Below are 57,671 nucleotides of genomic sequence, written 5' to 3'. Positions count from 1 at the left end.
CTTGTTCGTGTTGCACCCACGCCCCATACAATTCTTCCGGAATAAACGGTGATACATTCCACTCTGGCTCTTCCACATGTCCTGCAACTGTTTCTGCAATAGTTCCGCCACCCGCAATTGTAATTCTTTTAAAATTTGCTGCTTGAAATAAATGAATCCACTCATTCTCAGTTAATAATTCTTTCATACCATATAACTGTCCAATCTTTTCCTCCTCTTTCTTCTCAATATGTTTTTCGGTAATCATTTCAATGACAACAAGCTTTCCATCCTTTTGTAATACACGATAACATTCCGAAATAACCTTTTCTTTATTTGTAAAAGCGAGTATAGATTCTCCAAGTACAAGCTCAAAAGAATCATTTAAACACGGTAACCCTTCTACATCGCCTTGAATCAATTGTATATTTAAACCATCAAACAACCATCTATCTTTCGCTTTTTTAATCATAATTTCATTCTTTTCAACCGCTGTCACTTTATAACCCAATTTTTTTGTCATATACGCCGCTGTTTTCCCCGTGCCGCAACCTATCTCAAGAACATTTGCTCCGTGTCTAAGTGGCAATTGAGATAGTAATTGCTTCGTTAACGTAAAACCACCAGGATGAGCACTCCCTATTCCGTAATAAGCTAAGAAGTCGATGTAAGTATTCCGTTCCATACAATTCTCCCTTTTTTATTTTATATATTCCAGGAAGGAAGAAAAGTGCATAAAAAAAGGGCGCATCGCGCGCCCTCTCTCTTACTTATCTTCACCAATATATGCCCATTTGTAGCTGTAATCTCCACCAACTGGGTGGTGAATAATACCTTTTACTTTCGCTCTTTGAACTAGAGCATCACCACGTTGGTATAACGGTGCAATTGCAGCATCTTCAAGTAACATTTTTTCAGCTTTCAGTAAGCTATCCCAACGATCTTTCGTTTTCGTTAATAGCTCGCCTTTACCTTTTTCTACAATTTCATCATATTTCGGATTTGAATATCCAGTTTGGTTATGAGGTCCATTTGTAACGAACATATCAATGAATGTCATTGGATCTAAGTAGTCAGGTCCCCAACCAGCGTAAGATAAATCATAATCTAGATCTGATTCTAATTTTAATTTTTGTTTAAACGGTTGGTTTTTCAAATTCACTGTTAAGCCCGGTAAGTTCTTCTCAAGCTCTCCTTTTAAGAACTCACCTACTTTTTTCGCATTATCGCTATCGTAGTTTAATAGCTCTACAGTTACTTGCTCTTTTCCAAGTTCTTTTTTCGCTTTTTCCCAATGCTCTTTTGCCTTCTTCACATCTGTTTTTAAAATATCTCCGTTATCTTTACGGAAGTCTTTTCCATCTGGACTTTTTGCAAATTCTTTTGGTACTAAGTAATCTGCAGGTGTAGATCCGTCATTTAAAATTACATTCGTTAAACCTTTTTTATCATATGCCATTGCAATCGCTAAACGTAAATCTTTGCTCTTTAATACTGTATCTTGATTACCACGTTTTTGGTTTAATCGTAAGAAGTACGTTGACGGTGTTTTTTGTGTAAAGAAATCTGGATTTGATTTATATTTGTCAACCATTTCAGATGTAAGTGCTGCACGATCGATTTGTCCACTTTCATATAAGTTTACACGTGTACCGCTATCTTTTACTACGTTAAAGTTGATTTCTTCTAATTTAACTGTTTTATTATCCCAGTATTGTGCATTTTTCTTTAACTTCCAACCTTCTTCATGTTTCCAGTCTGTTAATGTAAATGGTCCGTTGTATAACGTTGTATCTGATTCTAAACCGTATTTTTCTCCTTTTTCTTTTACGAATTTTTCATTTAACGGATAGAATGTTCCGAATGAAGTTAATTCTACAAAGTAAGGAACTGGATTTTCTAATTCTACCTCTAATGTGTAGTCATCTACAGCTTTTACACCTAACGTATCAAGTGGTGCTTTCCCATCATTAATTGCTTTTGCGTTCTTTAAATCAAACATAATGTATGCATATTCCGCTGCTGTATTTTTATCTACCGCACGTTTCCAAGCAAACACGAAATCCTTCGCTGTTACAGGTTCTCCATTTGACCATTTCGCATTTTTATTTAATGTGAATGTATATTTTTTACCATCATCACTCTTTTTATATGATTCAGCAACCCCTGGTGCTGCTTTATTATCTTTATCAAGTCGATATAAACCTTCCATTACGTTGTTTAAAGCAAGAAACGATACTTGGTCTGTCGCTTTAGAAGAATCCATAGATGGAATCTCTTGACTCTCTGTTAAATTAAGCACTTGCTTTGCTGCTAATTTTCCGCCTTCTTTTTCACTACTTTTCGGCGTTGTGTTCGTCTTTTCTTTTTCCCCTGATCCCGAGCAAGCTGTTAATGCCATACTCATTACTAGAACTGGTGCTACAACCGCTGTTAATTTTGTCATCTTTTTTCTCTTCATTTTTTTGTACCCTCCCCAATTATATGTACGATATTAACATTTAGAGATTCTCTATTAACTTTCGTTATCAGAAAATTCTTATTAATTAATATTCTACTATCTTTTTGAGTTTTGTAAAGTATTTTTGTAAATTTTCTAAATATTTATTTTTTTATGATAGTAACTTGTTATTCTGCTATTGCTACTATATGAATTATCCCCATCTACTATATGGAAACATACCTCCCCTTATTCTTCTCTATTACTAAGTTCTATATTTTTCTCATCAATATGAAATCTCTGCTATCATTTATCTATCCAATTGTTGAACTCTTTTCTAATTTTCTACAGTAGAATTTTAAAAGCAGCCTCAACATTTCTCAAAATTTCCATCTGCCTTATTCTCCTATCCATACAAAAAAGCATTTCAAAAGCATATTAAACACTTTTGAAATGCTTTCATGTTATTTCTTTCCGCCATCCTCAGTTACATACGCCCACTTAAAGCTATATTCTGGACTAATGTTGTGTTTCACAATTCCTTTTACATTCGGTTTCATTACATATGATCTTCCTGTTTGATATAAAGGAACTAATCCTGCATCTTCTTCAAGGAATATTTTTTCTGCTTTCCCTAATGTTTCCCAGCGCTCCTTCGGATCAGACAATAATTCATTACCTGCTTTTTGTACCATTTCATCGTATTTCGGATTTGAATAACTCATTTGGTTATATGGACTCTTCGATTCAAACATATCAATAAATGTCATTGGATCCGAATAATCTGGGCTCCAACCTGCAAACGAAACTTCATAATCTTGCGCTGACTCTAATTTTAATTTTTGTTTGAATGGCTGAATTTTCGTGTTAACTGTTACACCTTTTAAGTTTTTCTCAATTTGATCTTTAAAATAATCGGCAATCTTTTTCGCAGTTCCATCATCATAGCTTAGTAATTCAATTGTAACTTGATCTTTTCCGAGTTCCTTTTTCGCCTCTTCCCAAGCTGCTGCGCCTTTTTTCACATCATATTTCAGACCATTTTTAAATGTATCTTGATAATCTTTACCATCCGGTCCCGTCGCAAGCCCTTTTGGAACCAATTGATCCGTTGCTTTTGACCCATTATTTAATATAACGTTTGCTAAACCTTTTTTATCAATGGATAATGCGATTGCTTCACGAAGCTTTTTACTCTTTAACGGTGTATCTTGTCCGTTACGCTTTTGATTTAAACGTAAGAAGTACGTACTTGCTTCTGAATACTCACCATATTCATCTTTGTTCGATTTATATTTATCTACGAATTCTCCTGATAGTAGTGTGAAATCAATTGATCCTGTATCATATAAATTTACTTTCGTAGCAACTTCTTTTACTACACTATAATTAATTTCTTCTAATTTCACAGTCTTATTATCCCAATACTTATCATTTTTCTTCAACTGCCAACCTTGTTCATGTTTCCACGATGCCATTACAAATGGCCCGTTATACAATGTTGTATCTGCTTCTAAACCGAATTTCTCTCCTTTTTCTTTTACGAACTTTTCATTTAATGGATAGTATGACGGGAATGCTAATAAGTTTAAGAAATATGGTACTGGTTTGTCTAATTCTACTTCAAGTGTATAATCATCTACCGCTTTTGCACCTAATTCCGTTGCAGGTTTTTCACCTTTATTAATTGCCTCTGCATTTTTAATATAGTAGGCAATAAACGCATATTCTGCCGCTGTGTTTTTATCAAGTAAGCGCTGCCATCCATATACGAAATCTTTCGCTGTTACAGGCTCTCCATTTGACCATTTCGCATCTTTACGCAGTTTAAACGTATATTTTTTACCATCTTCGCTTTTCTTACTTGATTCTGCAGCAGCTGGAATAGGCTTATTATCTTTATCAAGACGATATAATCCTTCCATCGTGTTCCCTAAAATTTGTGCGCCTAACGTATCAGTAGATTTAGAAGTGTCCATTGTCGGAATTTCTTGATTTTCTGTACGATTTAATACTTGCTTCGCTGCATATTTAATATCAGATTTTTTTTCTTCCCCACTATTAGATGTAGTAGTCGTTTTCTTCTCCCCACCTGAACCAGAGCATGCTGTCAATGCTACACTCATCGCTAAAACTGGTACTACAACTGCTGTTAACTTTTTCATCTTTTTTCTCTTCATTTTTGTACCCTCCCCAATTATATGTATAATACCAACCCTTGAGAGACCCCTTGCTAACGATTAATTTTCTGAAAATTATAACTAATATTATTCTACTCTATTTTTCGTATTTGTAAATAGTTTTATTTTAAATATTCTGATTTTTATCTTCATAAATTAGTATGATTTATCCCCCATCTACTATATGTACGTACTATACGCCTTATTCTTCTCTATTTAACTGAGCTAAAAAAAAGCATTTCAAAGTAGCTAAGCTACTTTGAAATGCTTTTTTAACTCTATTATTTTTCAGTCACGTATGCCCACTTAAAGCTAAATTCTGGACTGATATTATGTTTTACTACACCTTTTACATTTGGTTGTAAAACATAAGAATCTCCACGTTGGTATAAAGGTACAATCGCTACATCTTCTTCAAGTAATGTTTTTTCAGCTTTTCCTAACTCTTCCCAACGTTTCTTCGCATCGCTCATTAATTCCGTTCCAGCTTTTTTCACCATGCCGTCATATTTAGCGTCAGAGAAGCTCATTTGGTTATGAGAATGTCCAGTCTCAAACATATCTAAGAACGTCATTGGATCTGCATAATCTGGATTCCAACCACCGTATGAAATATCATATTGTTGCTCAGATTCTAATTTTAGTTTTTGCTTAAATGGTTGAAGTTTAATGTTAACTGTTACACCTTTTAAGTTCTTCTCAATTTGGTCCTTAATATATTCTCCAACTTTTTTCGCATTACCAGTATCATAGTTTAAGAATTCAATTGTAACTTGGTCTTTACCTAGCTCTTTTTTCGCTTCTTCCCAAGCTGCAGCAGCTTTTTTAGCATTTGGTTTTAAACCATTTTTAAACGTTTCTTGGAAGTCTTTACCGTCTGGTCCAGTTGCTAAACCTTTTGGTACTAAGAAGTCAGCTTCTTTTGATCCATCATTTAAAATTACGTTTGCTAAATTCTTTTTATCAACTGATAGTGCAATTGCTTCACGTAACTTTTTACTCTTTAATGGTGTATCTTGTCCATCACGTTTTTGGTTCATACGAATGAAATACGTACTCACTTGTGAATATGTTCCGAATTCATCTTTCTTATTTCTATATTTATCTACGAACTCTCCAGTTAATAAAGCAAAGTCAACTTGACCGCTATCATATAAATTGATAAGAGTTGCTGGTTCTTTAACAACACTGAAGTTAACTTCTTCAAGTTTTACAGTCTTTTTATCCCAATATTGATCATTTTTCTTTAATTGCCATCCTTGTTCATGCTTCCAATCTTTAAGAACGAACGGTCCATTATAAACTGTTGTATCAGACTCTATACCGAACTTCTCCCCTTTTTCTTTTACGAATTTTTCATTTAATGGGTAGTACGATGGGAATGCTACTAAGTTTAAGAAGTACGGTACCGCTTGCTCTAATTCAACTTCAAGCGTAAGATCATCTACCGCTTTCACTCCTAATTCAGCTACAGGTTTTTCACCTTTATTAACCACTTCTGCATTTTTAATTGGGAATGCGATAAATGCATACTCAGCAGCTGTTTTTGGATCTAATAGACGTTGCCAAGCATATACGAAATCTTTCGCCGTTACTGGATCTCCATTTGACCATTTTGCATCTTTACGCAGTTTAAATGTATATTTTTTACCATCTTCACTTTTCGTGCTAGATTCTGCTGCAGCTGGAATAGGCTTATTATCTTTATCCAGACGATATAATCCTTCCATCGTATTCCCTAGCATTTGTGAAGATACTGTATCTGTTGATTTAGAAGAATCCATCGTTGGAATCTCTTGGTTTACTGTTCGATTCAACACTTGTTTTGCCGCTAATTTTCCCTCTGACTTGCTATCTCCACTTGAGTTTGTGCTTGTCTTTTTATCTCCGCCTGATGTAGAACATGCTGTTAATGCCATGCTCATTGCTAAAACCGGTACTACAACTGCTGTTAGTTTTTTCATTTTTTTCTTTTTCATTTTTGTACCCTCCCTAATTCTAAACGATATCTATTTAAGAATTTTCTGATAATCCTGTTTTTCTTTATATATTTATCAGACGATTCTTACTACTTCTTATTCTACTAATTTTTTAAAATTTGTAAAGTGTTATTATTGAAAATTATTAAAAAATTATTTTCTTACAGTAATATTCATAAAAATTCCATATAGTTTTTTAACATCGTTTTTTATCGTTACATATACACTAATTTAATAGTGTTAATGATACTTCCCAATAAATAGACTGTAGATTGTCGTTAATAAATAATGTATATTCCAGAGATCTTTTTCCTACAAAAACAAAAAAAGCAGATATAACATCCGCTTTAATTTCCCTCAATTTGCTTCTCACTTAATCCAAGATGTGTTCTGAGTGTATTACTCAAATTTTGTAAGTCTTTTTTATTAGGATTATAATAATATACACGCCGTCCATTTGGGCCATTTGGTAAATATAAATCATCACCGCTCAGTTGCATCTTCTCAACTGAACAATCTAAACCATATTTATAAAAAGATAAAATATCATCCAATGCTAAATTTGTTTTAAAATCACCATCGACGGCCTCAACCATTTTCTCCAGTTTTGTAATAGACCCTACATTTTTTAATTTACTTAAAATCGCCTCAATAACAAGTTGTTGGCGCTGTCCCCTCATTGCATCACTATCAATATGACGAGTTCTCGCCAAAGCAAGTGCTTCTTCTCCCGTTAATTTTTGAACCCCTTTTTTCAAGTGAATCGTATCAGGTTCATCTTTACTATTTTGTTCAGTAAATTCAACCGGGACATCTACCTCAACACCATCGAGCCCATCAACAATTTTAATAAATGACCCAAAATTAAATTTTACAAAATAATCTACCGGTACTTGCAGTAACTTTTCTACTGCCTCAACAGAAGCTTGTGGGCCTCCATCTTTTCCGTTTTTAACGAAACCACTTCCATATGCGTGTGTTATTTTATCTTTTTTCTTTTCGAGTGGAACATATGTATATGTATCTCGTGGTATACTGGTTAACTTCACTGTCTTATCTTCTTTATTAAACGTAACTAACAATAATGCATCCGTATGAAATGCACCATTATACCCCTTTTGCCGTTCTTGATTTTCATCAATTCCCATAATTAACATTGAAACGTTGTGTGTAATTGGCTTTACAGCTTTCTCACGTAAATTTGATTTTTCACCACGCGATAAGTTCAAATTAGATTTTTGTACGAGATTAGAAGTTTTCATATATACATAAGCACCATACCCAACTCCGCCAAATAGTAATACTCCTAACAATACACTTATTATCGTTGTCTTTTTATATTTTCGTTTATTTTTCTTTTCTCTTGAAGGAGAGGTATTCTCCATATAGTTCCCTCCGTTTTCTATTCATCTAATATGTTTTTCAATTTTTCATAATTAGTGCTATCCTTTTGAAATACATTCTCTTTCAATCCTTTGTTTATTTGTATCCATTCAGTCGTAATCGAATATTGAATCATACCTTCATGGAAACTAAGGAACTTCAACATAATCCCCGTATTTTTCTCTACAACCATTTCAAATTTCCCACTTAAATCTTCAGATGTACTTACAGGCATTTCTATGTTTATTATTCCTTCTATTTTGTAGCAATCGAGTCCAAGATACTTCGTTTCTTTATAACTCCAATCTTTATATCGAATTAATAGATCAGCAAATTCTGATTGAATACTGTACTTAGCGAATCCCACATATTCGTCATCATACCGTTTCTTCTCACCTGATTTTCTCAATAACCTTTCCGTAGGGCTTAATTTTAATAGTTCATTATTTCTTTCTTTTGGACTCCATCTCGTCTCTTTATACGTATTATTCTTATCATTAAACTCTTTTTTTCCTTCCTCGCTATAAATCATCGTGCTTTTTTTCGATAGCTTGTCTTCTTTAGATGAAATACCACTTTGTTTCTCCGTATCAATCGCATATTTATATGTTGTAGCAATTCTTGTAGAGCTAGAATATTCTTCGAATTGCCCTGAAACATTTTGGAAATGATCAATTGAATCAAGCATCTTTTGATGAATCTTTTCCTTATCTGGATAATTGACGTTCGACTTTATTTCTTCTTCATTCTCATAATCAGAAAACGCATTCTTCTTTACGTAATTAAACATCCCTCCATTTTGTGCAAAGCTCTGTATAGAAAACTCAGACATAGATACAATTGATAGCGTTAGAACAGCGGCACTAATAAACATCATATGTACTCTATAACTCTTTCTTTTTACAGGAAGATTATGAAGTGTATCATTAATTTTTTCATTTAGTGCCTGTGGCAATACGGTATTATCCTTTTCTATTCTCTTTTTTAATTTTTCATCAAATGATTTTTCTTTATCCATTTTAACCACCTCCTACTCCATCTTTAATCGCTCTTCTAATTGTTCCCTTGCACGTGACAATCTTGATTTAACCGTTCCTTTTGGAATTTCTAAAAGCGTTGCAATACTTTCTTGATTCATATCTTCATAATAATAAAGTACAGTTACAGCTCTTAGTTCTTCCGTTAAAGACTGAATAGCATTACAAAGGTCAATATCTTCATATCGATCGAACGCCACCATATTACTATCATGATCCTCAATTACAATTACTTTGTTATAAGAGCGAATTATATTGTTACACTCATTTATTAAAATTCTAATGAGCCAAGTTTGAAAAAACTCTTCCTTTTTCAGTTTTTTTATATTTTCATAAGCTTCTAAAATTGTTGCCTGCATCGCATCCTCTATATTCGTCTCATCACGTAACATCGCCTTCGCAATGCGATACATCTTTACTTTTTCTGTATGTATAAGTGTCATAAAAGCCTCGTGATTACCCTTTTTTGCTAAAGAAACATCCGTTTCTTCTTTTACAATCATCTTATATAAAGGAATTACTTTCACAATTGGTCCTCCTGTTTCAGCCTCTCTATTAATTAAACTTTACACATATTAGACGGAGTATCCTAGAAAAAGGTTCAATTCTTTTGAATATTTCTACAAGAAAAAATGTAAACATTCCATTTTGACTATCTACTTAAATGTTTCTCTAAAAGATATCCCTTCGAATTTACAAACAAAAAAAGCCCACTTTCTCAGTGGACTTTCTAATTTACAACGGTAAATCCCTCTTCCTAAACACTACAATTGCTACTATGAAGATACAAAGCGCTCCAGCAGTTAAGCCTATACTTACTGGCCATATATTATATGTTCCTTCAGCAATTTCTTTCGGACGAAACAATGTAAATAAAGATATATTTCTCATCCACTCTAACTTATCACTTAATTTCCCTACCATATCTAATACGAAAAATAAGATTGTTAAACTGGCTGAGTAGCTAAGTGCCTTTCTTTCATCATTACATATACAAGAAAAGAAAAATGAATAGGCACTAACTACTAAAAATATAAGCCCTCCGACTATGTTTATTTTCAAAAATAATTCTCGATTTAAGTTATTATCTTTTAAAAACCATTCTGCACCTAATATACCAGCTACATAAGTAACAATTACAATTATTAGTAGCCCCAATATGAGAACAGCAGCTTGTGTAATTGCAATTTGCACCCTCGATACAGGTGTTGCTAATAAATATGCCATCGCCCCTTTATCTACATGACGAGCAATTAAATGCGTTGCAACCGTGACACAAAAAATTGTTAAAATGATAATAAACAATAGACTATAATATTCACCAGCTAAAAAATCCATTACATTTTGAATCGGACTTTCCATTCCAACAATTTTTTTCACACTATCAGGCATGGCACTTATTAATTCATTTAAACCTTTGGCTGAAACCATCGATGGGAATATCCAAATTAATAACCATAAATAAAGAGCTGCACCAGTAGCATAGCTCAATATACTTTTTTTCGTTTCTTTCAAACTAGCTAAAAATAGTTGTTTATTCATGCTTTACCCCTTCTTTCTTCTCGTAATAATGCATAAATAAATGTTCTAAATCCGTCGCTCTCGTTTGAAGTGCAGTTACATTATAGTTTGAAAGTATTTGTAAAACAGTTTGATAGTTTCCTTGCACAATAATTGACGCCTCTCTACCTTTCACTCCTTCAAATTGCAAATCACATTGTTTAAGAGACTCGATTTCTTCTTGAGATGATACTGTTACATCTATAACCTGTCTTCTCATACCTTGTAAATCATGAATGTTTTCAACGGTTACAAGACAACCATCTTTAATAATAGCTACTCTGTCACAAGTTCTCTCAATTTCAGTGAAAATATGTGATGACATAAGGATTGTTTTTCCTCTTTGCTTTTCCTCTAATATTAAATCTATAAATACTTGTTGCATAAGTGGATCGAGTCCTGATGTCGGTTCATCTAAAATTAACACTTCTGGATCATGCATAAATGCCGCAACTATACCTACTTTTTGTTTCATTCCTTTAGACATTTTTCGAATTGGTGTTTTCACATCGAACTGCAAACGTTCTATCAATTCATCTCGTCTTTTTATATTTTTTAACCCACGCATTCCTTGCATCAAATTTAAAAACTCTAATCCATTCATTCCTTCAATAAAAGAAATCTCTCCTGGTAAATAGCCAACTTCTCTTTGAATTTTCGCAGCATCTTCCCAACAATCTAATCCGAAAATTGTCGCTTTACCAGCCGTCGGTTTTATAAATCCCATTAAATTACGAATCGTTGTTGATTTCCCAGCACCATTTGGTCCTAAGTAGCCAAAAACTTCTCCTTCTTTCACTTCAAATGTAATATCAAACAAGCCTTTTCCATTTGAAAACTGTTTTGTAACATTTTGAACTGAAATCATAAACCCACCTCATTTTTTGAAATATTTAACATGTGATATTTCAAAATTATTGTACTCCTCATCTTTCATATTCGCAACAACTTTTTGAAATATTTATATGTCCATATTTCAAAAATATTGTTTTCAATTATTTTTTCTTGTATATTTTAAATGAGGTGATTGTATTGAACGGCTTTGAAAAAGTGAAAGAAAAGAAAAAACGTGCCATTAAAGATGCGGCCTTTACATTATTTTCAGAACGTGGATTTAATGAAGTGAAAATAGAACATATTGCAAAAAAAGCAAACGTTTCTCAAGTGACAATTTATAATCATTTCGGAAGTAAAGATGCGTTATTTAGGGAACTTATACAAGAATTTATAATATCTGAATTTCAATATTATAAAGAGCTTGCAGAAGAAAAATTACCTTTTCATGATATGATGCAAAAAATGATTGTAAGAAAAATGAATACTGGGGGGTTATTTCAGCCTGATATGTTACTACAAATGATGCAAAGAGACGAAGCACTCCGAGAATTTATTTATAGTTATCAAAACGAAAAAATCTTGCCTTGGTATTTAGAAATATTAGAACAAGCACAGCGCAAAAATGAAATTAATCCACACCTTTCAAAAGAAATGATGTTACTTTACATTCAAATGTTCACTAAATTAGGTGATGATTTCGGGGCACAGCTTCTTGAAGGAGATCGAGAAAAACATATACAAGATATAGTTACGATGTTCTTTTACGGACTTTCTGTTCCAGAAAAATAATTTTTTCTAAAGAACAAACAAAATCATAAAAAAGCCCTTTGGATATTTAAATCTCAAGGGCTTTTTCATGTCGAAAAGAATTATTAAAACTAACTTTATCTCAAAGAAGTTAAATGATGTTTTATAGATACTACCTTATTATAGATTAAATCTTTCAGCATGACAGGCTGAATTGAGATAATCGTTTTTCCAAAATTCAAAAAATAACTTGAAATAAAATCAATTTCTTTCTTGTTAAAATAGCCTGTTATAATGTATTTTTCTTTTTCTTTTTGTATCCTCATGGAAGGATAATTCTCTTTATCAAAAATGTCTTTTCCTTCTTGATTAACAATGACAATAAAATCAATTGCATCAGGCTTTCTGTGAAAAGTAGTAAGATAACTTAATAGTTCTTCGAGCTTTTTTGGATTAGTATTGCTTGTTTCCATAATAGAAAGAATTTTATCACATCTAATTATTTGAACATTACTTGTCTCAAAATTAAAAATTTTAGCATACCACTGTCCAAATTTAGATTCTATTCGAATAAATTGGGCGACCAATGCTTTCTCCTCATCTTTTTTCAAATATGTTAAACGATAAACCCGTTCAGCAAAAATCCCCTGTAAAAGTTCTTTTAAGAACGGACTAAAGTTACTATGATTTGTTACTTCAAAGGAAAGTGTTCGTTCCATGATTGAAATATTTTTACTCACATTATCAGGTAATACATGTTTAAATTTATTTTCAAGCGCAATACTTTCTATATTAAATGGCTTTGTTTTGTAACCATTTAATGTAAGAATCGAAAAGTATAACGCATACATTTCATCCACACTAAAATATATTGGTGATAACACACTATTTTCTATAATTTTATAACTCCCATTTCTACCTAGTTCAGAATATATCGGTACACCTATTTCTTCCAATGATTGAATGTCTCGTAGAGCGGTACTTTTAGAAATAGCATATCTAACCATTAAATCTTTTAAATTAAAATATCTTTTATTATTTAAGAAAATAAGCATATCATTTATTCGTTCAGTTTTTTTCATATTTCCCTCCATAAAAGGTGTCATGTATTGAAACCTTTTTAGTCTATATTATAATTATTAACTAAAAAAGGAGTTAGATATTTATGACATTAGAAATAGCTATTTTTCTTTCAATGAATGGGCAAGCAAAGGAGGCAATTAATTTTTATACACGTAATTTAGAAGCCAAGAAGTTAATGATTGTTACGTATGAAGAACTGGCCAAAAAAGATAGTTCTTTTGAAATTACAAATGAAAATAAAGATCATATTGCCCACTCTGTTTTACAAATTGGGAATACAAAGCTAATGATAGCCGAAGATACAATGAACCCTACTGAACGTTATAGCGTTGGAAATAACATGTCACTTTGCATTCAAAGCGCTGATTTAGAAGAAATACAAAGATTTTATAATAATTTAATTTCCGATAAGCATGTGAAAATAATCTCTCCACTAGAAAAAAATATATTTAGTGAAGCATATGGTATTATTGAAGATCCTTACGGCATACAAATCCAATTAATGTATGACAAACGACTAAAATAAATAATGAGTCATATTCGCATATTCCTAATAAAAAAAGACACGAAATTCGTGTCTTTTTTATTTTACCGCAATGACTCTACCCGTTTCACTACTTTCAGTCGCCAATTGAATCAATTTAATAACGTCTAAACCTTCTTGAGCAGTTACAGGTAGTTTTTCACCATTTAATATGCTATCTCGCACACCTTTATAATACATGTCATAGCAGCCGACTTCTGTTGGAATACGCTCTAAGCTTTCTTCTGTTTCTAAAGTAGCAAAATTCTCTTCAGAGTCTGCTCCATAACCATTATCCCCTGGCTTCATTCCAGTCTTTAATTGTTCTTCCTGTGAATCCATACCATACTTCACGATAGAACCTTTATCTCCATGCAGTGTAAAATGTGGTCCAGCTTGCTTTACGTAACTGCTACTATGTAAAATAACGCGCTTCACTCCATAGTGAAGTACAACATGGAAGTAATCATCCACTTCTGCACCTGGTCGTTGTTTTATTACATCTGCGCTTATCGCATCTGGTTTCCCAAATAATGATAATGCTTGGTCAATTAAATGCGATCCTAAATCATATAATATACCTGATCCTGGTAAGTTCTTTTCTCTCCAGCGATCGCGTACATGTGGGCGGAAACGATCGAAATGCGCTTCATATGCGTATACATTCCCGATTCTTTTTTCTTGTAATAATTTCTTTATCGTTAAGAAATCATTATCCAAACGGCGATTATGATACACACTTAAAACGACATTATGTCGGTTCGCTAATGAAATAAGTTCTTCTCCTTCTTCAATTGAAACAACGAATGGTTTTTCCACAACAACATGCTTACCGTGTACAATTGCTTCTTTTACATATGGAAAATGGGTTGTATTCGGCGAAGTAATGACCACTAAGTCAATATCAGCTCGATTTACTAATTCATCAATTGTACCAACAACTTCAGCGTTTGGTAATGCTTGTTTCACTACGTCTTCTTTTGATGATAAAATAGCACGAATATCGTATTCTTCTATCGTTTGTAATAACGGGATGTGAAATGTTGTACTAGAAAATCCAAATCCTACAATCCCTACACCTATTTTTTTCATGTTGCCCCTCCATTTATCCCGCTTTAACGGGCAGTAAGATTCCTAACTCAAAATTCAGCGAAAGCAAAGAAATTAGGTGAGGAATCAACTGCTCGTAAAAGCCCGTTTGGTTCAACTAATAATCAGTGGGGATAAAGAAAATCCCCACTGATTAAAGTTTCACTTTATGAGAACGATTTCATTTCATCATTATAACAAGATTATTTTTATATACATAATGATTTGCTTAGAAAAAAGCATCTTGCTATCATTCATAGCAAGATGCTCCCTTTATCCCGCATTAACGCGCAGTAAAACTCCCACCTCAAAATAAGGGGAATGCGAGGGAGTTAGGAGGGAGACCAACTGCCCGTAAAAGCCCGATTGGTGAAGGCTAATAATCAGTGGGGGATGGAAAAAACCCCCACTGATTAAAGTTTCACTTTATTCCGTTCTTTTCTTTGTCCACGTTTCAATTACTTCACCAGTATCATTAACATCTAGTACTAAACTACCATTACTATACCGGTCTTTATTTCGAAACGCTTTCGGATCAATTTCTTCTACAATGTGTTTCTCTGTCTTCATGTAAACTAATTCATCATCTCGAACAATTTCAATACCGACAATGCGGTACGGATTACGTTTTAACTCTTTAAAAATTACAAGGCCTCGCTTCGCCCTCGTTGATTTCTCAATTTCCGATGCCTTTATACGTTTCACAGCACCTCGCTGCGTAACGAGAATAAGTTGATCTTTTTCACCATTTAACGGTTTACCAGAAGCAACATAGTCATCTTCTTTTAAATTAATTGCTTTCACACCAGCTGCTCTGACACCAACTGGACTTACTTCTTCTTCATTGAATACAAGTGCATATGCACCATGTGTTGCAAGAACAATATCACTTGTCCCATCTGTCGCAAATATATCAACAACTTCATCATCTTTTTTCAAGTTTACAGCAACGAATGCCCGTGAATAACGCTGCACTTTATATTGGTTTAATTCTGTTTTCTTAATCATACCGTTTCGTGTAACAAATACGATAAATCGTTTTTCTTCTTCAAAATTCGGTACGACTGTTGCCCAAATTAACGATTCATCTCGCTCGAGCGAAACAAGATTCGCAACGTGTTGACCTAAATCTTTCCAACGAATTTCTGGCATTTCATACACAGGAAGATAAATATAATTTCCTTTGTTCGTAAATAAAAGAACGGTTTCTGTCGTGTTTGTATCGAAACGCTCAAGTAAGATGTCACCCTCTTTCATACCGAAGTATTTCCCGTTCGATGCATTATGCGAACGCCAACCTGTTCGTTTCACATAGCCTTCTTTCGTTACAGTAACGATGACATCTTCTTGCGGAATCATAACTTCCACATCGATTTTAATTTCTTCAATTTCCTCTTCAATTATCGCACGGCGATTATCACTATATGTTTTCTTTACTCTCTTCAAATCTGTTTTAATAACTTGAAAAAGTCTTTTTTCACTTTGTAAAATTGACTGTAACTCTATAATTTTCTTACTAAGTTCCGCTGCTTCTTGCTCTAGCGCTGTAATATCTGTATTTGTTAAACGATATAATTGCAGTGAAACAATTGCTTCTGACTGCGCCTCTGTAAATCCAAATTTCGCACTTAAATTATCTTTCGCATTACGCTTATCTTTAGACCCACGGATCGTTTCAATCACTTCATCTAAAATTGATAATGCTTTCTTTAAACCTTCTACAATATGCTGACGATTTTCTGCTTTTCTTAATTCATATTGTGAGCGTCTTGTAACAACTTCTTTCTGATGTCCAATATATGCATCCAAAATCTTAGGTAATGTCATAAGTGTCGGACGACGATTATTTATCGCTACCATATTAAAGTTGTATGGAATTTGCAAATCTGTATTTTTATATAAATAATTTAAAATACCTTCAGCATTCGCTTCTTTTTTTAATTCTACAACGATACGAAGACCTGTACGATCTGTCTCATCACGTACTTCAGCAATTCCATCTAGCTTTTTATCTATACGTAATTCATCCATTTTCTTAACAAGATTCGCTTTATTTACTTCGTACGGAATTTCTGTAATAACGATTTGTTGCTTCCCGCCACGAATCGTTTCAACCTCTGCTTTTCCGCGAATAATAATTTTACCTTTACCTGTTTCATACGCTTTTTTAATGCCATCTATCCCTTGTATAATACCACCTGTAGGGAAATCTGGTCCTTTAATAACTGTTAACAAGTCCTCCACAGAACTATTCGGTTGATCGATACGCATAATTGTAGCATCAATTACTTCTCCAAGATGATGCGGTGGAATTTCTGTTGCATAACCAGCGGAAATCCCTGTAGATCCGTTCACTAATAAGTTCGGGAACATTGCCGGTAATACAATAGGTTCTTCACTCGTATCATCAAAGTTTGACACGAATTCTACTGTTTCTTTATCAAGATCACGTAATAACTCAGATGCGATTGGTGATAAACGTGCTTCCGTATAACGCATTGCCGCTGCTGGATCCCCATCAACACTACCGTTATTTCCGTGCATTTCAACTAAAACATTACGTACTTTCCAAGTTTGACTTAAACGGACCATCGCCTCATATACAGAGGAATCACCATGTGGATGATAATTACCGATAACATTACCTACTGTTTTAGCTGATTTACGAAACGCTTTATCATGTACGTTTCCTTCTACATACATAGAATATAAAATACGTCTTTGTACCGGTTTTAAACCGTCACGCGCATCTGGAAGCGCGCGGTCTTGAATAATATATTTACTATAACGTGCAAAGCGGTCACCTAACACGTCTTCAAGCGGGAGGTCATGAAACTTCTCTGCCTGCATGTTATTCCACCTCCGTCTCCATAATCATTTCATTTTCTAAAATATTTCCTTCTTCTTGCATACCAAATTGTACATTACGCTCAATCCATTTACGGCGAGGTTCTACTTTATCCCCCATCAATGTCGTAACTCGGCGCTCAGCTCTTGATGCATCGTCAATTTTCACACGGATTAACGTACGTGTTTCAGGGTTCATCGTTGTTTCCCATAATTGATCGGCATTCATTTCGCCAAGTCCTTTATAGCGCTGCAACATGTAGCCTTTACCGACCTTTTTCGTTACATCACCTAATTCTTCATCAGACCATGCATATTCAATTACTTCACTTTTCCCTTTTCCTTTACTTACTTTATATAAAGGTGGAAGTGCGATAAATACTTTACCAGCTTCAATAAGTGGTTTCATATAACGGTAGAAGAACGTCAGTAGTAACACTTGAATATGTGCTCCATCCGTATCTGCATCGGTCATAATAACAACTTTATCGTAGTTAATATCTTCAACAGCGAACTCATTCCCTACTCCTCCGCCAATTGCGTAAATAATCGTATTGATCTCTTCGTTCTTAAAAATATCAGCAAGCTTTGCTTTTTCCGTGTTAATTACTTTACCACGTAATGGTAGCACCGCTTGGAAACGACGATCTCGCCCTTGCTTTGCTGAACCACCAGCCGAGTCACCCTCTACTAAATACAATTCGTTTTTCTGAGGATTACGTGATTGTGCAGGTGTTAACTTCCCGCTTAGAGTACCTTCTGATTTTTTCTTCTTCTTACCAGTACGCGCTTCTTCTCTCGCTTTACGAGCAGCCTCACGTGCTTGTGCTGCTTTAATTGCCTTTCTCACAAGAAGTGTAGCTACATCCGGGTTTTCTTCTAAAAAGTAAGCTAAATGCTCAGATACAATTGCATCAATTGAAGAACGAGCTTCACTTGTACCTAGTTTACCTTTCGTTTGCCCTTCAAACTGGAGTACGTCTTCTGGTACACGTACAGAAACAATCGAAGCTAATCCTTCTCGAATATCTGTACCCTCTAAATTTTTGTCTTTTTCTTTTAATAAAGAAACTTTACGAGCATACTCATTGAACACACGTGTCATTGCTGTTTTAAATCCAGCTTCGTGTGTACCACCGTCTTTTGTACGTACATTATTTACAAACGAAAGAATGTTTTCTGAGTAACCATCATTAAACTGAAACGCTAACTCTGCTTCAATTCCATTTTGCTCACCCGAGAAATATACAACTGGATGAATCGAATCTTTCTCTTCGTTTAAGTATGAAACGAAAGCCTCAATTCCTGTTTCATAATGAAACACATCTTCTAAATCATTACGTTCATCTTTTATCGAGATTTTCATTCCTTTTAATAAGAATGCAGATTCACGTAATCTCTCACATAATGTTTCATAGTTGTAATTCGTTGTGCTGAAAATAGTTGTATCTGGTTTAAAGTGCATCGTTGTACCAGACTCTTTCGTTTTCCCGATTTTCTCTAACGTCGTTGCAGGAATACCACCATTTTCAAAGCGTTGTTCATAAATGCTACCATCACGCTTAATCGTTACTACTAGCCATTCTGACAAGGCATTTACAACTGATGCCCCAACACCGTGTAAACCACCACTCGTTTTATAACCTCCTTGGCCAAACTTACCACCAGCATGAAGTACAGTTAAAATAACTTCAGGTGTCGGTTTTCCAAGCTTGTGCATTCCCGTAGGCATTCCTCGCCCTTTATCAATAACGCTAATACTATTATCTTTATGTATTACGACAGAAATTTCGTCGCCAAATCCCGCTAATGCTTCATCAACGGAGTTATCTACTATTTCATATACTAAATGATGCAATCCACGGCTATCCGTACTCCCGATATACATACCCGGGCGTTTTCGAACGGCTTCAAGTCCTTCTAACACTTGAATTGCATCTTCATTGTATTGGAACTGATGCTTCGCCAAACTCCTTGCCCCTTTCCTAATCAAATCAGAACATATGTTTCTATTATAGAATAACGCCTCGACTATAGTTTTGGCAAGTTATCTTATCTCTTTTATATACCATTTTCAATAGAAAAATCCTTGTTTTTTTCACAAGGATTCCTCTAGGCTACTATTTCAGAAAAATAATCGTTTGTCAACGAGAAATGGATATGTATTCCAACATTATACATTCCATACCTTTATCATGATCCAAATGATCAATATCCAAAACGGGATAACAAGTAACAATCCCCAAAAACAGCCTTTAAAAAATCTCATGATGAACACCTCGTTCATCGGCCCTACTTATGTATATAGTGAGGGCTGAATCAATCTTTCTATCTTTAAAATCTATACTATTTTGTCATCGCATGTTCTACTTTAATACAACGATCCATTATTACAGTATAGCCTTTTTCTTGTAAAATTTTATATGTATCTTCATCTTGTACTCCTAATTGTGCCCAGAAAACATCTGCATCAATCTCTACAAACTCTTTTGCAACGTCCTTTAAAAATTCTGAGCGACGAAATACATTTACAATATCAACATGTTCTTTAATATCCGTCAGTGAAGAAACCGCCTTTTCTCCAAGCACTTCATCAACTGTTGGATTTACTGGTATGATATGGTACCCCGCATCTTGCATTGCTTTTGAAACCATATACGATGTACGTTCTGGCTTATCTGATAATCCAACAACTGCAATCGTTTTACTTTTCTTCAATACTTCACTAATTTCCGTACGAGTTGGGTTTTCAATTGTCATAATTAATCCCTCCTATTCTTTTAGTATATCCGATAAAGAAAGTCTCTTTCAACATGAAAGAGACTTTCTTTTATTGATTCTTAGTAGCTGAATTATCTGCTAATGTAGCTGATTTCGTCATTTTTTGGCCATTGCGATAGAATGTAACTTCTACTTTCTCGCCTACTTTTTTCTTTTCATATAAATATTTACGGAATTGAAGAGCATTCTCTACCTTTTGATTATCTAATGCTACTACAACATCATATTGCTCTAAACCAGCTTTTTCTGCCGGTGATATTGGATAAATTTTACCTAATACAACGCCATTTGTTACTTCTTTAGGTACCTTTAATTGGGTTACTGCAGCCTGCACATCTTCTAATGAAACGACACCTACTCCAAGAGCTGGACGTTTCACTACTCCATCTTTTTCAAGCGATTCGATAACTGGTTTTGCAATATTAATCGGAATTGCAAATCCGATTCCTTCAACTTCTTGCTGCGCAATTTTACTTGAGTTAATACCGATTACTTCACCGTTTTGGTTAAATAATGCACCACCACTATTACCAGGGTTAATCGCTGCATCTGTTTGAATAACTTGTGCTTGCCAATCTGGGCGTTTGTCCCCATCAATATCAACTGGAATTTCGCGTTCTTTACTACTGATTATACCTTCCGTTACACTGCCGTCAAATCCAAGTGGGTTACCGATTGCAATCGCTTTTTCACCAGCACGAAGTTTACTGGAGTCACCTAAACTTGCAACTTTATTTACAGTAGATCCGTCAATTTCAACAACTGCTAAGTCTAACCAAGGATCCTTACCAACTAATTTTGCATCAACTTGCTTTCCATCACTTAGTTTCACAGCAAGTTTATTCGCTCCATCTACTACGTGGTTGTTGGTTACGATATATGCTTTATTTCCTGCTTTTTTATAAATAACACCTGATCCTGAACCAGCTTGTTGTTCTTGACCTGTCGGTTGCATTGCAAACGGATCAATACTTTGTTGCATATTAATTACACCAACAACAACATCCTTTGCACCTTCAACCATACCTGGCAAATCAGTTTCGTTTTTTGATTTATTGACAACAGGAACTACAGTACCTTCTACTTGGTTATTAGAATTGAATGATGAAACTGCAGCTCCATTATTTTGCACCCATGGCATATATGGTGCTGCAAAACTAATCGAAACCGCCCCGACTACAGCTCCCACTAAACCTGTGAAGAAATAACCTTTTTTACTGCCTGATTTTCTCACTTCTCTCGTTTCACTATGCTCTTCATTCAAATTTGGTCCGTCGTAATATCCCATTTTTTATTTCCCCTCTCTGATGAATTCGTACTTTCAGTATAGTCACAGTTTGTGTCCTTCTTGTGAACTCATCGTGAAATCCAATTTAAAAAATACTCTTATCTATCATTGTAGACAAGAAAAGTATTTTTTGTACATTCCACCTACAAAGGAGAGTGTAAATTTGCTATATCCCAAAGCCGAGATGCATAGTAACTTAAAGGTTATTCTTCAAATTTGTAACCTACTCGAATAACAGTGCCAATATGCTTCGCCTTATCTCCTAGCTTATTTCGCAGTTTTTTAATATGTGTATCAACCGTTCGGTCATCGCCGTAGTAATCATATCCCCATAACTGATCTAATAAATGTTGGCGTGACAACACAATTCCTTTGTTCTCCATTAAATAAACGAGAAGCTCAAACTCCTTATGTGTCAATATAATTTCTTCTCCATCTACTAAAACTGTTCTAGATAGTCGATTCACTTCTATTCCAGCTAAAGACATAGTATTTTCTTCTGATACTCCTACCGCTCCATCCGCACGTTTCAATAACGTCTTCGCGCGAGCTACTAATACTTTCGGACTAAAAGGTTTTGTGACATACTCATCTGCACCTAGTTCAAAGCCTAGTAATGTATCATCCTCATCAGAACGTGCTGTCAGCATAATAATTGGTACCGCTGACTCTTTTCTAATTCGTCTACAAACAGACCAACCATCTATTTCTGGTAACATAATATCTAACATAATTAAATCAATTGTATGTTCAGCAAATAATTCTAGCGCTTTTTTTCCATCTTCCGCTTCGATTACTTCAAAGCCTTCATTACGAAAATAATCACTAACAATTTCACGTAATCTTCTTTCATCTTCAACAAGTAATACTGTTTTATTCATATAATCTATCCCGCCTTTTTACTCTTTCAATCGAATAATACGTTGATTGGAGCTTCCGCGAAATGGAAGTGTTAAATCTTTTTTATCAAGTTCAAATCTTCCATCGACCAAAACATCCCCATAATGTAACAATTCTATCATATCATTATTTTGAGCACTCTGTATCTCTTCTAACCTGTAACCTGTATAAATCCATAGATTTTTTCTCAAATCCTTCACTGCTTTTGCTACTTTTTTCACTTCAGCAGCTTGGAAGAATGGATCTCCACCTGAAAATGTTACATCTGTTAATGAATTACTTTCAATCTCTTTCACAATTTCTTCTACCGTCATTTCAGTTCCATTGCAAACATTCCAAGATTTCGGGTTATGGCACCCGAAACAACGATGCGGACAGCCCGCAAAAAACACGACTGTCCGCAACCCGTCTCCATCTACTACACTATCATGAATGATATTCATAACTTTCATTTATGCTTCACCCGATCCATCTCTTCACTACGTTTCGCACTATTCCACTTCGACATATCTCCTACAAGATAGCCTGTTATGCGGCGAATTCTTTCTATTTCATTCTCATCTTCATTTCCGCAGCTCGGACATTCATTCCCGATAATGCCATGATAACTACAGCACTTACAACGATCGACAGGATGGTTAATTGAACCGTAGCCTACGCCGTACTGCGCCATCGCTTGTACAATTTGCTTTAACGCCTTTTGATTATGCACAGCCGCACCATCTAGTTCAATATACGTAATATGTCCGCCATTACAAAGAGCGTGGAACGGTCCTTCTAATCGAATTTTATCTATCGCTTGAATATTGTAATACACCGGTACATGGAACGAATTTGTATAATAATTATGATTTGTCACACCGCTAATTTCACCAAATTCTTCTCTATCTTTCTTCACAAACTTTCCTGATAACCCTTCTGCTGGCGTTGCAATTACAGAGAAATTGAGTTGATGTTCTTCCGTCGCCTTATCCATTCTCTCTCTCATAAAGGAAATAATTTCATATCCAAGCTTCCACGATTCTTCATTTTCTCCATGGTGCTTTCCAGTTAACGCTACTAAACATTCTGCAAGACCGATAAAACCAATACTTAACGTCCCTTGTTTTAAAATGGGTGCCACAGCATCTTCAGGTTGTAACGTTTCTCCACCGCGCCATACACCTTGTGAATATAAGAACTGAAAATCTCTTGCTCTCTTTGTACATTGATAAGCAAATCTCTCTAATAATTGCTTAACGCCCAAATCTAAGTAATAACTTAGCGCTTCAAAAAACGCTTCTGTTGAACCACTAATTAGCGCTAATTTCACTAAATTAATAGAAGTAAACGATAAATTCCCTCTTCCAATTGCTGTTTCTTCCCCATGTATATTAGACATAACACGAGTACGACACCCCATATAACATACTTCACTTTCAGGCCGACCATCATAGTGCACTGCATTAAACGGAGCATCTAAAAACGAAAAGTTAGGGAATAATCGCTCAGCTGTCGTTTCTAACGCTAATTCAAATAAATCATAGTTCGGATCACACTCTTCAAAGTTCAAGCCTTTTTTCATTTTGAAAATTTGAATAGGAAAAATCGGTGTTTCCCCTTTACCAAGTCCAGCTTGCGTCGCTTTTAAAAGTTGCTTAATTAAAAGTCTTCCCTCTTTCGATGTGTCTGTTCCATAGTTAATAGAAATAAATGGTACTTGTCCCCCGCCCCTACTATGCATACTATTTGAATTATGAACGAAAGCCTCACACGCCTGATACGTATCATTTTCTGTCTCTTTCCATGCAAATTCCTCTATTTGTTCTTTCGTAAGCGGATATGACTGTAATCGTTTTTTATGTCTCTCTACTGTTTTTCTCACATATGGAGCTAAATCAATATCAAAGAGCGCAAACGATTGACCACCGTGCTGCATATTTTGATTCGCCTGAAAAATAATTGAAGAAAGCGCCAACGCACTTTTAATGTCTTGCGGTTGTCTCATATGTCCATGTCCAGTATGAAAACCGTTAGCAAGCATTTGCGCTAACGGAATTTGTGAACAAGTCGTCGTTCCTGTTGCATAAAAATCTAAATCATGTGGATATAATATATTTTGATCTATCGCTTTTTTCACTTGATCTGATAATAATTTTTCTACTGCATAATACTTTGCGCTCTCAGATGCGAACGTTCCCATTACTCCCATTGGAGATCGGCCATCTACATTTGCATTTTCCTGTATTAAATCTTGTTCATTACCGTGGATAATTGTCTCAAATACTTTCATTAATTCTTCTCCACGTACATTTTGTTTCAACATTCATAACCCTCCACCAACATGTTGTTGTCTTTTGATTAAAATCATACAACATATAGTTCTTCTGTTCCTGTGAAAAATGTAACATTCCTGTGAAAGTTTTTTTAAAAATTAATGACTTTTTCATTTATAAAAAAGAAATGTGCTCTTTACAAATGTATGGTACAATAAACGGGAAAAACTCTTTTTACCCTTTATCAACACATTTGTATAAAGGAGACTGAACTCATGGTTATTACATATCTTTTATTTATCGTTGCCTACTTACTTGGCTCGATTCCGTTTGCATTAGTCGTTGGAAAAATTGGCTATGGAATTGACATTCGTGAGCATGGAAGTGGTAATCTAGGCGGAACAAATACATTCCGTACATTAGGGAAAAAAGCAGGTTTTATCGTTACAATTGCTGACATTTTAAAAGGCACATTAGCGACAGCTCTACCGATTATTTTCGGATTAGATACGCACCCACTATGGTTTGGATTAGCCGCTGTTCTTGGACATGTCTATCCAATCTTCGCAAAATTCCGCGGGGGGAAAGCAGTTGCAACTTCTGCTGGCGTGCTATTATGCTACTCACCAGTTGTATTTGCAATATTAGCTGTTGTATTTTTCACCCTTTTATTTACAACAAGATACGTATCACTTTCTTCTATGGTAACAGCTGTCGTTGCTGTTATTGCATCCATTGTTAGCGGGGATAAAATCTTCATTATTGCGATGTGTTTATTAGCAGGTATGGTTATTTATAAACACCGTGCAAATATCGGACGAATTATAAATAAAACTGAACCGAAAGCAAACTTTTCAAAAAAGCAAAAATAAGATCGTAACCCACATAACGCAAAAAGAAAACGTGAAGCATATTAATAGCGTCTTTTTGCGTTATTTTTTATACTAAAAGAAAAAGCAACATAATTTGGAGGAACTATACATGAATCTTTCCGTAACAAAAGAAGCAGCACAATGGTATAAAGACGAATTACACTTACAATCGGGTGAAACACTACGCTTTTTCGTACAATACGGTGGTTGCAGTACTGTGCAAAAAGGACTTTCTTTAGGAATTCGTAAAGATGATCCTGCACATCCTGCTGTTCAAACTCAAGAAGAAGGTATTAACTTCTTTATTGAAGGCGATGATGAGTGGTTCTTCGATGGACATAATTTATCTGTTACACTTAACGACGGTGACGATTTCCCGCAATTTAATTATGAAAAATAAAAAAACGTGGCTTCTGCCACGCTTTTTTTATTTTTTCTTGATTTCCTCATATTTCGCATACCACTCAGGATATAATTTTTTAAATGATACAGGGCGGAATCCTTCTTTTTTCGCACAAATATTCGTTGTGCTTGCAGTAATACATAGTTCACCATCACCATTATAAATTTCATATCCATATACAACGCGAAGCGGGCTCACAGTATCAACCCACGTTTTCACAATAGCTTTTTCTCCGTAACGCATCGCTTTACGATATGAAATTTGCAAGTCTAATACAGGAGAAATAATTCCCTCTTTCTCCATTTCAACATATGAAAATCCTAATTCTTGTATAAGTTTAGTGCGCCCAAGTTCTAGCCACACTAAATAGTTTGAATGGTAAACAACACCCATCTGGTCTGTTTCCGCATAGCGGATTTCAACTTCATGTTCTGCTACAAACATTTCTATTCGCCTTCTTTCACTTCTGCTACCTTGCATACATTTAATCATAATACAGTGGAATCAAAAATAAAATAAAAATAGTGAATCTTTTACCGAAAGGGGCAAGCACATGATCCAAATTGTAACTGTTCGTAGCGGTGATAGTGTTTATGGTTTAGCATCAAAGTACGGATCTACACCTGAAGAAATTGTAAAAGACAATGGACTAAATCCAGCTGAAACACTCGTTGTTGGTCAGGCACTTATCGTTAATACAAAAGGCAATAATTATTATGTACAGCCAGGTGACAGCCTTTATCGAATTTCTCAAACGTATAACGTCCCTCTCGCCAGTTTAGCTAAAGTTAATAACCTTTCATTAAAATCTATTCTCCATGTCGGACAGCAATTATATATACCGAAAGGAACAAAACGAGCAGTAGAATCCATTGCTTATTTACAGCCTTCAACAATACCGATAAAAGAAAGTTTAGTAAATGCTACACGTGCTATTAATCCATTTTTAACATATTTAGCCTACTTCAGCTTTGAAGCAAAAAGAGACGGCACTTTAAAAGAACCGACGGAAACAGCGAAAATCGCTAATATTGCAACGCAAGGTAACACCATCCCTATGCTCGTTATTACAAATATTGAAAATGGAAATTTCAGTGCCGATCTGACCTCGGTTATTTTACGCGATGCAACAATTCAAAACAAGTTTATTACTAACATTTTGCAAACAGCTGAAAAATATGGCATGCGAGACATTCATTTCGATTTCGAGAGTGTGGCACCTGAAGATCGCGAAGCGTATAATCGTTTTTTACGAAATGTGAAAACACGCTTACCTAGCGGATACACATTAAGTACAACACTTGTACCGAAAACGAGCTCAAATCAAAAAGGGAAATTTTTTGAGGCTCACGATTATAAAGCACAAGGACAAATTGTTGATTTCGTCGTCATTATGACATACGACTGGGGTTGGCAAGGTGGACCACCGATGGCGATTTCCCCTATTGGTCCTGTAAAAGAAGTACTTCAATATGCAAAATCTCAAATGCCCCCACAAAAAATTATGATGGGGCAAAATTTATATGGATTTGATTGGAAACTTCCTTTCAAACAAGGGAATCCACCCGCAAAAGCAGTTAGCTCTGTCGCAGCTGTTGCACTTGCTCGTAAATACAATGTTCCTATCCGCTATGATTTCACAGCCCAAGCTCCACATTTTAATTACTTTGATGAAAACGGCGTACAACACGAGGTTTGGTTTGAAGATTCGAGGTCTATTCAAAGTAAATTCAATTTAATGAAAGAACAAGGCATTGGCGGTATTAGTTACTGGAAGATTGGTCTACCATTCCCACAAAATTGGCGTTTACTCGTTGAAAACTTTACAATTACGAAAAAAGGCTGACGAAAGTCAGCCCTTTTTTGTACATTTTGTTAAGATTCATCTTTTATTTCACTTTTTAATGAATCAATACTTTCTAAACGTCTTTGATTTTTCGCTTCAATGGCAGCACGATCTTTTTCATTAGAAAGTTCGGCTGTTTCTTTTGCTTCATTAAAATTATCAATCGTATTTTGTACCATTACTTGTAATTTTTCAGCGTTGTCATTTCGATTATCTGGATTTGGCATATACTTCCCTCCTAATAATGTATACATACCACCTTAAATTACCTATATCCCCTCAAATTTATACATAAAAAGGAGAATGCAGCATTCTCCTTTTTTTAACCGTTATCAACAATTGGTTGTTTGCCAGTTTGGTCTTGCATTTGCTTTCCTTTATTGCCACCAGCTTTTTTCGATTGTGTTCCAATTTGATTTGGTGCAAAGTCTTTTGAATTCTTTTTCGGATTACCCATTACTATCGCCTCCTTAACACTAGTATCGTACTAGTGTTAAGAATTATTCAGCCTGCTTAAAAAGTTTCATTTCATAACGTTTTTCAATTCGTTTTTCAATTCGATCCATTGCATCACGATCGCTTAATAATTGTTGTTTATTTTCATTTACAAGTTCTTCAAACGATCTACGGCGACTTCTTCTCATGTTGCTCACCCTTTCTTCTACGCTTTCTTATTACATAGTATGAGCAAATGAAAAACTCTTTAATCAGATTTGTAAGAAAATTTTATGTTTTGATAAAAAATCCCATGCGCATATATTGCACATGGGATTTTTTACACCATCGTATTTAAATATTTTTTAATTTCTTCATCCGCATTTACTTTATTTGCTCTATATTCATCCAGCGCTCGTAATACAGAATCGTATTCTGCTACAATGTAGCTCTCTAGCTTCAAAATGTCCTCTACACTGTCAATCATAATTCTCGTGTTGCCAATCTCACTTTTCAATGCTGCCTCGCACTTTAAGCTCGTACAAATTTCTCTTACATCGTCTTCCATTTTTTCTGTTAACACATATTTCTTTCGCCCTTTGACCTTTAACCTTATAATTGGGTAAAAGGCTTTTATATCTAAATAACTCCCAACATTCATACAACGAATCCACTCAATATCACGTTTATTTCGTACAAGCATTTCTTTTACTGCTTCAAATACCGCTGTTTCATCAAGTACTTCCTTATTCGCTTTTCTTTTTCCTTCTTCTTCAACCGCTGCACATTTTTGATAAACAGCCGCACACGTAATACAGTCGTCAAATGCATTATGAGAACTTAATCGAATTCCAAGCATTCGTTTTAACGTTTCAAGTTTATGATTAGGCGCATGCTTCATATATTTTTTCGCTAAAAACACAGTATCAATAACGTTATTTTTAGGCTCAGGTAGTCCAAGCATATTTACATTACTTTTTAAAAAACGCATATCAAAAGATGCATTATGAGCGACAATAACATTTGTATGTAAAAATGCTAAAAATAAAGGTAATACTTCTTCAATCGTCGGTGCATCTGAAACACGATAATTTGTAATACCTGTTAAACTTGTTATTCGGTCCGGAATTGAACGCTCTGGATTCACATAGGAAACAAATTGATCTACTAGTTCATGATTATGATATTTCACTGCTGCGACTTGAATAATTTTATCATTATAAGGGTTAAATCCTGTTGTTTCAAAATCAATTACAACATAATCTAACGGTAAGGATATATTCCCCACTCCAAACACTCCTTTACCTCTAAACGTTTATATTTCTTTTATCATAACATGCTGCTATCACTACGTGAAAAAGAAAAGGCAGAAATGGTAACTTTCCACCTCTACCTTTTCACCGTTATTTTAATTTAGCAATCCGTTTCTCCATCTCTTTTTGCGTCATCGGTCCAATAAACTTTTCTTGAATAACACCTTCTGTATCAATAAAATAAGAAGTTGGAATGGTAATTACTTTATACGCTGTTGTCACATCAATGTTCTTGTCCAATAAAATAGGAAAAGTAATTCCTTTTTCTTTAGCGAAGTTCCTTACCTTTTCTTCTCCCCCTCCTTTTTCTGAAGGAGTATAGTTTATAGCTAAAATTTCTACGTTTTCTTTATGTTCTTTATAAAAGGCCTCCATATCAGGCATTTCTTGCTGACAAGGTCCACACCACGTTGCCCAAAAGTTTAAAATAACTTTCTTTCCTTTTAAATCGGATAACTTTACATTCGTTCCATCTATCTTTGCTAATTCAAAACCTGGTGCGCTCTTTCCAATTTCAATACCGTTCCTTGCGAAAATCTCTTTCATAGCAGTTTCACTTTTGGCAGGCTTTTCTTGCATTACTTGATCCTCTTTACCAAACTGTTCATAAGCTGCATATCCCGCTAAACAAAGTAACACTACAATAATGGTAAGCTTCCGCCACATATTATATCACCCTTACGTGTTTATCTTCTTATAACATAATCACCAAAATACTATATACCTTATTTTAGCTTACACGGACAAGCTTGGAAATATTCACATTCGAAATAGTTAGAATATTTTCGTTCAAGATGAAATATTTCCCTTTTTATCATATAATTAGAAATAAATGCAAAACTTGCGAGGTGATATGTATTTTACAATTACTTATCAACCCTTTCACTTTTGTTTTTTTCACTTTACCGTTACTATGTATTTTTTTTAGCGCCTTACTATACAAATTCAAATGGGCTGTAATTATTATTTCTTTTACTGTTCCACTTATATTTTTCATTATCGTCTCGGGATTTGATATACACCTCGCTTTACAAAACTTAGACGCTTGGATTGTTTATAGTGCTGTTTATTCTGTACTTTCCTACATAACGCCAGCGCTAATACGAAGAAAACTGCACATGTAGAACTTTCAAAAAGGGGGATTTTTATGAATTTATTTGAAAAAATACTATTATATATTCTTAGTTTTATATTTTCACCAATCGGGATTATCACTTGGATCATCTCGCTCTTCAGTAAAGATCCTGAAAAAAAGCAAGTGGGACGTATTTGTCTCTATGTCGCTTTAATCTCATTTATCCTTTTAGCTGGTCTCGGTATTCTTAGTTTCTTCACGATGACTACCACCACTACTATACAATAGTTACAGAAAGGATGATTGTTTTGGGAGAACACCCTATTAGTAAAGAACTTCGCTATATACGAATATGTTTAGTTATTTTAGTAATCGTTCTTTTATTTTTCAACGGTGAACGAGTCGTTGAAATTTCTACAAATCATGATTCCATAGAAAATATTTCCACCAGTAATATGACACAGATTGCTGAAAATACATTTGCTATTCAAGAATATAATCCATCACTAAGTAGCGAACGTACGGTCAAAATTTTCAAATATAATCCGGATACAAATCAACTTACTCTAGTAAAAGAGTTTAGCACTAACGATACTGAGTCTTATACGTATCAACTTAATAAGAGTGAATAAAGATAAGAGCGCTATATAGCTCTTATCTTTTTATTAGCATCTCTTTAAACAATGACTTACACGTTAATAATTCTCTAGGATCCCCGCATTCCACAACAATTCCATTCTTCATGACCACAACTCGATCCGCTATCATCGCCCTCTCAACATCATGTGTCGTCACAATTCTCGTTACATTCCCCCCTAGCCCTTTAAGCATATTCCAAACCACTTCTTGATTGCTCGGATCTAATCCCGCAGTCGGTTCATCTAGAATAATGAGATTCGGATTTGATACAATCGCTCGCAATAACGCAAGACGCTTTCTCTCTCCTCCCGAAAACTCTTCACCGCTTTTATGTAGTACAGTCTGAATCCCTTTAGATAAACTCCTAATAATTGACTTCGCATTTACAAGTTCAATATTTTTTGCTAACTGGTTTTCTAAATACTCTTCCCCGAAATACATATTCTCTTTTACTGTCGTCCGAAAGAAACGAGGTTCTTGCCACACTGTAGTCATACGAGCCCCATTACCATAATAAACAATGCTACCGTTAGATGGTTTATACACACCCGTTATTAATTTTAAAAGCGTTGTTTTTCCTGCACCACTTTCTCCTACAATAATGACGAGTTCACCAGGATTAATTTGCAAATGAATATTTTTAATTCTACATCTCTCTTCGACGTTCTCTTGAAATGAAACATTTGTTAATCTCATTCCCATCGCTCTCTCTACATTTCTGTATTCAGCTCCTATATTTAAAAAACAAAAAACTCGATTTGCCGAAGCAATAGCAACTTGTGTCATCATTAATAAATCACTTGCATAACGAACGGGGAAAAATAACATCTCAATTGTAGCTAATACCGCCACAAGCGAACCGACTTCCATATCCCCTTTTATTATTTTTTTTGCTCCTATAATAAGAACAACTATATATGCTCCTGTTTCTATTACCGTTCCAACTATCCCAATACAATGTTGTATCATCGTCTTCCTTACTTCTGTTTTATAAGATTGTGCCGTCACTCCTTTAAACAAATGAATTGCCCATTTTTCTTTTTGTAAACTACGTAAATCTTGTATACCTTTTACAAACTGTGACATCATCTCTACAACACTTGATTGATTTTTTTGAGCAATACTTGCAATATTTCTTACTTTTCCCCCCATAAGCATTGGAACAATTGCACTTAAAAATAAAAACGGGGTTATCCACCATATGAACTGTACATCGATATGTTGTAGAGCTATGAACGCACCAATAAATTGTGCAATGGCGTGGATGTATTCTATTAATATAGATCCATATAACCTTACCCAATCCGGAATATCAGAAACGACTAATGTTTCTAACTCCCCTTGTTTTACCTTCTCACTTTCTTCAAATGTTAATAAGAAAAAATGACGTAATACATCTATACGCTTCTCTCGTAATATTCGCTGACTTACTTTTGAGCTTACATAATCAAATAACAGATTGTTCACCCACATCAAAAAGCGGCTCCCCGCAAACAAAGCAATATATACATACGTACCTTTTAACTCCCGCTGAATAATGTTATCTACAATTAGCCCCATAAATAGCGGACGGGATAAATTTAAAATGGCAGCTACTATTCCGCTACAAATCGCACTAATTAGCAATAGCTTTTCTTGCAACAGCGGCAACATTATTCTTCTATACTCATTCATTGTCATTCCTCCAATTTTGCATAATAAAAGGAAAGGGATGAAACCAAGTGGTTTCATCCCTTTCTCTCTGTACATAAAGTAGGGAAGCTAACAAATGTTAGCTTCCCTATCATTCATTTCAATTATTTAGTTCGACACTTTAGACTCTTCGATTTTCGAACGAAGAACCATTTGCAAGATACCACCGTGACGGTAGTAGTCAATTTCAACTTCACTATCGAAACGAGCTACTACTTCAAATTGCTTCTCTTTTCCTTCTGCATCGATTGCAACTACTTTTACAAGATCACGTGGTCTAACCGTTTTGTCAATTTGAATTTCAAATGACTCGTCACCAACAAGACCTAATGTTTCAGCACTGTCGCCATCTTTAAATTGTAATGGTAATACGCCCATTAACACTAAGTTACTGCGGTGAATACGCTCGAAGCTTTCTGCGATTACTGCTTTAATACCTAATAAGTTTGTACCTTTCGCAGCCCAGTCACGAGAACTTCCCATACCGTAGTCTTTACCAGCAACAACTAGAAGGCCTGTGCCATCTTCTTTATACTTCATAGCAGCATCATAGATAGATGTTACTTCACCAGTTGGCCAATATGTTGTATATCCGCCTTCTGTTCCTGGTGCGATTTGGTTTTTAATACGGATGTTTGCAAATGTACCACGCATCATAACTTCATGGTTACCACGACGAGAACCGTAAGAGTTAAAGTCGACTGGTTGTACGCCGTTTTCTAGTAAATAACGTCCAGCTGGCGTGTGCTTACCAATTGAACCTGCTGGTGAAATGTGGTCTGTTGTTACAGAATCACCAAATTTACCAACTATGCGTAAACCTGATAACGTTTCAACTTCACCTGGCTCTTTAGATAATCCTTCGAAGAACGGTGGGTTTTGAATGTATGTTGAATCATTATCCCAAGTATATAAAGCTTCATTTGAAGTTTGGATTTCATTCCAGCGCTCATTGCTGTTAAATACTTGTGCATATTCTTTTTTGAACAATTCAGATGTAACAACACTTTGAACTACATCTTCAATTTCTTTAGCTGATGGCCAAATATCATTAAAGTAAACAGCATTACCATTTACATCTTTACCGATTTCATCATTTTTCAGGTCAATATCAACAGTACCTGCAAGTGCATATGCCACAACAAGTGGTGGTGATGCTAAGTAGTTTGCTTTTACAAGTGGATGAATACGACCTTCAAAGTTACGGTTACCAGATAGAACAGATGTTACTAATAAATCATTTGCTGCGATTGCTTCTTCTAATTCCTCTGCTAATGGACCAGAGTTACCGATACAAGTCGTACAGCCGTAACCAACTGTTTGGAAACCTAATTGATCTAAATACGTTGTTAAACCAGACTTATCTAAGTACTCTGTAACAACTTTAGATCCTGGTGCTAACGATGTTTTTACGTAACCAGGTACTTTAAGTCCTTTTTCAATTGCTTTCTTCGCAACTAACCCTGCTCCAATTAACACGTACGGATTTGACGTATTTGTACAGCTTGTAATTGCAGCGATTGCAATTCCACCTGTTTTCATCGTTACTTCTTGATCTTTCAATGTAACTTTCACTTCTTTATCAAACTCTTGCTCATTGAATCCAAGTCCTTGTGTTCCAACTGGTGCTACAACAGCTTTATGGAACTCCTCTTTCATATTTGAAAGCGGGATTAAATCTTGCGGACGTTTCGGTCCAGAAAGGTTAGATTCGATTGTATTTAAATCAATTTCAACAAGATCAGTATAGATTGGATCTTTACTATCTGCTGTATAGAATAAACCGTTTGCTTTACAATATTCTTCAACAACGCGAATTTGCTCTTCATCTCTACCTGTTAAACGTAAGTATTCTAATGAAATATCGTCGATTGGGAAGAATCCACAAGTTGCACCGTATTCTGGTGCCATATTTGAAATTGTTGCACGGTCAGCTAAAGGCATGCTCTTTAGTCCACTACCGAAGAACTCAACAAATTTACCAACTACACCTTTTTGACGTAACACTTGTGTTACTTTTAATGCAACATCAGTTGCTGTTGTACCACTTGGAAGTGTACCAGTTAATTTCACACCGATTACTTCAGGTACTGGGAAATATGAAGGCTGTCCAAGCATTCCTGCTTCTGCTTCAATACCACCAACGCCCCATCCAAGAACACCAATACCATTAATCATTGTTGTATGTGAGTCAGTTCCAACTAATGAATCTGGGTATGCAACTAAGTCACCTTCAGCATTTTTCACCGCATGAACAACCGGTGCTAAATATTCAAGATTTACTTGGTGTACAATACCTGTTGCTGGTGGAACTGCACGGTAGTTATCAAATGATTTCTGTGCCCAGCTTAAAAATTTATAACGTTCTTCATTACGTTTAAACTCTAAGTCCATGTTGAATGCAAGCGAGTCTGCCGTACCCGCTCTATCAACCTGTACAGAGTGATCAATTACAAGGTCTACAGTAATTTCAGGATTAATTTTGTCAGGATCCCCACCCATATCTGCCATTGCTTTACGAAGCGAAGCCAAATCTACAACAGCTGGAACACCTGTGAAGTCTTGTAAGATTACGCGAGATGGTTTAAACGGAACATCGATATCTTGAACATCTTTCGTTCCCCATTTCGCTAAATTTGTAACGTGTTCTTCTGTAATTACGCGTCCGTCTACTTGACGAAGTACAGATTCAAGTAAAACTTTCACGGAATATGGTAATTGAGATACGTTGCCAACCCCTGCGTTTTCAAGCGCTTTCAATTGATAATAATGATACGTCTTTCCATCTAGTTCAAAAGTTGCACGTGATTGAAATGGATTATGTTTGACCATTATGTTTCCCCCCTGTTAAACGTGACTAATTTGTCTGAATATAAAATGTAGACAAACTTTTCAATACCTTACGATAATATCTTATTACAACTTTCTAAATAAGTAAATAATAAGAAACTTATGGATTATCATAAGTTTTCTTTATCTTTCTAAATTTGAATAGTGTCCATGCTCTTTATTAATACTATTACTATAAAGTAAAGCACTCTTTCAGCATTTTACTTTACGTTCATATATGCTATGAACGACTCATAGTTCGTCTATAAAAAACATTATAGAGGTGAGAAAAATGGGTAAACGAAAAGCCAATCATATTATTTCAGGAATGAATGCTGCATCCGCCCAAGGACAAGGAACTGGCTATAATGAAGAGTTCGCAAATGAACCTTTAACTCCGGCAGAACGACAAAATAATAAGAAACGAAAAAAGAATCAGTAACGAAAAATCCCAAAAGGTATACCTTTTGGGATTTTCTCTAATGTTTATAACGTAACAACTCCGAAACTGTTACAAATCGATACCCCTGCTTTTTCAGCTCAGGTAAAATTTTTGCTAATGCTGCCACTGTTTGACTACGATCACTTCCTCCATCGTGCAACAGTACAATATCTCCACTTTTAGCATTTTTCACAACATGATTTACTATGGATTCTGTACCTGGATTCGCCCAATCACGAGGGTCTTGATGCCATGACCATAGAACAATTTGATACCCAGCTTTTTTTGCCGTAGTAAATACAGCATCATTAATATATCCACCTGGCGGACGGAACAATAAAGGTTCTTTCACCCATTTTTCAAAATATTTCTTTCCATTTAAAATATCATGTTCTAATTTTTCATCTGATGAATTACTCGCATACAAATGATTCATCGTATGATTTCCGATTTCATGCCCTTCTTTCAACACTTGCTTTACTAAGTATGGATTACGCTGAACTCGAAAGCCAATCATAAAAAAAGTCGCTTCCGCTTTATATTGACGTAATAACTCTAATACTTGCGGTGTATAAGTTGGGTCCGGTCCATCATCAAATGTAATTGCGATAATTTTTTCATTATTTGGCACTTCCCATGTTACATAGCCAGTTGGCTCTAGCTCTTTTCTTAACAACATTTTAGCTTCCACTTTGTCCACTTGAAATATATGTACTGCACAAATTAAAGAAAAAATTGATAGAATAATTTTTCGTTTCAGCATAGTAGCACTAAAAGTAATGAGGTTGTTGAATTCACAACAACCTTTTTCACTTTTCTATTTGATCTACATTTCGCATAATATTTTGGAGATTACTTTCATATTGCTCAAGTTGTGGACGCTGCGTTTCTGATGCTACTTCAAGTGCATTTTGAATCTGTTCGTACGCCTCTTGAACTTCTTGGCGTAACTCTTTTAAGTCATGGCCGTAATTCGGGTCATTTTTCACAATATTATTGAATATATTTTCCGCTTGAACAACCCCTTGCTGCGCGGCCTGAAAAGCCTGTTGCTTATCTTTATGATATGGCATAACACTTTCCCCTTCCTATATGAGTTAGTCCTACTTATCTTTACCCATTTCTCAAAAAACATTCTCGTATAAATTCGCAAACTTCTCTCATTCTAAATAGGGAGAGGAGGTGTAAAATACAATGGGTAAAAACAATAATCAATCTAATCGTCAAAACGAGAAAAAAGGGCAATCTTCTGGACAGCCCGAACCTTTAAGTGGATCTCATAAAGTTAAAAATCGTAATCATTCACGTCAAAAAAATCATGCGCATCATGATATGTAAAGCAAAAGCATTCACACACACTGTATCTTTCACATAAAATGTTTATATTTTTCTATTTGTTCTTCACCTCTATTTCATTCATGCATAACATAGTATGAATTGAGATTTTACGGAGGGTGTCTTTCATGGGCAAGAAAAAGAAGGATTGTCTTTTTCATGTTGATGGTTTCGAAGAATGGATGGATCAATTTTGTTCTGATTCTTGTAGTAACTTTAGTTTTCCAAATCAAATTCATATTGACCTTTGTGAAACAGAACAAGAATACATTTTGGAAACAGATGTACCAAATGCAACTGCACAAAATGTACTCATTAAAAAGATGGAGACAGGCCTAAACATTTGTATACTTTATAAAAACACTTCTTTACAGCGAATTGTTCCTTTACCTACTAATATCATTTATAACAAGATGCTAGCCTGTTTAGAGAATGGATATTTAGCCATTCATATTTCCAAAAACGAAGTTGCCAATAAACATGAAAAGAAAGTTCTTTTTTCAAATTAAGGATTACTATAAACACAAACATGAGCCCGAGCAACCTTTTAGTTTGCTCGGGCTCATGTTATTTCGCATGTATTTCTATTTTAGAATTTCTAATATATCTTTTTTTCATTAAACCTTTTGTCACTAAAAGAACTGGGAACGCTACGCTTGAAAATATAGCTAATATTAAAAATACTATAAAGCCATTTTGATATCCATAATGATCGAGAAGTATCCCGCCAAACCAAGGACCAATTACTACTCCAATTCCTGAAAAGCCCATAGCTCCAAAATATGTCCCTTTCAAATGTGGAACAGCTATCTCATCAATAAATACATCTGTCATTGAAAACATTAATACTTCTCCGAATGTAAAAATAATTGTACATATAGCAGCCCCTAACATAGATTCTACTAGTCCAAATCCAAACAATCCCCCGCTCACAAATAACGTTCCAACCATAATAGATGCTAACGGCGTATACTTTTTACACATTTGAATAACAGGGTATTGAATAACTACTACTGTAATCGCATTTAAAGTTAGCATATATGAGAACAACTTTACTCCATCTTGAAATATATGTGCGTTTGCAAAATATTGAGATAGTGTCGTCGTTAAATGTGAAAAACCACTATTACTCAAAATGATTCCGACTAAAGCAACTAAAAATACTATGTCTTTTCGCAAAATCCGAACCGCACTTAACATTGTGACCGGATTTTCTGTAGTTACTTTCTTTTTATCAAGTGGATATTTCTTAAATTGAAACGCTAATATAACTGTATATAAAATGTACACTCCAGCGGCTACTAAAAAAGGAATCGTTGATTTTGCACTTCCAATCTGTAATCCAACAAGTGGACCCATCGCTACTCCAACATTTATTGCACCGTAACGCAAATTATATACGAGTAAACGATACTCTGGTTTCGTTAAATCTGATAATAAAGCTCTTGATGTCGGTTCAAAAAAAGAACGACATAATCCATTCAAAGCGTTTAATAGAAAGAAACTAAAAACATGATCTGCAACTGAAAATCCTATAAATACAAACACCCAAACAATCATGGACCATATTATAATCATCTTTCGACCAAATCGATCCGATAAATTGCCTCCAATAAAACTAGCAAACACTCCAACAAGCGCACTCGTTCCAATGATAGCACCGGTCATTCCAGCCGATACGTCTTTAACAGTCGTTAAATAAATCGCTAAAAAAGGAATGCTCATTGAAGTTGCAAACCTAGCAAATAATGTCCCTATAATGATACTCATTCCAAGTGGATGAATATGCTGTAACTTCCCCTTCATCTTTAAACCTACTCTCCCTTTTCCTACATAAAAAAAGAAAGCAAAGGATCTGCTTTCTTTTTCCTTTTTCTATACTTGAGATGTTTATACCCGAGCTGTTCTCGTTATTTCCATATCAATTCCATATGTAAACTGTAGTTCTTTACAAACATCTTTAATCAAAATAGCTACATTATACTTTTCATTAAATTCTAAAACAATGCTTTCTACTTCTTCATATGTATACTTATATTCGCCAGTAATTACACTTTTTAAATCAAAGCATTCATTAATACAAAGCTGGACGAGTAATTGTTCATACTTCTCTATGACATCTTCTTTTTTCCAAAGTAACTCCTTTACATATAACCGATCAAATTTCACACTTTCTCGATTACAATCCGTTAAAATCCGGGTCATCTCATTTAATTCTCGATATAATTCGGAAATATTTCTGCTTAAACTAAGCAACTTATCTACGCCGTTTTCATATGGCATTTTCATTCCCCCCCGCATTTTCTTCTTATTATAGCAAGAAAATTCTAAAAATAGTTTCTTTCTTCTGAAATATTAGGAAACTAATTTCAATTGCTTTACAATGAAACTAGCTAACACGAAAGGGGAAAGAAAATTGGAGAAAAAATTATATTACATCGACGCTTATAAGAAAGACTTTACTACTAAAGTTATAAAGCAAGATTATTGTACAGAAGGAAACTTATATGTTGTCTTAAATGAAACTGCATTTTATCCAACAGGCGGCGGACAACCACACGACACTGGAACTTTAAATGGTATTCCGGTAAGTAACGTTGAAGAAGTAAATGGAGAAATTCGTCATTTCATAATAAAACAATTACATACGGAAGAAGTAGAGGGTAAAATAGATTGGCAACGTCGTTTTGACCATATGCAACAACATACGGCTCAGCACATTTTATCCGCTGCTTTTTGGGATCACTTTAACATACCGACGATCGGGTTCCATCTTGGAAAAGAAACTATAACCATTGATTTAGAAACTGCCAATCTTTCTACAGAAACTGTTGAGAAGGCCGCACAAATTGCTAATCAAATTGTTTTTGAAAACCACCCTATTCGTATTGAATGGATGAACTTAGAAGAGGCCAAAGCATTACCCCTTCGCAAAGAACCAACTATGACAGAAAATATACGGGTTGTTATCATCGAAAACTATGACTACAACGGTTGTGGTGGAACACACCCGAAACATACAGGTGAAGTAGGCCCTATTCAAGTACTAGGATGGGAGCGCAATAAAGGTGGTATACGCTTAACATTTATCGCTGGTTGGCGCGCTCTTAAATTAATGGGACAACAGCAACAAATTATGAAAGATGTTTCTAAACAATTGAACAGTAGCGACACTGATATTCCAGCAAAAGTAGCACAACTTCTTACCTCTCAAAAAGAAAACGAAAAGGCAGTACAAGCAATGAATGAAAAACTATTATTTGTAGAAGCAAATGAACTATTACAACAATCGGAAGAAATACATGCTGGAACACTTATCTCTCGAGTATTTACAAATCGTTCCATGCAAGAAATCGCAAAACTATCCGCTATTATTACAGAACAACAAGAACACGCAATTACATATTTCGTTATTGAAAATGAGGACAAATTACAATGTATTCTTGCTTGTGGTAAAGCAGTAACACTCGATATGAATACACTTTTAAAAGATGCCCTCCCTTCTATTGAAGGAAAAGGCGGAGGAAATAAAAAGAGTGCTCGTGGTGGTGGGAATGCGATTATGAGTGGGGATGAGTTTTTAAATCAACTTGTTTCTTCTTTACAGTCAGAAGTGTAAAACATGTTTATGAAGGATAGCTAACTGCTATCCTTCAACTATATTTACAAGCCTATATTTTGTTTCAAGCCTTGATAACTCCCTGCACTTGCAAAACCTTCACTTATAAGAGTTATAAAAGTTTCCGAAAAACCATATTGACTTAAATCTTTAATCGGTACCATTTGCACATCATGAATCGGATTATGATCAAACTCGTTAGAAGGTAGCGTAATTTCACCTTCAATCCTTTCAAGCAGAAACGTAATATGCAATAAAGAAGGGCTAACATCCGGTTTATCACAAACATAGAGTAGCTTCTTAATTTTAACTTCTAACCCTGTTTCTTCTCTCATTTCTCGAATCATCGCTTCTTCTAACGTTTCACCATTCTCTACCCTTCCCCCAGGTAAAGACCAATTGCGATTAGCAACTTTTTGTTTTACTAGCAATACTTTTTCATCTTCAATTAAAATTCCCGTAACACGAACTTGCATTACATTTTCCATATGTAATCCCCTCTTCCCATTATATTTACAAATTAATTCTTCCACAAAAAGAACATATGTTTTATAATTAAAGAAAATTATGGAAGAAAGAAGTTGTTACATCTATGCGTCCACCTTTAACAAATTCTATACCACTTGAAGATTTCCAAAACTATTATTGGTTAAAAGCAGAACTCCAAACATTTTGTCGTGAGCATGGTTTGCCAGCTAGTGGCTCTAAGATTGAAATAACCGAGCGTATCTCACATTATTTACATACTGGTAAAATATTAAAAAACAGCTCTGGTCAAAAGGTGAGTAAAGCTTCCCTCTCTTATAAAGATCTTTCTCTTCAAACAATTATTACTGAAAATCACCGCTGTAGTGAAGATGTGCGTGCTTTTTTCAAAGAAAAAATTGGAGCAAACTTTCGCTTTACAGTAGCTCTTCAAAAGTTTTTCAAAGAGAATATTGGAAAAACATATGAAGACGCGATAACGTTTTGGTATGAAGAAAACGAACGTAAAAAAGAACCATCCTATAAAACAACTATCGGTACACAGTTTGAATACAATCGCTTTACTCGCGACTTTTTCGAAGATCCAAATAACAAAGGAAAATCAAAAGCTGATGCTATCGCTGCTTGGAATGAAATCAAAGCAAAACCTGGTAGTAATGCTTATGTTCCTCAAAAAGTAGAAAACTAGTCCCTTTCTAGTTTTCTACTTTCTCAAATAATAGCGCAAGCCCTATTCCACCACCAATTCCTAACGTCGTAATTCCATATTTCATATGCTCTCTTTGTGCTTGATAAAACAAACGTGTCACAAGCATAGCTCCAGATGCACCGTACGGATGACCGAGCGCAATTGCTCCACCATTTACATTTAATTTTTCAAAAGGAATTTGTAACTCCTTTGCACAAGCAACAATTTTTGAAGCAAATGCTTCATTTATTTCAAAATAATCGATGTCCTCTACTTTCATATTCATTTCGTTTAATAATTTGTTCACCGCAAATATCGGACCAGTCCCTGGAAGATTTGGATCCACGCCAACTACAGCACTACGAACGAAACGAAGTACAGGCTTGTATCCTAATTTTCGGGCTTGCCCCTCTTCCATTACAAGAACAGCACATGCTCCATCATTTACACCGCACGAATTACCTGCCGTTACTGTACCATTTTTCAAAAATGCGGGCTTTGTTCTTTTAATCATTCTTTCATAATTCATTTCTCGTTTTATAGCTTCGTCAAAAGATCCATTAAACGAAAGTATTTCATCTTGTAAATATCCATTTTCTACTGCTTGCAGTGTCCTTTTATAACTAAGACAAGCGTATTCGTCTTGCATTTCTCGTGTTATATTATAGCGCTCTGCAACATATTCAGCCGCCACTCCCATATTAGGATCACCAATTGTTTCTGGTGAAAATCGCGCTCTATTTTGAAAAGGTGATGTACTTGTACTCTCTACTCCTCCTGCAATATAACAATTACCTGCGCCGCCTTGAATGAAATGACATGCGGTGCGAATCGCTTCCAATCCAGCACCACATTGCCGATCAATCGTTACACCAGGAATATGATAACCAAGTCCTGCCGCTAAAGCAGATAATCTTGCAACATTCCCTCCCGGCCCCACAATATTCCCTAATATGACATCGTCTATTTCTCTCTCAATTCCTTTACTTAAAAACGTAAGAAGCGGCGTTACTAATTGCTGAACTTCATAATCTTTCAACATCCCATTTTTCTTACCAATAGGTGTCCTTTTTGCTTCTACAATAACCGCTCTATTCATATATCTTCTCCCGGTTTTCAATCATATTTTTTGCTGCAATACGAGCGATTTTCCCGCTATTTGTATAAGGTATTTCATCTACAAAATGCCATTCTTTCGGTATTTTAAACGAGGATAATCGTTGTAAGCAAAAACTTTTTAATTGTTGCCTCGTAGCACTTCCTTTTACGATGGCGACAGGTTTTTCACCCCAGTAACTATCTTCTACACCAACCACAACTATTTCTTCAACAGCTGGATGTGTCTGTAATACCCTTTCTATTTCTTCTGGGAAAATATTGATTCCTCCAAATAAAATCATATTCTTCTCCCTACCAACAATATATATAAAGCCTTCTTCATCTTGGTAGCCCACATCTTGCACTGTCATCCAGCCACCTTCGGACAATTGCGGGATTATAGCTCCATCCGATACATAGCCCATAAAAAATTGATCACTTTTCACATACACAGTTCCTATCTCACCTGTCTGTACTTCTTCTCCTGCTTCATTACATATTCGAACTTGTACATTATGACAAGGTTTCCCTACTGAATTCGGTTTTCTTTCACTCTCTTCATCAACCAATGCCGTTACAAAGCTTAGCTCAGACGCACCATAAAACTCATATCTTTTTGCATAAGGAAACACATTCTTCATCTTCTCTTTTGCTTCAGCTTCCCATTTCGCTCCTGACGAAATAATTTTCATTTCACTTTCAATTACTTTATTTTCTTTATACAAAGACTCAAGCATTGTAGGAACTGTATACATTACAGAAATATTCTCTATCCTTATACTAGATAGCACTTGAACTGGTACAAACTTTCTCATTATGTGTACCGTTTGCCCTAAAAACAATGCACTTATTGCGCCGTATAAGAAAAGAGAATGAACGAGCGTCCCAGCTATTAAAATAGAATCTTCTTTTTTCATATGAAAGTCATGTACATTACAATCAAAACTATGAACCCACGACTGTTGTGCACGTAAAAATGCTTTTGCCTTTCCTGTTGATCCCGATGTAAATCCCATATAAAAAGGAGCGTTTTGTACATTTTCTACAGAATAGTATGTAGGAAGATAGTTCTCAATCATTTCTTTCCATTCTTCAATCTCAATAATCCTCCCTTCTTCGCACGATATATCACTAAGCCTATACTGCTCCGCCACAATAACATCTGGTTTACTAATCACTAGTCTGTCTTTAAGCTCATCTCGTTTCCACTTTATATCTAGCGGCACACAAACCCATCCAGCCATTGCGGAACCCGCAAATATTTGTAAAAACTCAGTACAATTTTCTAATACAATTGCTATCGTTTTATTCTTCGATTCTTTTTCATTCAACCAGTTTGCTACTTTACACACTGACTCAAACCATTCTTTATATGTTAAAACTCGATCATTTTCCTTGATTGCTATTTTATTTAGTTGTAAAGAGGCATGCTTTTTATATTCTTTTGTAATCCCCATTTGAGACGTCCTTTCTTTACAAAATAATAAAAAGAAACACGCACGTAACGTGTTTCTCCTTTTTCTTATCCTGCATTTGTAATTTTTTTATTCTTCAAAGCAGGCGTAATAATATGTTTCAATGAGCGATGTAATCTTGTCACAAGAATAGCTGCTATAATCGCCTTTATGCAATCACCTGGTAAAAACACAACACTTACTTTCATCGTTTCCCATACGGAAATATCCATTACGAAAGCTTGTACAATAATACCAAATACATAAACTACGAAAATACCACCAATTATATTAATACATAATACCTTTATAATAGAAACTTCACGTAAACGCTCAATGAAATAACCAATTACAAACGCTCCAACGATATAACCAAGTAAATATCCTGCACTTGGTCCAACAAATACGCCTGGACCCCCGCGTCCACCCGCAAGTAATGGCGCTCCAACTCCAACTATAAGTAAGAAAATAAGCTGACTTAATGCACCGAGACGTGAGCCTAACAGCCCACCAGCAAGCATAACACCAAGTGATTGTAATGTAATTGGAACTGGTGTGATAGAAAGAGCAATTGGAGGTATTAACCCTAACACTCCCATAATAGAACTAAATAAAGCGACGAAAACTAAGTTTTTTGTATTCATATTTGCTTCTCCTATTTGTAAACTTAAATTCTATTTCAGATAACATATTATAGGAGTTATATTATCTTTCTACCCACTCTTTGTCAACCTTATTTCCTCATAAGTTTACAAACATAAAATTCAATTATTTCTCTTTATGCAAATGCTCAAGTTCTTTGCGAAGCGCTTGCTTTAAAAACTTCCCAACAGATGTTTTCGGTATTTCCTCCATGAATACAATATCGTCCGGCAACCACCATTTTGCAAACTGCGGTTTTAAAAACTCATATAACTCTTCTTTTGTCACCGCACTATTTTTCTTTTGTACAACGCAGGCAACTGGACGCTCTTGCCACTGCGGGTGTGGAATTGCAACGACAGCCGCTTCAAATATTGCATCATGTGCCATTAAAGCATTTTCAAGGTCAACTGAGGAAATCCATTCTCCACCGCTTTTAATAACATCCTTCGTACGATCAACGATCTTTACGCACCCTTCCTCGTCAACCGTAACGACATCTCCTGTATATAACCAACCATCACGAAAACCTTCGACAGTGCGCTCATCGTTATAATAGCTTGCAGCGATCCAAGGTGCTCGTAAACATAACTCTCCCATCTCAGTACCATCCCACTTCACTTCACCGTTTGTACCGACTACTTTCATCTCTACACCAGGGACAAGATATCCTTGTTTTGAGCGGATTTCTAATTGCTCTTCATATGATAATTCTGTTTCATAACTTTTTAAACGTGCAAGTGTTACGAGCGGGCTTGTTTCAGTCATACCATATGCATGTACGAAAGGAACATTATATTTTTGCTCAAATGCTTTAATAACGCTTTTCGGTGCAGCAGCACCACCGCATAATATTCTCGTTATACTAGATAAATCGTAACTATTATTTTCTAACTCTTGTAATACACCGAGCCAAATTGTCGGCACACCTGCTGCTATCGTTACTTTTTCAGCTTGAATCATCTCTAATAAAATTTTCGGAGTAAACATTGGTCCTGGCAGAACTTGTTTAGTTCCAAACCAAGTAGCTGCAAAAGGAAGCCCCCAAGCATTCACATGGAACATTGGTACAATTGCCATAGCCGCATCACTTTCCGATAAAGCAGCTGTATCGGCTAAACCGAGTGCCATACAATGCAAAACCGTACTACGATGCGTATAAACAACGCCTTTTGGATTCCCTGTAGTTGCTGACGTATAACACATACCAGCAGGTGTATTTTCATCAATATCTTTTACAAATTGGAAATTGGGATCGCCTTCTTCTAATAGCTTTTCATAATGATATACAGGCTCCAGTGTAGTTTTTGGAAGTTCGTCTTTATCAGTCATAATAATGTAGGCTTGTACAGTTGATAATTGCGATTGAATATTTTCAACAAGTGGTACGAGATCTTCATCAATAAGTAGAATTCGATCTTCTGCATGCTGAATAATGTATGAAATATGTTGAGGAGATAAACGAATATTAATTGTGTGTAAAACGGAAGTAATACCTGGAATAGCAAAATATGCTTCTACATGTCGATGATGATTCCACGCTAACGTTCCTATGCGCTCGCCTTCTTTAATCCCAAGCTTTGTTAACGCACTGGAAAGTCTTCTTGTCCTTTCCCCTAGCTGCTTATAAGTTAAGGTCGTAACTGTATCATGCGTCCGTGAAATGATTTCTTTCTTCGGGAATAGTTTTTCTGCCCTTTCCATCATAGAACTAATTGTTAGAGGTACATTCATCATCATATTGTTTACATCCTCCCTTTAAAGCGTTTTCATTTCTGTATATTATAACAGACTTCTACAAAAAATCACGATATTTTTCTGTATTTTCTGAATTATTTCTTTGGAAATAATTCTAATAAATAAAAACCATGTTTTGAATACATACGATACAAAACATGGTTCTCTCCTATTTAAAAACTATCTACCTTTTTTCTTACTTTCTTTTTTAATTTAAAAATGACACGATTACTATATTCTTTATTTTCTACTAAAATCCGATACATCTCCCACACTCCTACAACACGAACAAAAAGATAGACTCCAATAGCAATAAGTACAACACAGTACGGATAATACTGCACTAATTCGCCTGAAGTGATATGCTTTTTCTCAAATAAAAATGGTATCGCTCCTGCTGCAATAAAACAAAATCCAACAATCATCACTGCAGCATACCTCTTCTTAATTACTTCATATCTTTTTGTCAATTCTTTTAAAAAGTTTTGATCAAATAGTAATTCTTCTTTTTTTAATACATTGTATCGACTCTCTTCTATCGTTGCAGGTACCATCATTGCTCCAATTCCAAGGACAGCAATAATAATGACAAGAAATGTCGACATTGTTACATCTTCTTTGAATAATAAATACGGTATTGTAGATAAAATAAGCAAACTAAACCCTAACGCGATATATTTTGAAATCTTTTGTCCGTACACTATATACCCTTCTGCCATTTCCGTACTTACATAATAACCATGTTCAGTTTCATTAATTTGTTCAGCAGTTTCTTTTAATAAGTAATCAAGAGATACTTCAAATACATTTCCAATCATTATTAACTTTTCAGTTTCAGGAAATCCTTGACCGTTTTCCCATTTACTAACTGCTTGCCTTGTTGTGTTTAATTTCTCAGCTAATGCTTCTTGAGAAAGGCCCTTTTCCTTTCTTAATTTAAAAAGCTTTTCACCAAATCCCATATGTGTGTCCCCCTTTGTTTTCTTAACTAAATTGTATGCAAACATTGCCCCTATCTCTATCTTCCTGCGGTTGCACTTTGTCAACTTACGGTTGCGATTGTGTTATATAGCGGTTTTCTATACGATTTAGCTAGTTTTCTTCTATGATTGTGGTATTAAGAAAAACAACACCTCTCAATAACCAATTATAACAATTAAAGGTAATTATTGTTATATATAAAACAAAAACCCCCTTATTCAATTAAAGGAGTTTTCAATATAAAATATTTCATTGATTCATATATCTTTTCCTAGATATACAATACCTTTTCGTATCACGATACTTACCTTTAATGAACAAATCCTTTTGAATTGTACAATCGTATTCCATATTCAAACGTTTCATTAATTTTTCAGATGCTTCATTTTCTGAATTACATCCTGCTTCAATACTATTAAGACGTAACTCATTAAAACCATAGCTAAAAAAAGCTGAAGCCGCCTCGGTAGCTAATCCTCTACCCCAATATTTTCGTGATAAGGCGTATGCAATTTCCGCTTTATGTTCAGTTACATCATATTTTATAAATCCACAAGTCCCTATGAGTTTTTGTTCCTCTCTTAATACAATTCCAAGGGGAGCTACTTTTTCTTTCTCATATTGACTCACAATTTCTTCTATATATTTTTGTGTGTCATGTAACGATTGATGAGCATCCCATACTGTATACGTTGACATTTCTTTATCTGAGGCATACTCATATATATGTAAAATATCACTCATATTAATTTCCCTTAATATAAGACGTTTCGTATACAACGCTGGATATGACCACTTCTCAACAATCATAGCGGCTTCTGCTTAAACTTTTCATAATTCCGTACCTTTAATGAAAGGATATTCCCGCAATCTGTACAAATATAAGCATCCACTGGTGAAGATGTGAACATCGTTTCCTTTTTCCGTATTTGTGCATAACCGATAAACTCACCTTCTCCTATGTTTTGAGAACCGCAATGAGAGCATGTCTGCACGTCTTTCTGTTTCATGAGAGCACCACCTTTAATCTGTTTCCACTCCCTTCGACAGTCAGCTTCCATTTCCCTTCCAAAAAACCTCTTATTCTCTTACATTTCAACAGGAATTTCAGAAGAAAAATCGTATATGTACTATGAACTATATTAATTGACGGAGGAATCGTATGAGTACAATTATGACAGTCAATACAGCACAAGAAATCGAGAACGCAGAAATACACATGCTTTCTTCTAGATTAGAGGCACTACAAGAAATAAGCGGAAATCCAATGCAAGTACAAATGAAAAAGTTCGGGAGTGCCACTGCCTTTTCATCAAAAATAATTGCTGGTCCTGCTTTTAATACGGTAAAAGGCATTACATTTACAAATACAGATGAGATAGATGAAATCATCGCTTATTATCAATCACTACAAATCCCTTGCCGTTTTGAAATTACACCGGCTCAAGGTACAACTGAACTATTTCAATACTTATCTCAACAAGGGTTTTACCAATCGAGCTTCCATACCGCTTTATATAGCATACCGGGACAAGATTTTCCGCTTCCCCCTTCTAACATTTCAGTACGCAAACTGAAAGAAAATGAGTTTCATACTTTTGCAGATATTTATATACGCGGATTTAATATGCCGTCCTTTACAAAAAATGGTGTTCGTCAAAATAATGAAATTCTTTACAATAAACCAGGATGGCATTTTTTCATAGCCGAAGTTCAAAACACTCCTGCTAGTATAGGGGTACTTTATATAAACAAAGGTGTTGCTTCATTAGCTGCTTCTGCTACTTTGCCAGAATTTCAACGTAAAGGTTGTCATACCGTATTAATTCAAAAACGAATTGAGACCGCTCTTGAATCCAATTGTAATTTAATAGTTGGACAAGCAAGATTCGGTAGCGGCAGTCAAAATAATATGGAACGTGCCCATATGAAAATTGCTTATACAAAATCAATATGGACTGCGAAAGACATATAATTAACTTTCTATCCTGTTACTCATTTGAATATTCAAACTAAATTTGTTACGCTATTACTAGATACATCATTCAACTTGCAATATGAAAAGAGAATTCTACTCAAACTACAAGGAGGAGAAATGTATGACTAAACATGATCATGGTTTAAAAGAAAAAGTAGAAGGTGCCATTGATAAGGTAAAGGGTGAAGTAAAGGAAGTTGTCGGGAAAGTAACTGACAATAAAAAATTACAAGCCGAGGGAAAATGGGATAAGGTGAAAGGCACTGCTAAAGATACTGTCGGTAATGTAAAAGAAAAAGTACATGAATATAAGGAACATAAATAATAAAAAACACGTTAGATGCATTTTCATCTGACGTGTTTTTTAGTTCAGCTTATATACATAATTAACCAAATATCATACGGTATATTTTTATTTCTCTATACTCTTTGTAAGTGGTTCTTTAAATGCATTTCTATTCCATACAGCGAAAACAATAAGAGAAATAATAAAGAATACAACAAGACATATACCCAAATAATCAAAATTAACTACCTGAATGAGATTCCAAAACGGTCCCTGTAAATTATAGCTTTCAATAAGTAAAGATAATAGTTGATAACCCCCTATTAAAAAAGCCGTTATAACAGATATTGAGGTAATTAATACGTTATATGAATTTCTAATTCGACTATTTTCCATTGCCCACTTATAATTCGTATTCATGAATGTACTATCTAATGTATCCATCAACGACATTCCTGCAGCAAACAAAATGGGAAAAGCAAATATACTTACAAGCGGGATAGATTGACTTGTTGCAGTTACTGTAGAAAGAGCAATTAATCCGATTTCACTTGCTGTATCAAAACCAAGCCCAAATAAAAAACCGATCATATACAATTGCTTTTGACTATCAATAAACCTAAATAAGCGCTGCGTGAAACGATATATAAATCCTAAGTTTTCTGGTTGCTTATCCTCTTGGCTTCGTAACACTTTAATAAGGTACAACAGATTGGTAAGCCCAATAATAATAAGAAATGTACTAGAAACAATTGTACCGATAATACCGCCTATAGTAGAAAAACTCTCCATTCCATGTTTTGCTGTTTTTCCAATTAAAGCAATTAATACGATCATCACAAATACTACAGTAGAGTGTCCTAATGAGAAGTAAAACCCCACCCCCTGTGAGTTTTTACCTTTTTCAATTAATTTCCGAACAGTATTATCAATTGCGACAATATGATCACTATCAAACGCATGACGCAATCCTAAAGAATATGCAATAATAGCCATTCCAATTATGCTATTGCCTTTATACAGTGCAGGTAATAATAAGAGAATTCCAAGCACATGAAGAAATATAATAATAACAAAAAAATTAGTTGCTTTTTTCAGTTCACTTTTCCACATAGTTACTAACCCTTTCTACTTTAGATTGAATACTCTTGAAAAAGAAAAGTGCCATAATAAAAACTACAATCGTTATAATAGTCACTAAAATAATTACAAAATCATTTAACATGCCTGTATGATTTGTAAGTGTTAACAGGGCTGGTATCGTTGCAGTAATCCAAGATTCAACGAAGCAAACAATCCCTACATAAATATGAATCTTCTTTTTCAACCCATCTTGCAGGAAAAATAAAAACCAAAGGAACGCCCAAAAGAACCAAATTATTGTACTTTGTAGACTTCCACTCTCATGTAATTGATTCGCTATTCCCATAACCGTTGCAATAATAGCAACCCAAAGAGAATAGTAACCTACACCTGAAGAATCAAGTTCTAATATATTCGTAAGGCCAACATATAAATAAGTAAAACCAAATAAAAAAATAGTTCCATTAGATAGGATAGTCCACTCATTAGATTGACTTCCTGTAAATAATAAATATAGTGGTGTCAAAGTTTGTAATGCCCCTACAAATAAATTGAAGTACCCTACACTTTTGCTATCAATGAGTTTAAAAGCTGCTAGTGCATTCATGAATAGAACTGCACCGACAAATAATAATCCCACATTAGTCATAGTATCCCCTTCTCCTACTTAATATTTTCGATAGGATGTTAATTCTTCATGCAGACAATTCTCTCTAACAAAACGATGACACTGAAAAAATATAGACTCCATATCCTCTGTATTATGACTAAGTATGCGTATGACAAAGCCTTTACATGGCATAGAAGATATTCCAATCTTCATATTGTTAGTGTTAGAAAGCGAAGTTTTCAATGCTGCAATTAAATCATTTGTAATGTTCTCATTAATAACCATGAAAGTACCATAATGGGAATATTGATTTAATATTCCCATTTGATCTAACGACTCTTTGAAAGGGTTTAACAATAGATGATCGTAAACTACAAGTTTGTTTTCCATATATACTTTTGTTAGCGAATCAAAATACTGGTATGTGAACTTCTCCATATTTGGAGACCAACCAGGCGTAACTGAATCGCATAAAATCAATGTAGAATTATTTTGCATATATATATTTACTTTTTGCTTATATGCTGCATCCTTGTACATAATCAACGGATCTGGTAAATACTCCATAACAGCATTTTCACCAATATAAACATTCAATTCTTGCAAAGCATAACTATTTGGAGTCTTGTAAACTTTCGTTGCTGATTGGCTTGTTATATATGTTTTCGCATCTTCATGAACATTTATATTTATAGAATAGAAGTCTCCTTTTAAATAACCTCCACCAGAATTCATGATATAGTAATATGCTCTACCATAATCGTCCAAATATATTGGCTGCGTTACTTTTAAGGCATCTTTATGATAAACCTTAATAGGTACCGTTTTATGTCTCTTTTCCATCACATCAATGTTTAAGACACCTGTAGGGGCTTTCATTTCTTCAATCCTTCTAACATGATGTTTTGTCGCATCCAATTTATTAATCCCTGTAAGCCTTCCTCATCCTTCAAATTTGTAAAAAAATATGGTTTATTATGTCGGTAATTTTTCGTATCCTGCTCCATAACTCCAAGATCAGCCCCTACATAAGGTGCCAAATCCGTTTTATTAATCACAAATACATCAGATTTGATCATTCCTTGTCCACCTTTACGAGGAATCTTTTCTCCTTGTGCTACATCAATAATATAAATTGAAAAATCCACTAGCTCTGGACTAAATGTGGCAGCTAAATTATCACCCCCACTTTCAATAAAAATAATATCTAAATTACTATGTCTAATCATGAGCTCTTCAATTGCTTCAAAATTCATAGAAGCATCCTCTCGAATTGCTGTATGTGGACACCCTCCTGTCTCTACACCAATAATTCTATCTTCTGGTAAAACACCCGTTTTCAATAAAATCTTTGCATCTTCTTTCGTATAAATATCGTTTGTAATTGCTGCAATTTCATAATCTGTATTTAAATATTTTGTTAACTTTTCAACTAACATTGTTTTCCCAGCACCTACGGGGCCACCAATACCAATTTTAATAGGTTTTATCATTTTATTTTTCCTCCCTATGACATGAAGACTCTTACATTTACATCTTCATGTTGCATTTGATTTATTTCGAATTCAGGATCATTCAATCCAAAATTCTCTAATGAAAGTATTTGAATTCTATCAATAGATTCACAGATCAATTCATGGCATTCTTGTAATAGTTTTTGACCATCTGTTTGTCCAAGAGGAATGGCCCTCACACCATTTTGAATTATGCTTCCAACACTTGAATATAAGAAAACTAAGAGCGTTTCTTCTATTGTCATTTTCAATTCCGCCCCTAATATTCCGTATACGATACTCGGATGACCTTGTAATTTATTACCCATAACATCTTCTTTGTATATATTTAAATTTGCAAATGAGAACAGTTCACACAATAGTTTAGAAGTACTTTTACTAATCATTCTATTTGCTCTTCTACATTCAAAAGGCAATGTTTGTGCTGTTATTAAATCATCTAAAAATGTAATTTGTTTTCCATCATTATTCTTAGTGGCTTCGTAAGTATATTTGCAAATTAAGCCGTCCGTGTGTGTTAATTGCACTTTTACATATCGATTAATCCATTTGAAAAATTCTCCTTTATTTGTAACTTGTCCCTCTTGAATAAATGTTTCTAATCCAAAAGAGTGACTAAAACTTCCTGTTGGGAAGTTCGAATCACTAATTTGGAGTAGGTTAAGTAGGTTAAATATGTTTGTGTGAAGCATGCTTGAACGGTTTGGGTAATACTCTATTTTCTTTTTGATAAGGAACACCTTCCTTTTTGAGTAAATCTTCTACTAAGTAGTCGTTCGCCAAAATCATACACCCTTCATCGAATTGTGCTGGCAAATGTCTATTTCCTAAGTTATGCGCAATAATTCCCATTTCTTTTATTGACGTTGGAGTAATTACAATTACCTCTTCTGGTAACACTTCAATATATACAATACGATGCTCATCTTCATATAAAATATCACCGTTCTTTAATGTTTCTCCATTATCTAAAGACACCCCAATTTCAAAACCAGATTCTGAATATAATTTCTGAACCCTCTTTAGTAAAAGCTCACTAGAAATCAATATTCTATCAAGATGCTTTTTTGTATTTGCAAAATCATTCATATTGCATACGTTGTTATTAATTTTTTCAATAATCATTTTATCTCCTCCGTTATATCAAAATAAAAAATATCTTTGAGCCATAGGTAATACATCTACTGCTTCACACGTAATAACTTGTCCATCAACTTTAACTTCATATGTCTGCGGATCTACTTCAATTTCTGGTGTTGCATTATTCAGCTTCATATCTTGCTTAGAAATCTCTCTCGTATTTCTAACAGGTAATACAACTTTATTTAAACCTAATTTTTCTTTAATATTATTCTCATAAGCTACTTTAGATACAAATGTAATCGAACTTGACTGTACCGCTTTTCCATATGCACCAAACATCTTTTTTTCATAATATGGTTGTGGTGTGGGGATCGAAGCATTCTCGTCTCCCATTAATGCCATCACTACCATCCCGTTTTTCAAAACCATATCTGGCTTAACACCGAAAAATTGTGGATCCCATATTACAAGGTCTGCATATTTCCCAGCTTCAATAGAGCCGACATATTCTGAAATCCCATGTGTAATAGCTGGATTAATTGTATACTTAGCTATATAGCGTTGAATTCTATTATTATCGTTATACTCTTTATCTCCCTCTAAACTACCAATCTGCTTTTTCATTTTATCGGCGGTTTGCCAATTGCGAATAATAACCTCTCCAACCCTTCCCATCGCCTGCGAGTCAGAGCTAATCATGCTGAAAACCCCTAAATCTTGCAAAATATCCTCTGCCGCAATTGTTTCTTTTCGAATCCTTGAATCCGCAAACATTACATCTTCTGGAATATTTGCTTTTAAATGATGACATACCATGAGCATATCTAAATGTTCATCCAACGTATTCACTGTATATGGCAAGGTCGGGTTCGTTGAAGAAGGTAAAATATTATTCAGTGCAGCAATCTTTATAATATCTGGTGCATGCCCACCACCAGCCCCTTCAGTGTGGTACGTATGAATAACACGATTATCAATAGCCTTTATCGTTTCTTCCACAAAACCACATTCATTTAACGTATCAGTATGAATAGCAACTTGAATATCATATTTATCAGCAATCTGTAACGAGTGATTAATTGCTGAAGAAGTCGCTCCCCAATCTTCATGAATTTTTAATCCAATAGCTCCTGCAAATATTTGTTCTTCCAGGGCAGGTAAACTTGAACTATTTCCTTTCCCTAAAAACCCAATATTTATAGGAAAAGCTTCTGCTGCCTCTAGCATTTTTCTTAAATTCCAAGATCCAGGCGTTATTGTAGTTGCCTTAGTACCCTCTGCCGGTCCTGTTCCTCCCCCAATTAAAGTTGTTATACCTGAAGCTAATGCTGTATCAATTTGTTGTGGGGATATGAAATGCACGTGTGTATCAATACCTCCAGCTGTAACGATTTTTCGTTCACCAGAAATTACTTCCGTTGATGTTCCAATGATGATATCAATATTATCCATAACTGAAGGATTACCACTCTTACCAATTGCTGAAATCTTTCCATCTTTTATACCAATATCCGCTTTATATACTCCTGTATAATCAATAATAATTGCATTCGTAATAACAACATCCACAACACCCTGTTCCCTTGTAAGTTGCGAATTTTGTCCCATACCATCCCTAATTGATTTTCCTCCACCAAAGACAGCTTCATCACCATATACCGTGTAATTTCGATCAATATGTGCGAATAATTGTGTATCCGCTAAACGAATAGAATCTCCTGTAGTTGGACCATATAAATCAGCATATTGTTTACGTGACATCTTAAAACTCATGCTATCTCCCTCTTTTTTTGTAAGATTGAATATCGCCATCCACTTTATTTTTAAATCCATATACTTCTTGCTTCCCTGAGTATGGAACTAATTCAATCGTTTTTTCATCCCCAGGCTCGAATCTTACCGCTGTACCCGCTGGAATATTTAAATGTTGTCCAATTGCTACACTACGATTGAACCTTAACGCCTCATTCACTTCATAAAAGTGGTAATGAGATCCAATTTGAATCGGCCTATCTCCCTGATTTAACACCTTAACTTTCGTTGCTTTTTTATTTCCATTACATACTATGTCTTCTTTCGCAAGGATATATTGCCCTGGAATCATAACATTCACTTCCTTTAATGAATTGGTTGATGAATAGTTACTAATTTTGTTCCATCAGGAAAAGTTGCCTCAACTTGAATATCTGATATCATGTCTGCAATACCATCCATAACATCTTCAGCACTTAAAATATTTTTTCCAAGCTCCATTAATTCCGCTACATTTTTACCATCTCTTGCTCCTTCCAAAATTTCATACGTAATAATAGCGATACTTTCTGGATAGTTTAACTTAAGCCCTCTCTCCTTTCGTCGATACGCTAAATCAGCCGCAACAACTACCAGCAGTTTATCAATTTCTCTTGGAGTTAATCTCATTACAATCTTCCTTTCTAAAGTATTTTAAAACTAAGAATATTCTAAAAATAAAAGATGTACTTCCAATGTCCTTTCCGTGTTTTCTCCATGTTTTTTTCTGCTAATCAAATAAAAAAAGACTAGAATTGATATTATCCCCTTTAGGTAGACAGTGTAAAAAAGACCATATACACACATGGATGTTACACTATTACTTGGAGGG

Annotated in this window: 61 protein-coding genes (1 of these 61 running past the window's edge); 14 read left to right on the top strand and 47 right to left on the bottom strand. The window is 34.9% G+C overall.

The window, feature by feature from the left end:
- From SB773_RS20890 to SB773_RS20850, 9 genes are all read right to left on the bottom strand, one after another.
- Positions 1-664, bottom strand: the 5' portion of a protein-coding gene (locus SB773_RS20890) for a class I SAM-dependent methyltransferase (protein ID WP_410591839.1). It extends 56 nt beyond the left edge of the window; the window shows 664 of its 720 coding nt (coding positions 1-664); it begins with the start codon at positions 662-664; its stop codon lies beyond the left edge, outside the window.
- Positions 665-745: 81 nt separating this feature from the next.
- Positions 746-2,440 carry a peptide ABC transporter substrate-binding protein gene (locus tag SB773_RS20885; RefSeq protein ID WP_410591837.1) on the bottom strand — a complete coding sequence of 565 codons (1,695 nt, stop codon included), beginning with the start codon at positions 2,438-2,440 and terminating at the stop codon, positions 746-748.
- 443 nt (positions 2,441-2,883) lie between these two features.
- The gene (locus tag SB773_RS20880) at positions 2,884-4,599 is read right to left on the bottom strand and encodes a peptide ABC transporter substrate-binding protein (protein ID WP_131245324.1); all 1,716 of its coding nucleotides are present in this window, start codon (positions 4,597-4,599) and stop codon (positions 2,884-2,886) included.
- 281 nt (positions 4,600-4,880) lie between these two features.
- Entirely contained in the window at positions 4,881-6,578 is a 1,698-nt protein-coding gene (locus SB773_RS20875; protein ID WP_002033575.1) for a peptide ABC transporter substrate-binding protein, read from the bottom strand.
- A gap of 347 nt (positions 6,579-6,925) precedes the next feature.
- The gene (locus SB773_RS20870) at positions 6,926-7,963 is read right to left on the bottom strand and encodes an LCP family protein (protein ID WP_088031041.1); all 1,038 of its coding nucleotides are present in this window, start codon (positions 7,961-7,963) and stop codon (positions 6,926-6,928) included.
- A gap of 17 nt (positions 7,964-7,980) precedes the next feature.
- Positions 7,981-8,979 carry an anti-sigma factor gene (locus SB773_RS20865; RefSeq protein ID WP_410591833.1) on the bottom strand — a complete coding sequence of 333 codons (999 nt, stop codon included), beginning with the start codon at positions 8,977-8,979 and terminating at the stop codon, positions 7,981-7,983.
- A gap of 12 nt (positions 8,980-8,991) precedes the next feature.
- Complete coding sequence (locus SB773_RS20860) at positions 8,992-9,525, bottom strand: sigma-70 family RNA polymerase sigma factor (protein ID WP_410591831.1); 534 nt, start codon at positions 9,523-9,525, stop codon at positions 8,992-8,994.
- Between the two features lie 208 nt (positions 9,526-9,733).
- On the bottom strand, positions 9,734-10,540 hold the full coding sequence (locus SB773_RS20855) for an ABC transporter permease subunit (RefSeq protein WP_002087759.1): 807 nt from the start codon (positions 10,538-10,540) through the stop codon (positions 9,734-9,736).
- Complete coding sequence (locus SB773_RS20850; protein WP_002087760.1) at positions 10,533-11,426, bottom strand: ABC transporter ATP-binding protein; 894 nt, start codon at positions 11,424-11,426, stop codon at positions 10,533-10,535. Before SB773_RS20850 ends, SB773_RS20855 begins: the two co-directional genes overlap by 8 nt.
- Positions 11,427-11,590: 164 nt before the next feature.
- Here SB773_RS20850 and SB773_RS20845 point away from each other — a divergent pair, with 164 nt between their 5' ends.
- Positions 11,591-12,184 carry a TetR/AcrR family transcriptional regulator gene (locus tag SB773_RS20845; protein ID WP_044439934.1) on the top strand — a complete coding sequence of 198 codons (594 nt, stop codon included), beginning with the start codon at positions 11,591-11,593 and terminating at the stop codon, positions 12,182-12,184.
- A 95-nt stretch (positions 12,185-12,279) separates the two neighbouring features.
- Here the strand turns inward: SB773_RS20845 and SB773_RS20840 are convergent, their stop codons facing one another.
- Positions 12,280-13,248, bottom strand: a complete 969-nt coding sequence (locus SB773_RS20840) for a helix-turn-helix transcriptional regulator (protein WP_410591828.1) — start codon at positions 13,246-13,248, stop codon at positions 12,280-12,282.
- 59 nt (positions 13,249-13,307) lie between these two features.
- Here SB773_RS20840 and SB773_RS20835 point away from each other — a divergent pair, with 59 nt between their 5' ends.
- Complete coding sequence (locus SB773_RS20835) at positions 13,308-13,751, top strand: VOC family protein (RefSeq protein WP_410591826.1); 444 nt, start codon at positions 13,308-13,310, stop codon at positions 13,749-13,751.
- Between the two features lie 57 nt (positions 13,752-13,808).
- Here SB773_RS20835 and SB773_RS20830 read toward each other — a convergent pair whose 3' ends face one another.
- From SB773_RS20830 to SB773_RS20795, 8 genes are all read right to left on the bottom strand, one after another.
- Complete coding sequence (locus SB773_RS20830) at positions 13,809-14,840, bottom strand: oxidoreductase (protein ID WP_131245320.1); 1,032 nt, start codon at positions 14,838-14,840, stop codon at positions 13,809-13,811.
- A 423-nt stretch (positions 14,841-15,263) separates the two neighbouring features.
- Positions 15,264-17,687 carry a DNA topoisomerase IV subunit A gene (gene parC, locus SB773_RS20825; RefSeq protein ID WP_002014315.1) on the bottom strand — a complete coding sequence of 808 codons (2,424 nt, stop codon included), beginning with the start codon at positions 17,685-17,687 and terminating at the stop codon, positions 15,264-15,266.
- 1 nt (position 17,688) lies between these two features.
- Complete coding sequence (gene parE, locus SB773_RS20820; protein WP_060750796.1) at positions 17,689-19,653, bottom strand: DNA topoisomerase IV subunit B; 1,965 nt, start codon at positions 19,651-19,653, stop codon at positions 17,689-17,691.
- Positions 19,654-20,030: 377 nt separating this feature from the next.
- Positions 20,031-20,444, bottom strand: a complete 414-nt coding sequence (locus tag SB773_RS20815) for a CoA-binding protein (RefSeq protein WP_060750797.1) — start codon at positions 20,442-20,444, stop codon at positions 20,031-20,033.
- Positions 20,445-20,514: 70 nt separating this feature from the next.
- Complete coding sequence (locus tag SB773_RS20810) at positions 20,515-21,753, bottom strand: S1C family serine protease (RefSeq protein WP_410591822.1); 1,239 nt, start codon at positions 21,751-21,753, stop codon at positions 20,515-20,517.
- Positions 21,754-21,956: 203 nt separating this feature from the next.
- The gene (locus SB773_RS20805) at positions 21,957-22,634 is read right to left on the bottom strand and encodes a response regulator transcription factor (protein ID WP_002087776.1); all 678 of its coding nucleotides are present in this window, start codon (positions 22,632-22,634) and stop codon (positions 21,957-21,959) included.
- A gap of 18 nt (positions 22,635-22,652) precedes the next feature.
- Complete coding sequence (nrdG, locus tag SB773_RS20800) at positions 22,653-23,105, bottom strand: anaerobic ribonucleoside-triphosphate reductase activating protein (protein ID WP_060750799.1); 453 nt, start codon at positions 23,103-23,105, stop codon at positions 22,653-22,655.
- Positions 23,102-24,958: an anaerobic ribonucleoside triphosphate reductase gene (locus SB773_RS20795; RefSeq protein ID WP_060750800.1), complete on the bottom strand. Its 1,857-nt coding sequence runs from the start codon at positions 24,956-24,958 to the stop codon at positions 23,102-23,104. The genes nrdG and SB773_RS20795 overlap by 4 nt, the downstream gene beginning before the upstream one ends.
- 225 nt (positions 24,959-25,183) lie before the next feature.
- Here SB773_RS20795 and plsY point away from each other — a divergent pair, with 225 nt between their 5' ends.
- On the top strand, positions 25,184-25,780 hold the full coding sequence (gene plsY / locus SB773_RS20790) for a glycerol-3-phosphate 1-O-acyltransferase PlsY (RefSeq protein WP_002121351.1): 597 nt from the start codon (positions 25,184-25,186) through the stop codon (positions 25,778-25,780).
- Positions 25,781-25,889: 109 nt separating this feature from the next.
- Positions 25,890-26,180 carry a HesB/YadR/YfhF family protein gene (locus SB773_RS20785; protein WP_410591818.1) on the top strand — a complete coding sequence of 97 codons (291 nt, stop codon included), beginning with the start codon at positions 25,890-25,892 and terminating at the stop codon, positions 26,178-26,180.
- Positions 26,181-26,207: 27 nt separating this feature from the next.
- Here SB773_RS20785 and SB773_RS20780 read toward each other — a convergent pair whose 3' ends face one another.
- Positions 26,208-26,627, bottom strand: coding sequence for an acyl-CoA thioesterase (locus tag SB773_RS20780; protein ID WP_002128497.1), 420 nt, complete (start codon positions 26,625-26,627; stop codon positions 26,208-26,210).
- Positions 26,628-26,736: 109 nt separating this feature from the next.
- Here SB773_RS20780 and SB773_RS20775 point away from each other — a divergent pair, with 109 nt between their 5' ends.
- A complete protein-coding gene (locus tag SB773_RS20775; protein ID WP_002066644.1) occupies positions 26,737-28,029 on the top strand; it encodes a glycoside hydrolase family 18 protein in 1,293 nt (430 codons plus the stop codon).
- A gap of 29 nt (positions 28,030-28,058) precedes the next feature.
- Here SB773_RS20775 and tlp read toward each other — a convergent pair whose 3' ends face one another.
- The 5 genes from tlp to SB773_RS20750 form a co-directional block, all read right to left on the bottom strand.
- Entirely contained in the window at positions 28,059-28,256 is a 198-nt protein-coding gene (gene tlp / locus SB773_RS20770; protein ID WP_060750801.1) for a small acid-soluble spore protein Tlp, read from the bottom strand.
- A 95-nt stretch (positions 28,257-28,351) separates the two neighbouring features.
- Positions 28,352-28,486, bottom strand: coding sequence for an acid-soluble spore protein SspN (gene sspN, locus SB773_RS20765; protein ID WP_000527988.1), 135 nt, complete (start codon positions 28,484-28,486; stop codon positions 28,352-28,354).
- A 43-nt stretch (positions 28,487-28,529) separates the two neighbouring features.
- Positions 28,530-28,673 carry an FbpB family small basic protein gene (locus tag SB773_RS20760; protein WP_002014298.1) on the bottom strand — a complete coding sequence of 48 codons (144 nt, stop codon included), beginning with the start codon at positions 28,671-28,673 and terminating at the stop codon, positions 28,530-28,532.
- A gap of 131 nt (positions 28,674-28,804) precedes the next feature.
- On the bottom strand, positions 28,805-29,752 hold the full coding sequence (locus SB773_RS20755) for a 3'-5' exonuclease (protein ID WP_193663224.1): 948 nt from the start codon (positions 29,750-29,752) through the stop codon (positions 28,805-28,807).
- Between the two features lie 115 nt (positions 29,753-29,867).
- Positions 29,868-30,443, bottom strand: coding sequence for a TlpA family protein disulfide reductase (locus SB773_RS20750; protein WP_410591813.1), 576 nt, complete (start codon positions 30,441-30,443; stop codon positions 29,868-29,870).
- A gap of 481 nt (positions 30,444-30,924) precedes the next feature.
- On the opposite strand from SB773_RS20750, the gene SB773_RS20745 reads away from it, so the two are divergent.
- Together SB773_RS20745 and SB773_RS20740 are read left to right on the top strand one after the other, a co-directional pair.
- Positions 30,925-31,140, top strand: coding sequence for a hypothetical protein (locus SB773_RS20745; protein WP_078185256.1), 216 nt, complete (start codon positions 30,925-30,927; stop codon positions 31,138-31,140).
- A gap of 11 nt (positions 31,141-31,151) precedes the next feature.
- Complete coding sequence (locus SB773_RS20740) at positions 31,152-31,484, top strand: YmzC family protein (RefSeq protein ID WP_078185255.1); 333 nt, start codon at positions 31,152-31,154, stop codon at positions 31,482-31,484.
- A 22-nt stretch (positions 31,485-31,506) separates the two neighbouring features.
- On the opposite strand, the gene SB773_RS20735 is transcribed toward SB773_RS20740, so the two are convergent.
- Together SB773_RS20735 and acnA are read right to left on the bottom strand one after the other, a co-directional pair.
- Positions 31,507-33,222 (bottom strand): ABC transporter ATP-binding protein, encoded by a 1,716-nt coding sequence (locus SB773_RS20735; RefSeq protein WP_410591868.1) that lies wholly within the window; start codon positions 33,220-33,222, stop codon positions 31,507-31,509.
- A 69-nt stretch (positions 33,223-33,291) separates the two neighbouring features.
- The gene (gene acnA, locus SB773_RS20730) at positions 33,292-36,015 is read right to left on the bottom strand and encodes an aconitate hydratase AcnA (protein WP_410591810.1); all 2,724 of its coding nucleotides are present in this window, start codon (positions 36,013-36,015) and stop codon (positions 33,292-33,294) included.
- Positions 36,016-36,304: 289 nt separating this feature from the next.
- Here acnA and sspO point away from each other — a divergent pair, with 289 nt between their 5' ends.
- The gene (sspO, locus tag SB773_RS20725; protein WP_002033549.1) at positions 36,305-36,454 is read left to right on the top strand and encodes a small acid-soluble spore protein SspO; all 150 of its coding nucleotides are present in this window, start codon (positions 36,305-36,307) and stop codon (positions 36,452-36,454) included.
- 37 nt (positions 36,455-36,491) lie between these two features.
- On the opposite strand, the gene pdaB is transcribed toward sspO, so the two are convergent.
- Both pdaB and SB773_RS20715 read right to left on the bottom strand, forming a co-directional pair.
- Positions 36,492-37,217 (bottom strand): polysaccharide deacetylase family sporulation protein PdaB, encoded by a 726-nt coding sequence (gene pdaB / locus SB773_RS20720; protein ID WP_002066634.1) that lies wholly within the window; start codon positions 37,215-37,217, stop codon positions 36,492-36,494.
- Positions 37,218-37,263: 46 nt separating this feature from the next.
- Positions 37,264-37,527, bottom strand: coding sequence for a hypothetical protein (locus SB773_RS20715; RefSeq protein ID WP_002014282.1), 264 nt, complete (start codon positions 37,525-37,527; stop codon positions 37,264-37,266).
- A 121-nt stretch (positions 37,528-37,648) separates the two neighbouring features.
- On the opposite strand from SB773_RS20715, the gene SB773_RS20710 reads away from it, so the two are divergent.
- Complete coding sequence (locus SB773_RS20710; protein WP_002014281.1) at positions 37,649-37,792, top strand: small acid-soluble spore protein P; 144 nt, start codon at positions 37,649-37,651, stop codon at positions 37,790-37,792.
- Between the two features lie 125 nt (positions 37,793-37,917).
- Positions 37,918-38,298, top strand: a complete 381-nt coding sequence (locus tag SB773_RS20705) for an Hsp20/alpha crystallin family protein (protein ID WP_002087791.1) — start codon at positions 37,918-37,920, stop codon at positions 38,296-38,298.
- A 58-nt stretch (positions 38,299-38,356) separates the two neighbouring features.
- Here the strand turns inward: SB773_RS20705 and SB773_RS20700 are convergent, their stop codons facing one another.
- The gene (locus tag SB773_RS20700; RefSeq protein WP_410591805.1) at positions 38,357-39,595 is read right to left on the bottom strand and encodes an MDR family MFS transporter; all 1,239 of its coding nucleotides are present in this window, start codon (positions 39,593-39,595) and stop codon (positions 38,357-38,359) included.
- A gap of 84 nt (positions 39,596-39,679) precedes the next feature.
- On the bottom strand, positions 39,680-40,072 hold the full coding sequence (locus SB773_RS20695; protein ID WP_002137716.1) for a hypothetical protein: 393 nt from the start codon (positions 40,070-40,072) through the stop codon (positions 39,680-39,682).
- A 133-nt stretch (positions 40,073-40,205) separates the two neighbouring features.
- Between SB773_RS20695 and SB773_RS20690 the strand changes: the two genes are divergently transcribed.
- Positions 40,206-41,408 (top strand): alanyl-tRNA editing protein, encoded by a 1,203-nt coding sequence (locus SB773_RS20690; RefSeq protein ID WP_410591802.1) that lies wholly within the window; start codon positions 40,206-40,208, stop codon positions 41,406-41,408.
- A 44-nt stretch (positions 41,409-41,452) separates the two neighbouring features.
- Here SB773_RS20690 and SB773_RS20685 read toward each other — a convergent pair whose 3' ends face one another.
- A complete protein-coding gene (locus tag SB773_RS20685; RefSeq protein ID WP_410591800.1) occupies positions 41,453-41,896 on the bottom strand; it encodes an NUDIX hydrolase in 444 nt (147 codons plus the stop codon).
- 104 nt (positions 41,897-42,000) lie between these two features.
- Here SB773_RS20685 and SB773_RS20680 point away from each other — a divergent pair, with 104 nt between their 5' ends.
- Positions 42,001-42,582, top strand: a complete 582-nt coding sequence (locus SB773_RS20680; RefSeq protein WP_410591798.1) for a DUF6434 domain-containing protein — start codon at positions 42,001-42,003, stop codon at positions 42,580-42,582.
- 7 nt (positions 42,583-42,589) lie between these two features.
- Here the strand turns inward: SB773_RS20680 and SB773_RS20675 are convergent, their stop codons facing one another.
- The 7 genes from SB773_RS20675 to SB773_RS20645 all read right to left on the bottom strand — a co-directional run bounded on the left by SB773_RS20675 (position 42,590) and on the right by SB773_RS20645 (position 49,504).
- The gene (locus SB773_RS20675; protein ID WP_410591796.1) at positions 42,590-43,681 is read right to left on the bottom strand and encodes an acetyl-CoA C-acyltransferase; all 1,092 of its coding nucleotides are present in this window, start codon (positions 43,679-43,681) and stop codon (positions 42,590-42,592) included.
- Positions 43,674-45,137 (bottom strand): acyl-CoA synthetase, encoded by a 1,464-nt coding sequence (locus SB773_RS20670; protein ID WP_410591794.1) that lies wholly within the window; start codon positions 45,135-45,137, stop codon positions 43,674-43,676. Before SB773_RS20670 ends, SB773_RS20675 begins: the two co-directional genes overlap by 8 nt.
- A gap of 65 nt (positions 45,138-45,202) precedes the next feature.
- A complete protein-coding gene (locus SB773_RS20665; RefSeq protein WP_070144381.1) occupies positions 45,203-45,778 on the bottom strand; it encodes a biotin transporter BioY in 576 nt (191 codons plus the stop codon).
- A gap of 124 nt (positions 45,779-45,902) precedes the next feature.
- The gene (locus SB773_RS20660) at positions 45,903-47,516 is read right to left on the bottom strand and encodes a long-chain fatty acid--CoA ligase (protein WP_410591791.1); all 1,614 of its coding nucleotides are present in this window, start codon (positions 47,514-47,516) and stop codon (positions 45,903-45,905) included.
- 170 nt (positions 47,517-47,686) lie between these two features.
- Positions 47,687-48,475, bottom strand: a complete 789-nt coding sequence (locus tag SB773_RS20655; protein WP_002165275.1) for a helix-turn-helix domain-containing protein — start codon at positions 48,473-48,475, stop codon at positions 47,687-47,689.
- 268 nt (positions 48,476-48,743) lie between these two features.
- Positions 48,744-49,304, bottom strand: coding sequence for a GNAT family N-acetyltransferase (locus SB773_RS20650; RefSeq protein ID WP_002014262.1), 561 nt, complete (start codon positions 49,302-49,304; stop codon positions 48,744-48,746).
- Positions 49,301-49,504 (bottom strand): hypothetical protein, encoded by a 204-nt coding sequence (locus SB773_RS20645; RefSeq protein WP_012261408.1) that lies wholly within the window; start codon positions 49,502-49,504, stop codon positions 49,301-49,303. The genes SB773_RS20650 and SB773_RS20645 overlap by 4 nt, the downstream gene beginning before the upstream one ends.
- Positions 49,505-49,656: 152 nt before the next feature.
- On the opposite strand from SB773_RS20645, the gene SB773_RS20640 reads away from it, so the two are divergent.
- Positions 49,657-50,469 (top strand): GNAT family N-acetyltransferase, encoded by an 813-nt coding sequence (locus SB773_RS20640; RefSeq protein ID WP_002014261.1) that lies wholly within the window; start codon positions 49,657-49,659, stop codon positions 50,467-50,469.
- A gap of 124 nt (positions 50,470-50,593) precedes the next feature.
- Positions 50,594-50,797, top strand: a complete 204-nt coding sequence (locus tag SB773_RS20635; RefSeq protein WP_000160408.1) for a CsbD family protein — start codon at positions 50,594-50,596, stop codon at positions 50,795-50,797.
- An 87-nt stretch (positions 50,798-50,884) separates the two neighbouring features.
- Here SB773_RS20635 and SB773_RS20630 read toward each other — a convergent pair whose 3' ends face one another.
- Genes SB773_RS20630 through SB773_RS20590 form a run of 9 tightly spaced genes read right to left on the bottom strand, consistent with a single transcriptional unit; the run spans position 50,885 to position 57,469 of the window.
- Positions 50,885-51,871, bottom strand: coding sequence for a HoxN/HupN/NixA family nickel/cobalt transporter (locus tag SB773_RS20630; protein ID WP_002128522.1), 987 nt, complete (start codon positions 51,869-51,871; stop codon positions 50,885-50,887).
- Entirely contained in the window at positions 51,858-52,490 is a 633-nt protein-coding gene (locus SB773_RS20625) for an AmiS/UreI family transporter (RefSeq protein WP_242247998.1), read from the bottom strand. The genes SB773_RS20630 and SB773_RS20625 overlap by 14 nt, the downstream gene beginning before the upstream one ends.
- A gap of 18 nt (positions 52,491-52,508) precedes the next feature.
- On the bottom strand, positions 52,509-53,330 hold the full coding sequence (locus SB773_RS20620) for an urease accessory protein UreD (protein WP_002165271.1): 822 nt from the start codon (positions 53,328-53,330) through the stop codon (positions 52,509-52,511).
- Positions 53,327-53,944, bottom strand: a complete 618-nt coding sequence (ureG, locus tag SB773_RS20615; RefSeq protein ID WP_000594929.1) for an urease accessory protein UreG — start codon at positions 53,942-53,944, stop codon at positions 53,327-53,329. The genes SB773_RS20620 and ureG overlap by 4 nt, the downstream gene beginning before the upstream one ends.
- 14 nt (positions 53,945-53,958) lie before the next feature.
- Positions 53,959-54,657: an urease accessory protein UreF gene (locus tag SB773_RS20610; RefSeq protein WP_002128524.1), complete on the bottom strand. Its 699-nt coding sequence runs from the start codon at positions 54,655-54,657 to the stop codon at positions 53,959-53,961.
- The gene (locus tag SB773_RS20605) at positions 54,635-55,090 is read right to left on the bottom strand and encodes an urease accessory protein UreE (RefSeq protein ID WP_000582803.1); all 456 of its coding nucleotides are present in this window, start codon (positions 55,088-55,090) and stop codon (positions 54,635-54,637) included. Before SB773_RS20605 ends, SB773_RS20610 begins: the two co-directional genes overlap by 23 nt.
- Positions 55,091-55,108: 18 nt before the next feature.
- A complete protein-coding gene (gene ureC, locus SB773_RS20600) occupies positions 55,109-56,821 on the bottom strand; it encodes an urease subunit alpha (RefSeq protein WP_002128526.1) in 1,713 nt (570 codons plus the stop codon).
- Position 56,822: 1 nt separating this feature from the next.
- Positions 56,823-57,152: an urease subunit beta gene (locus tag SB773_RS20595; RefSeq protein WP_098167684.1), complete on the bottom strand. Its 330-nt coding sequence runs from the start codon at positions 57,150-57,152 to the stop codon at positions 56,823-56,825.
- A gap of 14 nt (positions 57,153-57,166) precedes the next feature.
- Complete coding sequence (locus SB773_RS20590) at positions 57,167-57,469, bottom strand: urease subunit gamma (protein ID WP_001241327.1); 303 nt, start codon at positions 57,467-57,469, stop codon at positions 57,167-57,169.
- Positions 57,470-57,671: the final 202 nt, after the last annotated feature.

The sequence above is a fragment of the Bacillus sp. SIMBA_074 genome (assembly GCF_046534555.1).
GTDB classification, from domain to species: domain Bacteria; phylum Bacillota; class Bacilli; order Bacillales; family Bacillaceae_G; genus Bacillus_A; species Bacillus_A mycoides.
Note: the sequence above shows the minus strand (reverse complement) of the source record. Positions and strands in the feature narration are given on the sequence as shown.

Excerpts from the sequence above, each read along its gene's own strand:
- SB773_RS20735 (WP_410591868.1), bottom strand. The coding sequence starts at position 33,222 with ATGAAACCACTTGGTTTCATCCCTTTCCTTTTATTATGCAAAATTGGA.
- SB773_RS20670 (WP_410591794.1), bottom strand. The coding sequence starts at position 45,137 with ATGGGGATTACAAAAGAATATAAAAAGCATGCCTCTTTACAACTAAAT.
- SB773_RS20805 (WP_002087776.1), bottom strand. The coding sequence starts at position 22,634 with ATGAATAAAACAGTATTACTTGTTGAAGATGAAAGAAGATTACGTGAA.
- parC (WP_002014315.1), bottom strand. The coding sequence starts at position 17,687 with ATGCAGGCAGAGAAGTTTCATGACCTCCCGCTTGAAGACGTGTTAGGT.
- SB773_RS20715 (WP_002014282.1), bottom strand. The coding sequence starts at position 37,527 with ATGCCATATCATAAAGATAAGCAACAGGCTTTTCAGGCCGCGCAGCAA.
- SB773_RS20745 (WP_078185256.1), top strand. The coding sequence starts at position 30,925 with ATGAATTTATTTGAAAAAATACTATTATATATTCTTAGTTTTATATTT.
- ureC (WP_002128526.1), bottom strand. The coding sequence starts at position 56,821 with ATGAGTTTTAAGATGTCACGTAAACAATATGCTGATTTATATGGTCCA.
- SB773_RS20740 (WP_078185255.1), top strand. The coding sequence starts at position 31,152 with ATGATTGTTTTGGGAGAACACCCTATTAGTAAAGAACTTCGCTATATA.
- SB773_RS20625 (WP_242247998.1), bottom strand. The coding sequence starts at position 52,490 with ATGACTAATGTGGGATTATTATTTGTCGGTGCAGTTCTATTCATGAAT.
- SB773_RS20680 (WP_410591798.1), top strand. The coding sequence starts at position 42,001 with ATGCGTCCACCTTTAACAAATTCTATACCACTTGAAGATTTCCAAAAC.
- SB773_RS20635 (WP_000160408.1), top strand. The coding sequence starts at position 50,594 with ATGACTAAACATGATCATGGTTTAAAAGAAAAAGTAGAAGGTGCCATT.
- acnA (WP_410591810.1), bottom strand. The coding sequence starts at position 36,015 with ATGGTCAAACATAATCCATTTCAATCACGTGCAACTTTTGAACTAGAT.
- SB773_RS20675 (WP_410591796.1), bottom strand. The coding sequence starts at position 43,681 with ATGAATAGAGCGGTTATTGTAGAAGCAAAAAGGACACCTATTGGTAAG.
- SB773_RS20830 (WP_131245320.1), bottom strand. The coding sequence starts at position 14,840 with ATGAAAAAAATAGGTGTAGGGATTGTAGGATTTGGATTTTCTAGTACA.
- SB773_RS20835 (WP_410591826.1), top strand. The coding sequence starts at position 13,308 with ATGACATTAGAAATAGCTATTTTTCTTTCAATGAATGGGCAAGCAAAG.
- sspO (WP_002033549.1), top strand. The coding sequence starts at position 36,305 with ATGGGTAAACGAAAAGCCAATCATATTATTTCAGGAATGAATGCTGCA.
- SB773_RS20650 (WP_002014262.1), bottom strand. The coding sequence starts at position 49,304 with ATGATTGTTGAGAAGTGGTCATATCCAGCGTTGTATACGAAACGTCTT.
- pdaB (WP_002066634.1), bottom strand. The coding sequence starts at position 37,217 with ATGCTGAAACGAAAAATTATTCTATCAATTTTTTCTTTAATTTGTGCA.
- SB773_RS20655 (WP_002165275.1), bottom strand. The coding sequence starts at position 48,475 with ATGGGATTTGGTGAAAAGCTTTTTAAATTAAGAAAGGAAAAGGGCCTT.
- SB773_RS20620 (WP_002165271.1), bottom strand. The coding sequence starts at position 53,330 with ATGAAAGCCCCTACAGGTGTCTTAAACATTGATGTGATGGAAAAGAGA.
- SB773_RS20775 (WP_002066644.1), top strand. The coding sequence starts at position 26,737 with ATGATCCAAATTGTAACTGTTCGTAGCGGTGATAGTGTTTATGGTTTA.
- SB773_RS20795 (WP_060750800.1), bottom strand. The coding sequence starts at position 24,958 with ATGTTGAAACAAAATGTACGTGGAGAAGAATTAATGAAAGTATTTGAG.
- SB773_RS20780 (WP_002128497.1), bottom strand. The coding sequence starts at position 26,627 with ATGTTTGTAGCAGAACATGAAGTTGAAATCCGCTATGCGGAAACAGAC.
- SB773_RS20855 (WP_002087759.1), bottom strand. The coding sequence starts at position 10,540 with ATGAATAAACAACTATTTTTAGCTAGTTTGAAAGAAACGAAAAAAAGT.
- SB773_RS20700 (WP_410591805.1), bottom strand. The coding sequence starts at position 39,595 with ATGAAGGGGAAGTTACAGCATATTCATCCACTTGGAATGAGTATCATT.
- SB773_RS20660 (WP_410591791.1), bottom strand. The coding sequence starts at position 47,516 with ATGATGATGAATGTACCTCTAACAATTAGTTCTATGATGGAAAGGGCA.
- SB773_RS20605 (WP_000582803.1), bottom strand. The coding sequence starts at position 55,090 with ATGATTATTGAAAAAATTAATAACAACGTATGCAATATGAATGATTTT.
- SB773_RS20865 (WP_410591833.1), bottom strand. The coding sequence starts at position 8,979 with ATGGATAAAGAAAAATCATTTGATGAAAAATTAAAAAAGAGAATAGAA.
- SB773_RS20630 (WP_002128522.1), bottom strand. The coding sequence starts at position 51,871 with ATGTGGAAAAGTGAACTGAAAAAAGCAACTAATTTTTTTGTTATTATT.
- SB773_RS20695 (WP_002137716.1), bottom strand. The coding sequence starts at position 40,072 with ATGCCATATGAAAACGGCGTAGATAAGTTGCTTAGTTTAAGCAGAAAT.
- SB773_RS20880 (WP_131245324.1), bottom strand. The coding sequence starts at position 4,599 with ATGAAGAGAAAAAAGATGAAAAAGTTAACAGCAGTTGTAGTACCAGTT.
- SB773_RS20590 (WP_001241327.1), bottom strand. The coding sequence starts at position 57,469 with ATGAGATTAACTCCAAGAGAAATTGATAAACTGCTGGTAGTTGTTGCG.
- SB773_RS20840 (WP_410591828.1), bottom strand. The coding sequence starts at position 13,248 with ATGACACCTTTTATGGAGGGAAATATGAAAAAAACTGAACGAATAAAT.
- SB773_RS20710 (WP_002014281.1), top strand. The coding sequence starts at position 37,649 with ATGGGTAAAAACAATAATCAATCTAATCGTCAAAACGAGAAAAAAGGG.
- nrdG (WP_060750799.1), bottom strand. The coding sequence starts at position 23,105 with ATGAAAGTTATGAATATCATTCATGATAGTGTAGTAGATGGAGACGGG.
- tlp (WP_060750801.1), bottom strand. The coding sequence starts at position 28,256 with ATGCCAAATCCAGATAATCGAAATGACAACGCTGAAAAATTACAAGTA.
- SB773_RS20870 (WP_088031041.1), bottom strand. The coding sequence starts at position 7,963 with ATGGAGAATACCTCTCCTTCAAGAGAAAAGAAAAATAAACGAAAATAT.
- SB773_RS20785 (WP_410591818.1), top strand. The coding sequence starts at position 25,890 with ATGAATCTTTCCGTAACAAAAGAAGCAGCACAATGGTATAAAGACGAA.
- SB773_RS20815 (WP_060750797.1), bottom strand. The coding sequence starts at position 20,444 with ATGACAATTGAAAACCCAACTCGTACGGAAATTAGTGAAGTATTGAAG.
- SB773_RS20875 (WP_002033575.1), bottom strand. The coding sequence starts at position 6,578 with ATGAAAAAGAAAAAAATGAAAAAACTAACAGCAGTTGTAGTACCGGTT.
- SB773_RS20705 (WP_002087791.1), top strand. The coding sequence starts at position 37,918 with ATGGGCAAGAAAAAGAAGGATTGTCTTTTTCATGTTGATGGTTTCGAA.
- SB773_RS20760 (WP_002014298.1), bottom strand. The coding sequence starts at position 28,673 with ATGAGAAGAAGTCGCCGTAGATCGTTTGAAGAACTTGTAAATGAAAAT.
- SB773_RS20610 (WP_002128524.1), bottom strand. The coding sequence starts at position 54,657 with ATGCTTCACACAAACATATTTAACCTACTTAACCTACTCCAAATTAGT.
- SB773_RS20685 (WP_410591800.1), bottom strand. The coding sequence starts at position 41,896 with ATGGAAAATGTAATGCAAGTTCGTGTTACGGGAATTTTAATTGAAGAT.
- ureG (WP_000594929.1), bottom strand. The coding sequence starts at position 53,944 with ATGATAAAACCTATTAAAATTGGTATTGGTGGCCCCGTAGGTGCTGGG.
- SB773_RS20640 (WP_002014261.1), top strand. The coding sequence starts at position 49,657 with ATGAGTACAATTATGACAGTCAATACAGCACAAGAAATCGAGAACGCA.
- SB773_RS20645 (WP_012261408.1), bottom strand. The coding sequence starts at position 49,504 with ATGAAACAGAAAGACGTGCAGACATGCTCTCATTGCGGTTCTCAAAAC.
- SB773_RS20750 (WP_410591813.1), bottom strand. The coding sequence starts at position 30,443 with ATGTGGCGGAAGCTTACCATTATTGTAGTGTTACTTTGTTTAGCGGGA.
- SB773_RS20810 (WP_410591822.1), bottom strand. The coding sequence starts at position 21,753 with ATGGGATATTACGACGGACCAAATTTGAATGAAGAGCATAGTGAAACG.
- SB773_RS20850 (WP_002087760.1), bottom strand. The coding sequence starts at position 11,426 with ATGATTTCAGTTCAAAATGTTACAAAACAGTTTTCAAATGGAAAAGGC.
- SB773_RS20595 (WP_098167684.1), bottom strand. The coding sequence starts at position 57,152 with ATGATTCCAGGGCAATATATCCTTGCGAAAGAAGACATAGTATGTAAT.
- sspN (WP_000527988.1), bottom strand. The coding sequence starts at position 28,486 with ATGGGTAATCCGAAAAAGAATTCAAAAGACTTTGCACCAAATCAAATT.
- SB773_RS20885 (WP_410591837.1), bottom strand. The coding sequence starts at position 2,440 with ATGAAGAGAAAAAAGATGACAAAATTAACAGCGGTTGTAGCACCAGTT.
- SB773_RS20665 (WP_070144381.1), bottom strand. The coding sequence starts at position 45,778 with ATGAATACAAAAAACTTAGTTTTCGTCGCTTTATTTAGTTCTATTATG.
- plsY (WP_002121351.1), top strand. The coding sequence starts at position 25,184 with ATGGTTATTACATATCTTTTATTTATCGTTGCCTACTTACTTGGCTCG.